Genomic DNA, 57,671 nt, shown 5'->3' on the forward strand with positions numbered 1-57,671 from the left:
GGGGTCTCCCCATGTGAGAGTAGGGAACTGCCAGGCATCAAACAAGTGAAGAGGCCATCCGCAAGGATGGCCTTTTTGCGTTTCTGCACCTGCTTCCTTTCCATAAACTAATCACCCATCCCTTCGTATATACGGTAAACTATCCCGGTTTTTGCATCAGGATAGCGTCTATGAATCACTCCCTTAAGCCCTGGAATACCTTTGGTATTCAACGGAATGCTAATCAAATTGTACGTGCCGACAGTGCTCAGCAGTTGCTGAATGCCTGGCAAAACGCAACAGAAAACGGTGAACCCGTACTTATTCTGGGCGAAGGAAGTAATGTCCTGTTTCTCGATGATTTTGCGGGGACGGTAATCGTTAATCGCATCATGGGGATTGAGCGTAAAGAGAGCGCTGACAGCTGGCATTTACACGTGGGTGCTGGCGAAAACTGGCACCATCTGGTGCAATATACCCTTGAAAAAGGGATGCCCGGACTGGAAAACCTGGCCCTGATCCCGGGCTGTGCAGGATCATCTCCTATTCAAAACATCGGTGCCTACGGCATCGAACTGAAACACGTCTGCGAATATGTCGACTGCATCGAACTCGCGACCGGAACGGCGAAGCGTTTAACCGCAGAGCAGTGCCGTTTTGGCTATCGCGACAGCATTTTCAAGCACGACTATCAGGATCGTTTTGTCATTGTGGCCGTTGGCCTGCGTCTGCCGAAAGCATGGAAACCCGTTCTGACTTACGGCGATCTGGCCCGTCTCGATCCGGCTACCGTCACACCGCGTGAGGTTTTTGATTCCGTTTGCCACATGCGAATGACCAAGCTACCGGACCCGAAAGTTAACGGAAATGCGGGCAGTTTCTTCAAAAATCCGGTGATCGGCAGCGAAAATGCGAAAGCGTTTCTCGCTGGTTGGCCAACGGCCCCGCATTATCCTCAGGCGGATGGCAGCGTGAAGCTGGCCGCAGGCTGGCTTATCGATCAATGTGAATTAAAAGGTACTACGCTTGGTGGCGCTGCTGTTCATCGTCAGCAGGCACTGGTGCTGATCAATCAGTCCAACGCGACAAGTGAGGATGTCGTCAACCTGGCGCATCATGTTCGCCAGCGTGTGGGCGAAAAATTTAACGTCTGGCTGGAGCCTGAAGTTCGCTTTATTGGCCGAACGGGCGAAGTGAATGCCGTGGAGACCATTGCGTGAAGGACAATACTATTCCGTTAACTCTCATCGGTATTCTTGCTGATGGCGAGTTTCATTCTGGCGAGCAGCTGGGCGAACAGCTGGGCATGAGCCGCGCTGCCATCAATAAACATATTCAAACGCTCCGCGACTGGGGCGTGGATGTGTTTACGGTACCGGGAAAAGGCTACAGCCTGCCGGAACCAATCCAGTTACTGAATGAAGAGATCATCCGCAGCCAGATTGGACACGGTAACGTCGCGGTATTGCCGGTCATTGATTCGACGAACCAGTATCTGCTGGATCGCATGAGCGAGCTGAAATCCGGTGATGCCTGCGTTGCCGAGTACCAACAGGCAGGACGTGGCCGCCGGGGGCGTAAGTGGTTTTCGCCATTTGGCGCCAACCTCTACCTTTCCATGTACTGGCGGCTTGAACAGGGGCCAGCTGCGGCCATCGGGCTGAGCCTGGTCATCGGCATTGTGATGGCAGAGGTGCTGCATGATTTGGGTGCCGATCAGGTGCGGGTAAAATGGCCCAACGATCTGTATCTCAACGATCGAAAGCTGGCGGGGATCCTGGTCGAACTGACGGGAAAAACAGGCGATGCCGCACAGATCGTCATTGGGGCGGGGCTGAACATGGTGATGCGAAACGTGCAGAACGATGTCGTGAACCAGGCCTGGACCAACCTACAGGAAGCGGGGATCACCATCGATCGCAATACGCTTGCCGTCCGCATGATCAATGAGTTGCGTAGTTCGCTGACGCTCTTTGAACAAGAGGGGTTAGCGCCATTCCTGTCCCGCTGGGAAAAGCTGGATAACTTTATTAACCGACCGGTGAAGCTGCTGATTGGGGATAAAGAGATTTACGGCACATCACGCGGCATTGACGCGCAGGGCGCGTTGCTGCTTGAACAGGATGGCGTGATTAAGCCCTGGGTGGGCGGTGAAATTTCGTTACGAAGTGCAGAGTAACCCTCTCCCCACAGGGGGAGAGGGTGTAGCAGGTCACTGCGGATACGGCACCCAATCCCCGGCATTCAGCCGGACATAAGGCTTATTCTGATACTGGATCACCACCGCATTGGCGTTTTCCGATACCTCCGCCGTCTGCGGCAGCCCGCTGGTGAGCTGATCCCAGTTCACGCTATCTTCCACAAACAGCTTACCGTCTACAGCGCGAGCAACCAGTTCCGAGATGGCCAGATAGCTGCTTGGCTGGGTGATCTCAACTGGCGCGCCCTGATGCGGTGCCTTCATGCCAAAGAACTTAATCCCGGCCGGAACGTTTGTGATGGACGGGCTTGGGATATCGCGCAGACCAGACACCTGCATCCTGTCGCCTTTCAGCGCTCCACCATGTTCCGGAACCACCACCACCATCACTTTACGGCCTGATTTTTCCAGCTCGTTGAAGAACGCGTTCAGCTCGTCGAAGAACTTCTGCGCACGGGCCTTATAATCGGCCGTTTTACTTACGCCGGGATAATGGTTCCCGTCGTGAAGCGGCAGCGTATTATAGAACGTCGCGCTACGCGTCCCTTCCTCTTTACCGACGGTGTCGAACCAGCGCTGAAGTACGGCGGTATCGTCATAGACCGGCGAGCCATCGAAGCCCAGTAACGTCACTGGCAGCCCTTTCTGGTCCATCAGTGGGGCCTGCATGCCACCCTGTTCACGCACTTCTTTCAGGAAGTTACCGAACTGACCGTTATGGCCCATCATCAGGTGTTGGGTAAAGCCCAGTTTTGCCAGGTTATCAAACAGGTAACACTGGTTAGCTGCCGGCTGGTAGAGGTTCTTATGCGAGGGCTGCCCACAGCTGGCGCGCAGCAGGCGGATAGCCGCCGGGCCGCTGTACGACGTGGCCGAGTTGAAGTCTTTGAACTGAATATCGAAATGCGACCACAGCGGGTGCGACATCAAACCAGCCGCGTCAACGTCAGCCCAGGACAGAGAACAGATGTTAATGACCAGCAACTCAAACGGCTGAGCATCGGCAGGCAGCGCGTCCGGGAATTTCGTCTGACGCTTATCTTCCGCAGCGTAAAAACTGGAGAGCCACGCGTTCAGGTTCGTGGATGTCGGCGGCGCCGTCTGCGCTGGAATATCCCCAACCACAGGCGTATCCCCTGCTGTTGCGACGGTAGCGGCGGCGGAACCGCCCGTGGTGGTTACGGTTGTCGTCGGCTGACCGGCTGGCCACAGCGAGAAGCTCGGGCCCGTCAGCGTCAGTACGTTTAGCCAGATCATAATCGCGACGACAAACACCGTCACCCGGATCCACTGAGACAGGAACAGCCAGGCAACCAGCAGGACAAATACCGCGCCAATCATCTGCCAGTTAATAAAGCGCTCAACCAGATCGAGCATATAGTCCGCACTGAAACCTGCGACCTGGGAGCCCTGGCTCATGATGCTTTCGGGGCCGGGTAGCCAGGTATCATGCCAGAACAGGGCGAAACCGATAGGGATAGCAATCCAGTGACGTATACGGTGCAGCCTGAGGTTCGGGATTGGCATCAGCAGGAATGCCATAAACACCAGATTAAGCAGCGGGTGGAAATTAAGATAGCCTGCCCACAGCAGACCAAACTTCACCAGAAAGTAGAAATTCCAGCCGGACAGACCGCGCCAGTATTGCCAGAGTGGCGATGGCGCTGAAGAGGTATAGGTAGAATTAGTCATGTTTTCGGTTTGCCTTGACGTTTGAAGCGCGAGTCAGTGTTCCGGCGGGTTTAATATAGCGAGGTTTGACGAACAGTAATCTGATCGTATCGCGAATACGGCGCAGGGAATGGCGTGCATAGTAGCCAAGCGGCAAAAAAATCAGCGCGCACAGAACAACCAGTTGGATGATATCGCTGATATTCATAATGGAACGCTCTCCTTGTTCTCATCCATTAAGCGTAGCGGCTCAGGAACCCGACGCCATACGTGCCCATCATGTTTCGCGTTCAGAACCGGTTTGGCACCACTTGTTACAGGCAACGGTTTGGCCCATTTTTCAGGTGCCAGGGCTCGCATCTGGACAAGCTCAGCGCTGATCAAATTATCTTCAAACCAGACCATGCGGTTCGAGAAAATATCCCCGGTAGGCAGCGGGAAGATATGGTTCAGGGCGGTATCCAGATCGTTCACCCGACAGAAGGAGAGGAACAGCACCAGGCGATTATCGCCAATGGTCATGATATCCCCGATACGATTAGGGCGGCACAAGGTGAGCGCCTGCTCAACGCGAATGCCCGGCACAGGACGCAGGGCAACCATCACCCCTTTTCCGTCTGCCGGTAAAAGCGTATTGCTCATCATGTTGCCCACCGCATCGCAGAAGGTGTCCCATTTCTGGTAGCCGCGCAGTTTCATCGGCTGCGTCATTGAAAGCAGGGTGCTGATATCTTCCGGAACATATCGATTAAACTGCTGGCCCTGAATGCTTTCGATCAGCGTCAGACAGCGCGACAGGGGAGCATTCCAGGGAATGACCATATTCGCGCCGCAGCCCAGTAATAAGCGCTCATCGGTGGCGCGCAGGCTGGTATTATTTTCACGTACCACGATTTTTAACGCGCTGCCGCGCTGGCGACGTAATGTGTGAATGTGCCGTGCCAGCGTTTCGATTTGGTTATTCTGCATCAATGAGAAGATAATGGTCGCCGCCTGCGTGGTGCGCGCCTCATCAAATAAGGCCTCGTTGGTTTCGAACAGTGACCAGTGCTCAGACAGTGCAGGCGCACCTTCCAGTACCGCAATATGACTCAGAACGCGCTTTTCATCACTGCGTGGCTGAACCACCGTCTCTTCCTGTTGAGCAAGATGCCACTCGTCCCCGACATTTTTGAGGGTAAGCTGCTGTCGGGAGCTCACCCCTTTTTCATTGCACCAGAAAGCCACGTCGTAAAGATGGCTGTCAGTCTGGACACGAATACTGGCCAGGCCATAGAGGGAACGGTATTCACTCATTAAAAGTGAAAAAAGTTTGTCGTTATTACTGCCCGGGTTAACAACCAATAAGGTGCAATTTTGATTTTTTGCCCATCTGCTGATTCTTCCCAGCCATTTCAGCAGTTTTTCAGACGGGATATTTTGTAGACCGTTTTGAGAACATTTAAGAATCAGTAAATAGTGTTCAGGAACAATAGAGCACTGAATATCGCGGGGCAAAAAGTATAAACTGTCGGCCTCCGCTGGCATGGAAAATAATCGTACTGTCTGGGGTCCACGGTCAGTTTCGAGCCTGATGATTGACTTTGGCTCATCGCCCATCGTAATGACGGCCACGCGGTAATCCTTACCCTGCGCCGCTATCGTCTGGTTTACCAGACTGATGGCATCATCATTACGATCCGTATTAACCCACCAGACTCCTCCGACTGGCATGTGGCGCAATTCGTCCCATAATGACTGGATGCCAATAGAAAATATGGAGTCCACGGTGTCCCTCTTTTCGTCGAATTTCTATGTCTCTCAGTTTACTAGCGAAAGCGTAGAAATAAACCTAACATTGAAATTAAAGAACATCAGATTTAGCATGTAAATGAAATTTCGTGGGCAGGACGCCTCGCTGCATCTGAATCTTATGATTTTACTCAAAGGGATGAAATAAGAATGCAAAATAACGAACCCGCAACTCCAGTCGACCCAAGCCTGGGTTACACATTCCAAAACGATTTTCTGGCGCTCACGCAGGCTTTTTCATTGCCTGAAATAGATTACACCGATATTTCCCAGCGGGAACAGTTGGCTGCGGCTATTAAACGTTGGCCGTTATTAGCTGAGTTTGCCCAACAACAATAAGGAAGCCATTGATGGCCGTACTAGGATTACAGGGCGTCCGTGGTGGAGTGGGTACAACTTCCGTAACCGCGGCGCTGGCGTGGTCATTACAGGTTTTAGGTGAATCAGTACTGGTTATTGATGCCTGCTCCGATAATTTGCTGCGCATGTCATTCAATGTCGACTTTACGCATGAAAACGGCTGGGGGCGCGCGCTTCTGGACGATAAAGACTGGCGGGATGCGGGTTTGCGCTATACCTCCCAGCTCGATTTGCTTCCCTTTGGTCAGATGACGGAAACCGAACGCGGGAATGAAGCTGCGTTTCAGCGCCTGTTCTCTCGCTTCACCACCGCTTTGCAGAGTCTGAAAGAGAGCGGACACTATCAGTGGATTCTGCTGGACCTGCCGCACGGCGCCGCGTCGCTGACCCGCCAGCTTCTGTCGCAGTGCGACCATGTGCTCTCCATTGCGAACGTAGATGCGAATTGTCATATCCGTCTGCATCAACAGGCAATGCCTGCCAATGCCCATATTCTGATTAACGATCTGCGCATTGGCAGCCAGATCCAGGACGATCTGTACCAGGTCTGGCTCCAGAGTCAGCGCCGCCTGCTGCCAATGGTTATTCATCGTGACGAAGCGATGGCGGAGTGCCTCGCTTCCAAACAACCGCTTGGGGAGTACCGTAGTGATTCACTGGCGGCAGAAGAGATCCTGACGCTGGCCAACTGGTGTCTGCTGCACTTTGCTAAACGGCCGGAGCCTGCCGGGAGTTCAGTATGAGCCGCCTGACCAACTGGTTGCTCATCCCGCCGGTCAGTTCGCGCTTAAGTGAACGCTACCGCCATTACCGTCATCACGGCGCCTCATCGCTGAGCGCTGCGCTGGGCTGCTTATGGATGATTCTGGCGTGGATGTTCATCCCCCTCGAACATCCACGCTGGCAACGTATTCGTGCGCGCCACGGTGAACTCTATCCGCATATCAACCCTGACAAGCCGCGTCCGCTCGATCCCGCGCGCTACGCTATACAGTCCATCTGGCTTCTGGCGACCTCAACGGGTGCGGAGAAAAAAACGTCACGCTGGCGCAGCTTCGATCGCGTGCAGAACTTACGTGAACACTATCACCAGTGGCTTAACCGGCTACCCGACCGGGTTGGCGATAGAACAGGTCATTTAGATAATCACAAAGAGCTCGGGCACCTTCACCCGGGCTTACGGCGTTTTATTCTCGGCGTGGTGGTGGTGTTCTCGCTCATACTGGCGCTGGTCTGTATTACCCAGCCCTTCAACCCGCTGGCACAGTTTACCTTCCTGATCCTGCTGTGGGGCGTGGCGCTGCTGGTGCGGCGCATTCCGGGGCGTTTTTCTGCCCTGATGCTGATCGTGCTGTCGCTGACCGTTTCCTGCCGCTACATCTGGTGGCGATATACCTCAACGCTGAACTGGGATGATCCGGTCAGCCTGGTGTGTGGGTTAGTGCTGCTGTTTGCTGAGACCTACGCCTGGATCGTGCTGGTGCTGGGTTACTTCCAGGTTATCTGGCCGCTGAATCGACAGCCGGTGCCGCTGCCAAAAGACACGACCCAGTGGCCAACGGTGGACCTCTTCGTGCCGACCTACAACGAAGACCTGTCGGTGGTGAAAAACACCATTTACGCCGCGCTGGGTATCGACTGGCCGAAGGATAAAATCAAAATCTGGATCCTCGATGACGGTGGCCGCGCCGAGTTCCGCCAGTTCGCGGACGAAGTAGGGGTCGAGTACATCGCCCGTACCACGCATGAACACGCTAAGGCCGGTAACATCAACAATGCGCTGAAATATGCCAAAGGGGAGTTCGTCTCTATTTTCGACTGCGACCACGTGCCAACGCGCTCGTTCCTGCAAATGACCATGGGCTGGTTCCTGAAGGAGAAAGAGCTGGCGATGATGCAGACGCCGCACCACTTCTTCTCACCGGACCCGTTTGAACGTAACCTCGGTCGTTTTCGTAAAACCCCGAACGAGGGCACACTGTTCTATGGTCTGGTGCAGGACGGGAACGACATGTGGGACGCAACATTCTTCTGCGGCTCCTGTGCGGTGATCCGCCGTAAACCGCTGGATGAAATTGGCGGGATCGCCGTCGAGACGGTCACGGAAGATGCGCACACTTCGCTGCGTCTGCACCGTCTTGGCTATACCTCCGCCTACATGCGCATTCCTCAGGCGGCGGGGCTGGCCACGGAATCCCTGTCGGCGCACATCGGCCAGCGTATTCGCTGAGCGCGCGGCATGGTGCAAATTTTCCGCCTCGATAACCCGCTGATGGGTAAAGGACTGAAACTGGCGCAACGGCTGTGCTACGTCAACGCCATGTTCCACTTCCTGTCGGGTATTCCACGGCTTATCTTCCTCACTGCGCCGCTGGCGTTCCTGCTTCTTCACGCTTACATCATCTATGCGCCTGCGCTGATGATTGCCCTGTTCGTTCTGCCGCACATGATCCACGCCAGCCTGACGAACTCGAAGATTCAGGGGAAATATCGCCATTCGTTCTGGAGTGAAATCTACGAAACGGTGCTGGCCTGGTATATCGCGCCGCCAACCATGGTGGCGCTGATTAACCCGCATAAAGGGAAATTCAACGTCACCGCGAAGGGCGGGCTGGTGGAAGAGGAGTATGTCGACTGGGTGATCTCCCGGCCCTATATCTTCCTGGTGCTGCTGAATATTGTGGGCGTGATTGTTGGGGTCTGGCGCTACTTCTACGGCCCGGAAAACGAAATTCTGACGGTCTTCGTGAGTATGGCGTGGGTGTTTTATAACCTGATTATCCTCGGTGGCGCGGTGGCGGTATCAGTGGAGAGCAAACAGGTTCGCCGCGCGCATCGCGTCGAAATCAGCATGCCAGCGGCCATTGCCCGCGACGATGGACATCTCTTCTCCTGTACCGTACATGACTTTTCGGATGGCGGTCTGGGTATCAAGATCAACGGTCAGGCGAAGGTGCTTGAGGGGCAGAAGGTCAACCTATTGCTTAAGCGCGGCCAGCAGGAGTATGTCTTCCCGACGCAGGTGGTGCGTGTGAGAGGAAATGAAGTGGGTCTGCAACTGATGCCGCTGACTAAAAAGCAACACATTGATTTTGTGCAGTGTACGTTTGCCCGCGCGGATACGTGGGCTCTCTGGCAGGACAGCTTCCCTGAGGATAAGCCTCTGGAAAGCCTGCTGGATATTCTTAAGCTGGGGTTCCGTGGCTATCGTCACCTTGCAGAATTTGCCCCGTCGTCGGTGAAATTAATTTTCCGGTCACTTACTTCACTGGTTTCCTGGGTCGTGTCGTTCATTCCGCGTCGACCTGAGCGAGATGAAGCGAAGCAGGCGGACCCGGTTATGGCTCAACAATGATGATAACGCGATGAAAACAAAACTTTCCTGGTTATGTGCAGTGGCAATGGGGATGAGTGCGCTCCCTGCAACAGTGGCTAACGCGGCGCCTGATAACGCAGCGACCACACCCGCGCCAACGGTGCCTGTCGTCGCGCAAGCGACCGATCCGGTAGTGACGGCGGCGCCGGGGCAGACGGAAAACGTCGTCCCGAATCAGCCGACGACGGGGAATACGCTGCCCGCCGACAACCCGGTGGTTGGGCAGGTTATGCCTGGCGTGCCGGGAGCCAGTGCACCGGTGGTTGCGGAAAATACGCCGTCGCGTGACGTTAAGCTGACGTTCGCCCAGATCGCGCCTCCTCCGGGCAGCATGGTTCTGCGCGGCATCAACCCAAATGGCGGTGTCGAATTCGGTATGCGTAGCGATGAAGTCGTGTCGAAAGCGATGCTCAACCTGGAATACACGCCATCGCCGTCGCTGCTGCCGGTGCAATCCCAGCTTAAGGTCTATCTGAATGATGAGCTGATGGACGTCCTGCCCGTCACCAAAGAGCAACTGGGTAAGAAAACCCTGGCTCAGGTGCCGATTAACCCGCTGTTTATCACCGACTTTAACCGCGTGCGTCTGGAATTTGTCGGCCATTACCGCGATGTCTGTGAAAACCCGGCCAGCAGCACCCTGTGGCTGGATGTTGGTCGTAACTCTTCGCTTCAGATGACCTATCAGCCGCTGGCGTTGAAAAACGATCTCTCCGCCTTCCCGGTGCCGTTCTTCGACCCGCGTGATAACCGTCCACTGAACCTGCCAATGGTGTTTGCGGGCTCTCCTGATGTGACCGAACAGCTGGCGGCCTCTATCGTGGCATCCTGGTTTGGTTCCCGCTCCGGCTGGCGTGGCCAGAGTTTCCCGGTTATGTACGACAAAATGCCGGACAAAAACGCGATTGTGTTTGCCACCAACGCCAAACGCCCGGCATTCCTGCGGGACCATCCAGAGGTGAAAGCGCCCACCATCGAGATGATCAGCCATCCCGACAATCCGTACGTGAAGCTGCTGGTGATCTTCGGGCGTGATGATAAAGATCTGGTGCAGGCGGCAAAAGGCATTGCGCAGGGCAATATCCTGTTCCGCGGTAATAGCGTCGTGGTGGATGAGGTGAAACCGCTGCTGGCACGTAAGCCTTATGATGCGCCGAACTGGGTCCGCACCGACCGCGCGATTACCTTCGGCGAGCTGAAAACCTATGAAGAGCAATTGCAGTCAACCGGGCTTGAACCTTCTCCTGTCAGCCTGTCGCTGAACCTGCCGCCGGATCTCTATCTGCTGCGCACCAACGGTATTGATATCAACCTGAACTACCGTTACACCGCGCCGGTAACCAAAGACAGCTCGCGCATGGATATCAGCCTCAACAACCAGTTCCTGCAATCCTTCAGCCTGACCAGCAGCCAGGAGACAAACCGGTTGATGCTTCGTCTGCCTGTATTGCAGGGGCTGCTGGATGGTAAAACCGATGTGTCGATCCCGGCGCTGAAGCTCGGTGCGGTGAACCAGCTGCGGTTTAACTTCCAGTACATGAACCCGATGCCGGGTGGATCGGTGGAAAACTGTATTACCTTCCAGCCGGTGCAAAACCACGTGGTGATTGGTGATGATTCCACAATCGACTTCTCGAAGTATTACCACTTTATCGCGATGCCGGATCTGCGTGCGTTTGCTAACGCCAGTTTCCCGTTCAGCCGCATGGCTGATCTCTCTGAATCGATTGTCGTGATGCCAAAAGCGGCCAACGAAGGCCAGGTTGCCACGCTGCTGGACACCATGGGCACCGTCGGGGCGCAAACCGGCTTACCGGCTATCAACGTGACGGTGACGGATGACGGTAGCCAGATCCAGAACAAAGATGCCGATATCATGGTCATCGGCAACATTCCGGACAAGCTGAAAGACGAGAAGCGCGTCGATCTGCTGGTGCAGGCGGCTCAGTCATGGGTCAACACGCCGCTGCGTCAGACCGAGTTCCCGAGCATCATGCCGGACAGCGGCGATCGTCAGGCCAATATCAGGACGACCGTAAGCTCAACGGGTCCGATGGCTGCGATTGTTGGCTTCCAGTCTCCGTATAACGACCAGCGCAGCGTGATCGCCCTGCTGGCGGACAGCCCGCGCGGCTATGAGCTGCTCAACACGGCCATGAACGACAGCGGTAAACGGGCGGCAATGTTCGGTTCCGTCTCGGTGATCCGTGAGTCGGGGGTAAACAGCCTGCGCGTGGGGGATGTCTACTACGTCGGTCATCTGCCGTGGTTCGAACGCCTGTGGTACGCCCTCTCTAACCACCCGGTGCTGCTGGCCGTGCTGGCTGCGCTCAGCGTTGTATTGCTGGCATGGGTATTGTGGCGTCTGCTGCGAATCATCAGCCGTCGTCGTCTTAACCCGGACCATGAGTAAGCCGTGATGAAAATCTTTCGCGGATGTGTAGTCGCAGCGTTGATGCTGGCGGCGGCGAATCTGCATGCCGCCTGTCGCTGGCCTGCCTGGGAGACGTTCAAGCAGGATTATATGAGCGAAAGTGGGCGCGTCATTGATCCCAGTGACGCGCGCAAAATCACCACCTCCGAAGGGCAAAGCTATGGATTGTTCTTTTCCCTGGCAGCAAACGATCGCAAGACGTTTGATCTGCTGCTGACATGGACGCGCGATAACCTTGCCGAGGGGGATTTAGCCCAACATCTCCCGGCGTGGCTATGGGGAAAAAAGGACGACAACACCTGGGCGGTTATCGACCCTAACTCCGCGTCCGATGCCGATATCTGGATAGCCTGGTCGCTGCTGGAAGCCGGGCGGCTGTGGAAAAATCCCGATTACACGCGCACGGGTAAGGCGCTGTTGACGCGCATTGCCAGTGAGGAAGTGGTGAAGGTACCGGGGCTGGGTTCTATGCTGCTGCCGGGTAAAGTCGGTTTTGCCGAAGAGAGTGCCTGGCGCTTCAACCCCAGCTACCTGCCGCCGCAGCTTGCGAGCTATTTCACCCGTTTCGGCGCACCGTGGACAACGCTCCGTGAAACCAACCTGCGTCTGCTGCTGGAGACCGCGCCAAAAGGATTTTCCCCGAACTGGGTGAAATACCAGAAAAAGGGCGGCTGGCAGTTGAAGCAGGATACGACCCTGATCGGCAGTTACGATGCGATTCGCGTCTATCTGTGGGTAGGGATGATGAACGATAACGATCCGCAAAAAGCCCGGCTACTGGCGCGTTTCAAGCCCATGGCGACCACCACAATCAAACAAGGCTTACCGCCGGAAAAAGTGGACGTAGCGACCGGGAAACGTACCGGAGATGGGCCGGTAGGGTTTTCTGCCTCCCTGCTTCCATTTTTACAAGAACGGGACGCGCAGGCGGTGCAACGCCAGCGTGTCGCCGATCGTTTTCCCGATAACAATGCTTATTACAGCTACGTTCTGACCCTCTTTGGACAAGGGTGGGATCAGCATCGTTTTCGTTTCACCGCGCAAGGTGAATTACTACCGGATTGGGGCCAGGAATGCGCACGTTCACACTAAATCTACTCGCCTTATCGCTTGGCCTGGCGTTCATGCCCCTGGCCCAGGCCGCCAACTCCCCGCAGCAGAGACAGCTGCTGGAACAGGTTCGTCTGGGGGAATCCACCCAGCGTGAGGATTTGGTGCGCCAGTCGCTCTATCGCCTTGAGCTGATCGACCCCAACAACCCGGACGTGATTGCCGCTCGCTTCCGCTACCTGTTACGACAGGGGGATACGGCGGGCGCGCAAAAAGAGCTGGATCGCCTGAAAGGAATGGCACCCGATTCCAGTGCGTACCAGTCTTCCCGTACGACCATGCTGCTCTCCACGCCGGATGGTCGCCAGGCCCTCCAGCAGGCTCGCCTGCTCGCCACCACCGGGCACACGCAGGAAGCTATTGCCGCGTATGACAAACTGTTTGACGGTAATCCGCCCAGCGGCGACATCGCGACGGAGTACTGGAACGTGGTGGCGAAAGAGCCTGCCCGCCGCAATCTGGCTATTAATCAGCTGAAGAAAATCAACGCCAGCAGTCCGGGCAACGCCCCGCTACAGGCTTCGCTGGCGCAGCTTCTGTTCCAGAGCGGACGTCGTGATGAAGGGTTTGCGGTGTTACAGGAGATGGCCAAATCGAACAATGGCCGCAGTCAGGCGTCGGACATGTGGTACCAGCAGATCAAAGATCAGCCGGCCAGCAGCGCCAGCGTTACCGCGCTGCAACAATACCTGAGCGTGTTCAGCGATGGCGATAACGTGACGGCGGCGCGCGCCCAGCTTGAAGCGCAGCAAAAACAGCTCGCCGATCCGGCGTTTCGCGCCAAAGCCGAAGGGTTAGCCGCAGTGGATGCCGGGCAGGGCAGTAAAGCGGTAACGGAGCTGCAGAAAGCAGTCAGCGCCAACCACGCCGACAGTGAAGCCGTAGGCGCGCTGGGGCAGGCCTATTCGCAGAAAGGCGATCGCGCCCGCGCGGTTGCGCAGTTTGAAAAGGCGATCGCCCTCGATCCGCAGAGCGACAACCGGGGCAAATGGGACAGCCTGCTGAAGGTTAACCGATACTGGCTGCTGATCCAGCAGGGTGATAACGCCCTGAAAGCCAACAAGACAGCCCAGGCGGAACGCTATTATCAGCAGGCGCGCAACATTGACAATACGGACAGCTACGCGGTACTGGGGCTGGGTGACGCGGCGGCGGCGCGGAAAGATAACGACGCGGCTGAACGCTATTATCGCCAGGCATTGCGAATGGACAGCGGCAACAGCAACGCGGTACGCGGTCTTGCCAATATTTATCGCGAGCAGTCTCCGGAGAAGGCGACGCAGTTTATTCAGTCGCTCTCTGCCAGCCAGCGCCGCAGCATTGATGATATTGAACGTAGCCTGACGAACGAGCAGCTCTCGGCTCAGGCTGAACAGCTGAAAAGCCAGGGAAACTATGCGCAGGCCGCAGAAATTCAGCGCCGACGCCTTGCGCTTTCCCCGGGCGACGTGTGGATCACCTACCGGCTATCACGCGATCTGTATAGCGCGGGTCAGCGCAGCCAGGCGGATAACCTGATGCGTCAGCTGGCAAGCCAGAAACCGGGCGATCCGGATCAGGTTTACGCCAGCGGGCTGTACCTGTCCGGTAACGATCGGGACCGGGCCGCGCTGGCGCATCTGAACACGCTGCCGCGCGACAAGTGGAACGGCAACATCCAGGCGCTGGCGGACCGCCTGCAAAGTAACCAGGTGCTGGAAAACGCCAACCGCCTGCGCGACGGTGGAAAAGAGCAGGAGGCGGAAGCGCTGCTTCGCCAGCAGCCCCCGTCCACTCGTATCGACTTAACGCTGGCGGACTGGGCTGAACAGCGTGGCGATCACGAGGCCGCGAAAACCGCCTACAACACCGTCCTGCAACGGGAACCGCAGAACGAAGACGCAATTCTCGGCCTGACCGAAGTCAATCTTGCTCAGGGCAACAGGGACGCCGCTCGCGCTGAGCTGGCGAAACTGCCCGCGGCACAAAACGGCGAACCGCTCTCCCTCAATATGCAGCGCCGGATCGCCATGGCGCAGGCCGGTCTGGGCGATTCAGCCGTGGCAGAAAAGACCTTCAACACCATTCTTCCGCAGGCAAAATCGCAGCCGCCTTCTATGGAAAGTGCGCTGGTGATGCGTGATGCCGCCCGTTTCCAGGCACAAAATGGTCAGCCTCAGCAGGCGCTGGACACCTGGAAGGATGCGATGGTCTCATCTGGCATCACAACGACTCGTCCAACCGATAACGACAGCTTTACGCGGCTCACGCGTAACGATGAGAAAGATGACTGGCTGAAGCGCGGCGTGCGCAGCGATGCAGGCGATCTTTATCGTCAGCAGGATCTGAACGTCACGCTGCAACACGACTACTGGGGATCCAGCGGCACGGGGGGCTATTCCGACCTGAAAGCGCATACCACTATGCTCCAGGTGGATGCGCCGCTATCGGATGGCCGCATGTTCTTCCGTAGCGATCTGGTCAATATGAACGCCGGTTCCTTTGACACCAATAACGGAACCTACGATCCGACATGGGGTACCTGCGCCGAAACGCCATGTCACGGCAGCACGAACCAGTCGGCCAACGGCGCCAGCGTGGCAGTCGGCTGGCAGAACAACACCTGGGCGTGGGACATCGGTACTACGCCGATGGGCTTCGACGTGGTCGATGTGGTGGGCAGCCTGAGCTACAGCAACGACTTGGGGCCGATTGGCTACACCCTGAACGCCCATCGTCGTCCGATTTCCAGCTCGGTGCTGGCCTTCGCCGGGCAAAAAGATCCCAATACCGACACCACCTGGGGCGGCGTGCGTGCTACCGGTGGCGGCGTGAGCATGAGCTACGACAAAGGCGAAGCTAACGGGATCTGGTCAAGCCTGAGTGCCGACAGCCTCACCGGGAAGAATGTCGAAGATAACTGGCGGGTCCGCTGGATGACCGGCTATTACTACAAGCTTATCAATCAGAACAACGAGCGTCTGACGGTCGGTGTGTCCAACATGCTCTGGCATTACGATAAGGATTTAAGTGGCTATTCGCTGGGCCAGGGCGGTTACTACAGTCCCCAGGAGTATGTGTCGTTCGCCTTACCGGTGAACTGGCGTAAACGCACAGAGAACTGGTCATGGGAGCTGGGCGGTTCCGTCTCATGGTCCCATTCAAAAACAAAGGATGTGATGCGTTATCCGTTGCAGGGGCTGATCCCGGACAATGAGCCAGGCCGTTATACCGATAAAGGTGTGATGGGAACCGGAAGTAGCTCGTCAGGGACGGGTTATACCGCAAGGGCGATTGTTGAACGCCGTGTGACGTCCAACTGGTTTGTCGGTCTGGGCGTCGATATTCAGGAAGCGAAAGACTATACCCCGAGCCATGCGCTGCTCTATGTTCGGTATTCTGCCGCAGGCTGGCAGGGTGATATGGACTTACCGCCGGAACCGCTGGTGCCTTATGCAGACTGGTGATCGGATTTTTGCTTAATCTAATTGTAAGTCTCTCTTAAAAGTGCAGCTATCGGGTATACTCGGGCGCACCAGGTTTACGCCCTGGTGCGCCCTGCGCTTCGAGTTTTGTGGAGAGTCATTTTGCGTGTCAGCCGTTCCTTAACGATCAAACAGATGGCGATGGTGTCTGCCGTCACAATGCTGTTTGTCTTCATCTTCTGCGTCATTTTGCTGTTTCATTCCGTACAGCAGAATCGCTATAACACGGCTTCGCAACTGGAAAGTATTGCCCGCTCGGTGCGGGAACCCCTGTCGGCCTCGATCCTGAAAGGGGATATCCCCGAGGCGGAATCCATCCTGAAGCGCATTCAGCCCGCCGGTATCGTGAGCCGCGCCGACGTCGTGCTGCCGAACCAGTTCCAGGCGCTGCGGATGAGCTTTATCCCGGAGCGTCCCGTCCCGATGATGGTGATGCGCCTGTTTGAACTGCCGGTGCAGATTTCCCTGCCTCTCTATTCCCTGGAAAGACCGGCTAACCCGCAGCCGCTGGCCTATCTGGTACTACAGGCGGACTCGTACCGCATGTATAAATTCGTCATGAGTTGGGTTGCTACGTTAGTGACTACTTACTTACTTTTGACCTTAATGTTGAGCGTGGCGCTGACGTGGTGCATCAACCGGTTAATTGTGCATCCGTTGCGCCGCATAGCCCGGGAGCTGAATGACCTCTCTCCGCAGGAGCATATGGGGCATCAGCTTCCCTTGCCGCGTCTGCATCACGACGATGAAATCGGCATGCTGGTCCGCAGTTACAATATCAACCAGCAGCGTGTCCTGCGTCAGCAGGAAGAGGTCAGTAATAACGCCACCCGTTTCCCGGTTTCCGACCTGCCAAACAAAGCGTTTTTAATGGCCCTGCTGGAGCAGACCGTCGCTCGCCAGCAGACCACCGCGCTGATGGTGATTGCCTGCGAGACCTTGCAGGACACGACGGGCGTGCTGAAAGAGAGCCAGCGCGAGATGCTATTACTGACGCTGGTGGAAAAAATCAAATCTGTGCTGGCGCCGCGCATGGTACTTACCCAGGTCAGCGGCTATGACCTGGTGGTGATTGCGCACGGTGTAAAAGAGCCGTGGCACGCTATTACGTTAGGTCAGCAAGTACTCACTGTCATAAATGAGCGGCTACCCATTCAGGGTATCCAGCTACGCCCAAGTGCCAGCATTGGTATCGCAATGTACTACGGTGGTCTGACCGCCGAGCAGTTATACCGTCGGGCTTTCTCAGCAGCGTTTACCGCGCGCCGAAAAGGCAAAAACCAGATCCAGTTCTTTGATCCGGAGCAAATGGAAAAAGCCCAGCAGCGCCTGACGGAAGAGAGCGACATTCTGACGGCGATGGACAATCGCCAGTTTGCGCTCTGGCTACAGCCGCAGGTGGATTTGCGCACGGGTGAAGTGACCAGCGCCGAAGCGTTGCTGCGCATGCAGCAGCCGGACGGCACGTGGGAGCTGCCTGAGGGGATGATCGAACGTATCGAGTCCTGCGGCCTGATGGTCACCGTCGGATACTGGGTGCTGGAAGAGTCGTGCCGCCAGCTTGCGGCCTGGCAACAACGGGGCATCACGCTGCCGCTGTCGGTGAATCTTTCTGCGCTACAGCTGATGCACCCGACTATGGTGCCGGATATGCTCGAGTTGATCCATCGCTACCGCATCCAGCCCCACACGTTGATCCTGGAAGTCACCGAGAGCCGTTGTATTGACAATCCTGACGACGCTGTCGCCATTCTGAAACCGCTGCGTAATGCCGGGATCCGCATTGCGCTGGACGATTTTGGTATGGGGTATTCCGGCTTGCGTCAGCTCCAGCACATGAAAACCCTGCCGGTGGACGTCCTGAAAATCGACAAAACCTTTGTGAAAGGGCTGCCGGAGGATTGCAGCCTGGTGCAGGCCATTATCCAGATGGCGCACAGCCTGAACCTGCACGTGACTGCCGAAGGTATTGAGGCCGAAGCCCAGCGCGAGTGGCTGGCTGCGGCGGGTGTGGAGAGCGGTCAGGGCTTCCTGTTTGGCCGCGCCGTGCCGACGGATACCTTTGAGCGACGCTATCTCGCCGACGCTGGCAATAACGCAAAAGTGTAATTTTGTTGCTGGCTTGTGCGAGCCAGCTCAAAGTTCTTAACATTTGTGTTTCAAATTTGAACCCCGTTTATTTCTGTCCTGTTATGTGGGTGTTATTTTAAAGCCGCAGGTTAACCATAACCTTACAAAGCCTGTAGTTATTCTTCCAGGGACACCCTATGAAAACCTCACTCTTCAAAAGTCTTTACTTCCAGGTCCTGACAGCCATCGCCATCGGTATTTTGCTCGGTCACTACTACCCGGAGCTGGGCGCGCAAATGAAACCGCTTGGCGACGCGTTCGTTAAGCTCATCAAAATGATCATCGCGCCGGTCATCTTCTGTACCGTGGTGACCGGTATCGCCGGCATGGAAAGCATGAAGGCGGTCGGGCGTACGGGGGCGGTTGCCCTGCTGTACTTCGAGATTGTCAGTACCATCGCGCTGATTATCGGCCTGATTATTGTCAACGTGGTACAGCCTGGCGCGGGCATGAACGTTGACCCGGCCACGCTGGATGCGAAAGCGGTGGCGGTTTACGCTGAACAGGCGAAAGATCAGGGGATTGTTGCCTTCCTGCTGGACGTGATCCCGAGCAGCGTGATTGGCGCGTTCGCCAGCGGAAATATTCTCCAGGTGCTGCTGTTTGCCGTGCTGTTTGGCTTTGCCCTGCACCGTCTTGGCAGCAAAGGCCAGCTGATTTTTAACGTCATTGAAAGCTTCTCGCAGGTTATCTTCGGCATCATCAACATGATTATGCGTCTGGCCCCGATTGGTGCCTTTGGCGCGATGGCCTTCACCATCGGGAAATACGGCGTCGGCACGCTGGTACAGCTTGGCCAGCTGATTATCTGCTTCTACATCACCTGTATTCTGTTTGTGGTGGTGGTGCTCGGCTCCATCGCTCGTGCGACCGGCTTCAGCATCTTCAAATTTATCCGTTACATTCGTGAAGAGCTGCTGATTGTCCTCGGCACATCCTCTTCTGAGTCCGCGCTGCCGCGTATGCTCGATAAAATGGAAAAGCTGGGCTGCCGTAAGTCAGTGGTGGGGCTGGTTATTCCTACGGGCTACTCCTTTAACCTGGACGGCACCTCGATTTACCTGACGATGGCGGCGGTCTTTATTGCTCAGGCCACCAACAGCCACATGGATATCTTCCATCAGATTACGCTGCTGGTCGTCCTCCTGCTCTCCTCGAAAGGGGCGGCGGGCGTAACGGGTAGCGGATTTATCGTGCTGGCGGCCACTATCTCAGCGGTTGGCCATCTGCCGGTGGCGGGTTTGGCCCTGATCCTCGGTATCGACCGCTTTATGTCTGAAGCCCGCGCGTTAACCAACCTGATTGGTAATGGTGTGGCGACGGTTGTGGTGGCGAAGTGGGTAAAAGAGCTGGATCACAAGAAACTTAACGATACGCTGAATAATCGCACATCTGAGGACAAAACCCCCGGTTTATCCTCTTAATCCCTCATAAATGCCCGTATTCCCTTGTGGGGATGCGGGCACCTGCGCATAATAACCGCTCATACCTGTCATATTTCGACAAAATTTTTTTGGGTATATTTCGCTTCCGCCCGTGACGTTTAGCCGAACACGCTGTCTAATCGGAAGGTTTTCATCGTCATCTTTGAGTGCTCACGTCGCGAGACACTCTCTTTAACCAGGAATGTTGATCAGGGGTTCACATGCAGGGCACAAAAATTCGACTCTTAACCGGCGGTTTGCTGATGATGGCAGCAGCCAGTTATGTGCAGGCAGATGCGCTCCAGCCAGACCCGGCCTGGCAACAGGGAACACTGGCGAACGGATTCCAGTGGCAGGTGTTATCCACTCCGCAACGTCCGAGCGATCGCATTGAAATTCGTCTGGCTGTGAATACCGGCTCCCTCACAGAAAGCACCCAGCAGACCGGCTTAAGCCATTTTATTCCTCGACTGGCGCTCACCCAGAGCGGCAGTTTGCAGGCGGTTCAGGTGCGTTCTTTATGGCAACAGGCCATCGATCCAAAACGCCCGCTTCCCCCGGCTGTGGTCTCCTATGACTACACCATGTTTAACCTGAGCCTGCCCAACAACCGTAACGATCTGCTTAAAGAAGCGCTTACCTATCTTTCTGATGCGACCGGCAAACTGGCGATTACGCCTGAGACCGTAAACTATGCGTTGAGCAACAGCGACATGGTGGCGACCTGGCCGACGGATACCAAAGAAGGCTGGTGGCGCTACCGCCTGAAAGGGTCCACGCTGCTTGGCCACGACCCGGCAGAACCGCTGAAACAGCCGGTTGATGCCGCGCAGGTGAAATCTTTCTACCAGCAGTGGTACACCCCGGATGCCATGACCCTCATTGTGGTGGGCAACGTGGACAGCCGTGCGGTGATAGAGCAGATCAACAAAGCCTTTGGCGATCTAAAAGGGAAGCGTGAAACGCCCGCCCCTGTTCCTACTTTGTCCCCGCTGCGTCCTGAGACGGTCAGTATCATGACGGATACCGTGCGTCAGGATCGTCTTTCGATGATGTGGGATACCGCCTGGCAGCCGATCCGCGAGTCCTCGGCGCTGTTGCGTTACTGGCGTGCGGACCTGGCGCGTGAAGCGCTGTTCTGGCATGTTCAGCAGACGCTCAGCAAGAACAACGTGAAAGACATTGGTCTGGGCTTTGACTGCCGCGTGCTGTTCCAGCGCGCCCAGTGCGCCATTAACGTCGAATCGCCGGGTGATAAGCTGAATGCCAATCTCGGCGTGGTGGCGAAAGAGCTGGCTAAAGTGCGTAAAGAGGGCCTGTCTGAAGAGGAATTTAACGCGCTGGTGGCGCAGAAATCCCTCGAATTGCAGAAACTGTTTGCCACCTATGCCCGCGCCGATACCGATATCTTAATCAGCCAGCGCATTCGCTCCTTACAGAATCAGGTCGTGGATATCGCGCCGGAGCAGTATCAGAAATTGCGTCAGGATTTCCTGAACGGTCTGACCGTGGAGATGCTGAATCAGGATCTGCGGCAGCAGCTGTCTCAGGATATGGCGTTGATTCTGTTGCAGCCGAAAGGTGAGCCGGAATATGACATGAAAGAGTTAAAGGCCACCTGGAACGCCATCATGGCGACGCCGTCGCAGCCAGTACAGGCGGCGGCCGATGATTTGCACCAGGATGCGAGCGATATTCCGCAGGGCCAGTAAGGCCCTGCGTTCCCTCTCCCTGTGGGCTGAGGGATTTTATGCAGAAGCAATAAAGTTGCTTTCTAAATGACTGAGGGCTGTCAGCGATGCCCTGGTCCGGCTGTAAATCGCTGAGGCGTTTGCCTTCCGGCCGGGGCGAGGCGCAGGGATGCGCCGAGAGGGCGGCTTTACAGGGACGTTGCCTCCGCCCGTACCCGATAAGCCGGAAGGAATAAGCCGAGGTCACCGCGAAGCGGCGATTTACCGCCGGGAGCCCAGGTCGCCAGGGTGGTGGCGACTGAGCCACCCTGGCACGTTCACCGGTCATGTCGTTACAGAGTAGCAAGGAACATAAAGTGAACGGAATGACCACCACCGCCGTATGTTCCCCTCACCCTACCCTCTCCCCGGAGGGGCGAGGGGATTGCTCAGTGCTCGCATTAATTTGTGGGGAACCCTCAGCCCTGTGGGAGAGGGTTAGGGTGAGGGCATCAGCCCGCCCATTCCTTAAGCAGGCATCGCCTCGCGCGGAATAATCGCTCCGCGATACTGAATCACCGTGCTGGCCGTCAAGTGTCCGCGCTGCGCTGCCGCTTCTGGCGTACCTCCCGTCAAACGTACCGCCAGATACCCCGCGCTGAAAGAATCGCCCGCCGCAGTGGTATCGATCACTTTCTCTTTCGCCAGCTTCACCGCCGGCACCTCTGTCACGGCTTCACCCGCCACCGCCACCAGGCAAGACTCCGCCCCGCGCTTAATCACCACTTCGCTGACCCCAGCGGCCTGCGTCCGGGCGATGACCTCATCAACCGGCTTTTCACCCCACAGGGCATCTTCATCGTCCAGCGTCAGGAAGGCGATATCGGTGCATTCCAGCATCTGCTGATACACCTGCTGCGTCTCTTCACGGCTGGCCCAGAGGCGCGGACGGTAGTTGTTATCGAAAATCACCTTACCGCCGTTGGCACGGCATTCGCGCAGCAGTGACAGCAGCTTTTCACGGCTCTGCTGGCTCAGGATCGCCAGGCTGATCCCGCTCAGGTAGAGGTAATCGAAGGTGGCCAGCTCTTCGCAAATCGCAGCGGCGGCATCGCTTTCCAGCCAGAATTTGGCAGCCGCTTCATTACGCCAGTAATAGAAGGTGCGCTCGCCGGTACTGTCGGTTTCGATGTAGTACAAACCCGGCAGACGGTTTTCCATTCGCTGGATCAGCGAAGTTTCAACGTTTTCACCCTGCCAGGCCTCCAGCATCTGCTGGCTGAAGCTGTCCGTTCCCAGCGCGGTAACGTAGCTCACGCTCAGCGCGTCGGGGGCGACCTGACGGGCAATGTAAACGGAGGTGTTCAATGTATCGCCGCCAAAACCGCGGCTGACTTCCGCGCCTTTCTGGGACAGCTCAATCATGCATTCGCCAATCACGGCAATTTTCTTAGACATAGTCGTGAACCTGAACAGAGTAATTAAGAGTAGTGTGCGCTGTGTGTTTTTTACGGTCAACTATATTAAAACGACGTTCCATTATTTTTTTTGAGCCAGCGCGTGTTCCGGCATATTTCTGTCATCTTAATTTCATTTTCCCGCTGAATTGAACATAAAGTTCTCACCTGGCGGGCCGATAACTCAGTGACGAGTCCAGAAAGGCTATCCCATACAACAGGACATCCGAAATGAAGTCAGAGCAGGTTATCCAGCGGCTGAGCACTACGCCTGAGGCAAGTATTGAGAACTTGCAGGAGCATCGCTACTGGCTGCAATGTGAGCGAGCGTACACCTATCAGCCTATCTACCGTACTGACGGTCGGTTAATGGCAATTGAGGTGTTAACGGTCGTCACTCATCCATCGAACCCTTCGCAGCGTATCGCGCCGGACCGCTATTTTGCGGAGGTTGCCGTGCGTCAGCGCATCGACGTGCTGGAAGAGCAGTTGAGAATGCTGGCGACGAAGCAGGCGTTCTTCGAGCAGCACGGTATTCTGGCTTCGGTGAACGTGGATGGTCCAACCCTGATGGCGTTACGTCAGAATGCGACGCTGCAGGCGCTGATTGCCACCTTGCCGTGGATGCGCTTCGAGCTGGTGGAACATGTTCAGCTGCCGCAGGACTCCTCATTTGCCTCGATGTGTGAGTTTGGCCCGCTGTGGCTGGATGATTTCGGTACCGGTATGGCCAACTTCTCCGCCCTGAGCGAAGTGCGTTATGACTACATCAAAGTGGCCCGCGATCTGTTTATCATGCTGCGCCAGACACCGGAAGGACGGAACCTGTTTACGATGCTCCTGCAACTGATGAACCGCTATTGCCAGGGCGTCATTGTGGAAGGCGTAGAGACGCTGGAAGAGTGGCGCGACGTGCAAAATTCTCCGGCAGCGGCGGCACAGGGTTATTTCCTCTCTCGTCCCGTCCCCATGGATACCCTGGAAAAGGTGATAACCACCCTCTGATCTGCCCGCTTCCCTTTGTCTGAACTATAGTTTTAAAGGCAAGTTCATCAGGAAAGGGGACAACAATGACAAAAACAACCAGGGTGATTTCCTGGACAGCAGGGATTTTCTTGTTGCTGATCGTGGTCTTAATCATCATTATCGCCACGTTTGACTGGAACCGCCTCAAACCGACCATCAACCAGAAAGTCTCGACCGAGCTAAACCGCCCCTTCGCAATACGTGGCGATTTGGGGGTCGTGTGGGAGCGTCAGAAAGAGGAAACCGGCTGGCGAAGCTGGGTGCCCTGGCCGCACGTTCACGCTGACGACATCATTCTTGGCAACCCGCCGGACATCCCCGAAGTGACCATGATCCACCTGCCGCGCGTGGAAGCCACGCTGGCGCCGTTAGCCCTGTTAACCAAAACGGTGTATCTGCCGTGGATCAAACTTCAGCAGCCCGACGCGCGGCTGATTCGCCTGTCGGAGAAAACCAATAACTGGACGTTCGATCTCGCCAGCAGCGGCGATAAAGATCCGAATGCGCAGCCCTCTTCATGGTCCTTCCGCCTCGACAATATTCTGTTCGATCGGGGGCGGATCGCCATTGACGATAAAGTAAGTAAGGCTGACGTGGAGATCCTCGTCGATCCGCTGGGCAAGCCGCTGCCGTTTAGCGAAGTGACGGGCAGCAAAGCCAAAGGCGATGACAGCAAAGCTGGCGATTACGTCTTCGGCCTGACAGCGAAAGGGCGCTACAACGGCCAGCCACTGACCGGTAAAGGCAAAATCGGCGGTATGCTGGCGCTCAGGAGCGAGGGTACGCCGTTCCCGGTGCAGGCGGACTTCCGCTCGGGCAATACCCGCGTGGCGTTCGTGGGCACGGTTAACGACCCGATGAACATGGGCGGCGTCGACCTCCAGCTTAAGTTTGCCGGGGATTCGCTGGGTGAATTGTACGATCTCACCGGCGTGCTGCTGCCGGATACCCCGCCGTTTGAAACGGACGGGCGGCTGGTCGCAAAAATCGACGCTGAAAAATCGTCCGTCTTTGACTACCGGGGGTTCAACGGCCGCATCGGCGATAGCGATATACACGGCACGCTGACCTACACCACCGGAAAACCGCGCCCGAAACTGGAGGGGGACGTTGAATCCCGCCAGCTGCGTCTGGCCGATCTTGGTCCGCTGATTGGCGTAGATTCGGGTAAAGGCACGAAGTCAAAAGAGGTCAAAAAGGACGCTCAGCCTGCGGGTAAAGTGCTGCCCTATGACCGCTTCGAAACCGACAAGTGGGACGTAATGGATGCGGACGTGCGCTTCAAAGGACGTAAAATTGAGCATGGCAGCACGCTGCCGTTGAGCAACCTCTCGACCCATATCATCCTGAAAAACGCCGATCTGCGCCTGCAACCGCTGAAGTTTGGCATGGCCGGGGGAACCATTTCCTCGAATATCCACCTGGAGGGGGATAAAAAGCCGATGCAGGGAAGGGCGGAGATCCAGGCGCGTCGTCTGAAGCTGAAAGAGCTGATGCCGGACGTGGAGTTGATGCAGAAAACCCTCGGTGAGATGAACGGCGATGCGGACATTCGCGGCACGGGTAACTCTGTGGCCGCGCTGTTAGGCAGCGGAAACGGCAACCTGAAGCTGCTAATGAACGACGGGCTGGTGAGCCGTAACCTGATGGAGATCCTGGGGCTGAACGTCGGTAACTTCATCGTCGGACAAATCTTCGGAGACGATGAAGTGCGCGTAAACTGCGCGGCGGCAAACGTGGACCTGGTCAACGGTGTGGCGCGTCCGCAGATTTTCGCATTCGACACGGAAAACGCGGTTATCAACATCACCGGTACCGCCAGCATGGCGTCCGAGCAGCTGGATTTAACCATCGATCCGGAAAGTAAAGGCATTCGCATCATCACCCTGCGCTCGCCGCTCTACGTTCGCGGGACCTTCAAAGATCCGCAGGCGGGCGTGAAGGCCGGGCCGCTGATTGCGCGCGGTGCGGTTGCCGCCGCCCTCGCCACGCTGGTCACCCCTGCGGCGGCGCTGCTGGCGTTGATTTCGCCGTCAGAAGGCGAAGCGAATCAGTGTCGGACGATTTTGTCGCAGATGAAGAAGTAAGGTGTGGCCTGTTCTTGCCGGGTGACGCTGCGCTTACCCGGCCTACATGTGAATCGTAGGCCGGGTAAGGCGTAGCCGCCACCCGGCATTCGCTTACAGAGTCTGATGCTTAGTTTCGTGCGTCAGCAGCAGCGCAATCAGCGTCAACGCTGCCATTGCCGCCAGATAGACACCCACATAGAACAGACCATAGTTCGCCTGAAGCCACGTGGCGATATACGGGGCCACCGAGGCGCCCAGAATAGACGAAACGTTATAGGAGAACGACGCGCCGGTATAACGCACTTCAGTCGGGAACAGCTCCGGCAGCAGCGCGCCCATTGGGCCAAAGGTCAGCCCCATCAGGCTCAGACCAATCAGCAGATACGCCATCACCAGCGCAGGGCTACCTGAACCCAGCAGCGGCGGGAAGACAAACAGTGCGAACAGGATGATCAGCGAGGTGATGACGATCATGCTTGAACGACGGCCAAATTTATCCGCCAGCAGGCCCGCGATGGGCACCATCACGCCAAATCCAATAACCGCCATCATCAGCATCCACAGCACTTCGTTACGCGGCAGGCCCAGTCCGACCGGTACGGCGGCGGTACTGTAGGTCATGGAGTACACGGTCATGATATAGAACAGCGTGTAGGTCGCCAGCATGATGAACGTACCCAGCACGGTCACGCGGAGGTGTTTGGTCAGCAGCGTCCCCAGCGGAACTTTAACCTGCTTTTTCGCCGCGGCGACTTTAGCGAAGACCGGCGTCTCGTGCAGCGACACGCGCACGTACAGGCCAATCAGCACCAGCACGGCAGAGAAGACGAACGGAATACGCCAGCCCCAGCTCATGAACTGTTCATCGGTCAGCAGCCAGGAGAGGAGCAGGAAGGTGCCGTTCGCGAAGAAGAAGCCAATCGGCGCGCCCAGCTGTGGGAAAGAGCCATACAGGGCACGCTTACGCGCCGGGGCGTTCTCGGTCGCCAGTAGCGCCGCGCCGCCCCATTCCCCGCCCAGCCCCAGGCCCTGACCAAAGCGCGCCAGCGCCAGCAGCACAGGCGCCAGAATGCCGATAGTTTCATAGGTCGGCAGCAGGCCGATGGCGACGGTGGAGATCCCCATCGTCAGCAGCGAGGCAACCAGCGTCACTTTACGACCGACGCGATCGCCAAAGTGGCCAAAGACCGCTGAACCTATAGGACGCGCAACGAAGGCGATAGCAAAGGTAGCTAAAGACTGTAGCGTGGCTGCCGTCGGGTCGCCCTGTGGGAAGAAAATATGCGGAAAGACAATGACCGCAGCGGTGGCGTAAATATAAAAGTCGAAGAACTCAATGGCGGTGCCAATCAGCGATGCGACGACGACTTTATTGCGGGAGTTGACCGGAACGTGTTCCGCCCCTTCGTTAAGTGTGGTGGCTGTTGCTTGCATAATATTTTCTTATTTTTGGACGAACGAAGGGCCATATTAGGCACAGCAAAAGCGACATTTCAATCTGTAACAAAGGCGTGACATGGTCATAAAAGCAACAAAAAGCGGATAATTTTCAGGCCAGCGAAAACACTTCCATGAAATGCTTCACACATTTTAAATATCAGTCATTAAAACTGGTTTTGAGTTAAATAAAAGTTACGGTCTGGATTTATATGCTGAAATGATGAATCGGGCTGAAATATCAGCCCGACAGGACATCAGTGGTGGGTTTTTCCCGGCATGCGCGGGTCGTCTTTATACTCTGCGGTGGCGATCCACGCGGCACAGAACAGCGTCAGGCGTGCGAAGAAATAGAAGAAGGCCATCAGCCCCAGCACCGAACCAAAGGCCGCGCCGGAGGGGGACTTCACCAGCGATGGCAGCGTATAGGTCATCACAATTTTGATCACCTCAAAGCCAATGGCGGCAATCAACGTCCCACGGATCAGCGCCTTCTTGCGCGGCCGATGGCGGGGCAAACGCCAGAAGATCCAGAAGAACAGCAGGTAGTTAGCAAAGATGGAGATAGCAAGCCCTATACCGCGCCAGGCCGGTTTCAGCCATTCAATGTAGTCCAGATACAGCGCGGAGATAATCATCTGCTGCGCAGAACCGGCGACCGAGGTGATAGAGAGCGTGATGACCAGCGCCACCAGCAGACCAATTAGCGAGATAAAGTCGCGCAAATACTTCACCCATATCTTCTCCTGATCCTGCGGCGTACGCTCCCAGACGTCACGCGACTGGGCGCGAATGGCCTCACGCAGGTTGCCCATCCAGTTAACCCCGGAATAGAGCGCAATCAGCAACCCGACGATACCCACGGTGGTACGCTGCTGCACGGCGGTGTTGATGGTGCTTTTGAGCGTCGTGGCGAGCGTCTGGTCGCTGACGTTGGTCAGGATCTTATTGAAGATGTCCTGCAACAGCGTCGGGTGAGACGCCAGCACAAAACCGGCGGCAGCAAACGACACCATCAGGATGGGGATCATCGACAGGAAAGAGAAGTAGGTGATCGCCGCGCCAAACTGATTTCCCATGCGGTCGTTAAAGCGCTCAGCGGCGCGGATCAGGTGAGCAATCGCGGGTATCTGCTGAATTTTTTCGGCTATGCCGGTCACGGTGCCCAGCGCTTTGCTGGTCGTTCCAGGCTCCTTCGGCGCTTCAGGCTCGTTATCCATCTTTTTGATGGGTTCATAATCTAAATGTTGAGTCGGTCGTTGCGGGTTATTTTCCGGCGTCACGCGCATTTTCCTTTTCGTTGAGCTGGATGTTACTGAATTATAGCTTGCGACTAGTCCACGTAACTTTTTGTGAGTTCGGTAAGCCACTCCATAAACACATGCACCCGACGGGAGAGGTTACGGCGGTGGGGATAAATGAGGGAGACGGGCATTGGTTCAGCCCGATATTGCGGCAGGATCTCAACGAGTTTTTTCGTGCGCAGGGCATCACGCACCCCGACGCGCGGAGCCTGAATAATGCCAAGCCCGGCGATACAGGCGGCCTGGTAGGTTTCCGTGCTGTTAACCGTCAAAACGCCTCCCGTTTTTATCCACTGGGTCGCGCTGCCGTTGAAATACTCAAAACCCAGAGGACGGGTGCCCAGCGTGGCGGAGTAATGAATGAGGGCGTGTGAGCCCAAATCATCCAGCGTCTCAGGGTAGCCGAATCGCGTGAGATAATCCGGGCTGGCGCAGTTAATCACTGAAAGCTTCCCAAGCGGGCGGGCGATAAGCCCGGAGTCCTTCAAGTTTCCCACGCGAACCACGCAGTCAAATCCTTCGCGGATGACATCGACCAGACGATCGCTGCTGCTTAGCTCAAGCTCAATGCCGGGAAACTGTTGTAAAAATGCAGGCAGTTTCGGAATGACGACATTTCGTGCAATGGCAACGGGCATATCCACACGTAGCCGACCGCTGATGGTGGAAGGGTCGTGCAGAAACATGCCGTCCAGTTCGTCCAGATTCATCAGCAGATCTTTTGCGCGTTCGTAATAAACCATGCCGTCCTGCGTCAGGCTGACGCGGCGGGTAGTGCGGTGCAGCAGTTGAGTGCCAAGCGCGTTCTCCAGCGCCTGGATCTGCCGCGAGACACTCCCCTTCGGCAGGCTTAACGTCTCCGCCGCGCGGGTAAAACTCTCCAGTTCCGCGACGCGAAGGAAAAGCTGCATTGCGTATATTTTATCCATAGATATGGGTCATTGTTGTTTTAAATGAAACAGTGAAGCGTTGGCGGCACTATTTATTGATTTTCTACCATCTAATAAGCTCATTCTCAATCTTCATCGCAGTCGAAACGAGGTGAATTATGCGTGAACGTATTGCATTAGTGACGGGCGGTAGCCGCGGCCTGGGTAAAAATGCGGTTTTGAAGCTTGCTGCGGAAGGGACAGATATCATCCTGACCTGGAACAGCAGTCAGCAGGAGGCGCAGGAAGTTGTACGCGAAATTGAGGGAAAAGGTAGAAAAGCGGCAGCATTGCAGCTTAACGTCGGCGATACGGCAAGTTTTGCGCGCTTCGCTCAACAGGTGAAGGAAACCCTTACACACGTCTGGCAACGTGACACCTTTGACTATTTAGTGAACAACGCAGGTACAGGGTTATACGCACCCTATACCGAGACGACAGAAGCGCAGTTTGATGATGCGGTGAATATTCACTTCAAAGGTCCGTTTTTCCTCACACAACAGCTGCTGCCGCTCATAAAAGACGGAGGACGGATCCTGAACGTCTCAAGCGGACTGGCCCGTTTTACTCAGCCAGGTTCAGGGACTTACGCGGCAATGAAAGGAGCGATGGAAGTGCTGACCCGCTATCAGGCAAAAGAGCTTGGCGTGCGCGGAATTTCCGTCAATATCATCGCGCCTGGCGCGATTGAAACCGACTTTGGAGGCGGACGCGTAAGGGATAATGCGGAGCTTAACCAGCTGCTGGCCTCGCAGACGGCGCTGGGACGGGTGGGCCTGCCCGATGATATCGGTGACGCCATTGCGGCGTTGCTCAGTGACAAACTGGGCTGGATGAATGCGCAACGTATTGAAGTTTCAGGCGGTATGTTCCTGTAATGTTCAGACTTAAGGGGGAGGGAACCCTCTTAAGGAAATCCTTAAAGCAGGTGTGTCTAAATGATGAAAGATATAAAGAGAGCTGGGTGAATTGTAACCTCTCCATTCATTGAGTTTTTTCTTAAAAAATGCCTCTGTAGAATCCCCCTTCGCTATTCTCAGAGGAGTAATACGATGCGAGTAATCATGTTTGACAGGCAGTCATTATTTATTCATGGAGCGAAGTGCAGTTTGCAGAAATTAATTCCGGAAATAGATTTGACAGGAACTCGTCAGACTGATGAATTATGGGCACACTTATCCGCGTCACCTTCCGCTATCGTCATGATAGATGGGTATTTAATTCATGATAACGGTGTGGCTTTACCGGAAGAGATTATGAATCGTTTTCCAACAGCGCGCGTGGTGCTGGTGTTAACGAAAAAAGAGCCTCGCTGGGTTGAGCAAATGCTACAGCGCAACGTGGTGGCAATAATCCCTCGTAATGCGAATCCCGAACGCTTTTCCGCCGTGCTGGATTCTGTATCGCGAGGGATGGTCTGTTTTCCCGGCGAGTGGATGAACCAGCACTCCTCTCATGATGAGCTGTCATTGTTAAGTGAGCGCCAGCGTGAGGTATTGAAATTACTGGCGGCCGGAGAGTCAAATAAAGAGATAGGTCGTAATCTCAATATCAGTGCGGCAACGGTAAAAGCCCATCTTGAGACGCTTTTCCGTCGTCTTGATGTCAAAAACCGGACGCAGGCCGCGATGTACTATACCCGGGCGACGGCCTGAAGGATCTTCTCTGGCAGAGGGGAATCTTCCCCAAAACTGAAGAGCGTTAATACCAGTGCATCATGCTGCTGTTGGGTTAATGGGCGTTTGTTCATTTCCCGCAGCAGCGACTCACATAAATGAATATCATTGAAAAGCAAATTCTCCGCCTCAGTCGGCGTGATGAGGCCGTTAAATTTTTCCCACTGGCGAATCACGTGACCGTAACCTATAACCCATATTCCCTTTTCGTCACGGTATTTCTCCAGGGAAAGACCCTGCTGTTTTTTAATTAATGCGATTGCAGCAGAAGATATCTGCATTGCATAACCCGTCATAAGCGTTTCCTCTTTATGGCGGAACTATAAAGGGAAAACAGCCCGGGGAATATCCGCCAAATGGCCGTTGATCAGGTTTTACTGAACGGATATTCCTTTTTCAGTAAACCGAATAGCCAGTCGTTATGCCATTGCCCTGAAAGGAAATAACTCTCGCGCAACTCACCTTCCAGCTGAAAACCTGTTTTTTCCAGCAGTCGCCTTGAGGCGATATTTCCCGCCGTCACGGTCGCGGTGAGCCGACGGATATTGCCCTGGGTCAGCGCGAAATCACACACCGCCCGCAGAGATTCAAAGCCGTAACCTTTCCCCTGCGCAGAGGGCGCAAAGAGAAAACCGACTTCGGCACAATCTGCTTCCCGGTGCACATAGCCGGTTACGCCCAGCGGCGTCTGGCTGGCCGTCTCACGCACCACAAGGCAGAGCCAGTGCGAGCTGCCCGGTGCCCACGGCAACAGACGAGACACAAAGGCCTCCCGAATGTCAGCCTCGCTACGCTCATGGGCGACAAAACGCATCACGTCAGGATTTTGCTGTAGCGACAGAAAAAAGGGCCAGTCTTGCTCTTGCAGCGGCAAGCAGGTGAGACGCGCGGTGGTTAAGGCGGGCATGACGATCCTCCGGAGACATTGCAAATGATTATAGGGTTGTCACTTTATTTCAACAGAAAGTCAGGTATGTTTAACCTCCTATAAATAAAAAGAAAAACGACTTTTAATGCCGCTTTGGCGGTACTCATTGTCTCTCAAGGAAAACAATGATGATTAGCTCATCGCATCATACCCGCGAACAGTTTGAACACTGTCTGGCGGCGATCCGCCAGGCGTCTGTTGAAATCTTACTTCTGTTGAATGTACATGTTTCTGAAGGAAAAGATCCACGCTGGTTTCTGGAACAACTGGATAGCGCCCGCCTGGGGCTGGGCGGGTGGGGTGCCGTAGCCAGAAAGCTGAACCTGAATGATGCGGAAATGACGGCCTTTACGCTGCAATTACGCTTGCTTCAGCAGCGCGTTCCCCAGTATGAAAGCGGGCAGGATGTCAGCGAAAACCAGCTGATTGCGGCGATGCGCTTCGTCACATCCCTTGAATATCTGCGTCTGCAACAGCCCCTTCTGACCTACGATACCGGGAGGGTGCCAGACAAGGCGAGCCAGCTCCAGGCGCAGATACAGGTGCGTGCCATTGAGCTGATGATAAAAGGATTGATACAGCAGGCATGGCCCGATCCGGTGCGGCTGAATAATCATCTTAAGACCTTGTTTAATGCTGAACGTGTGCGTCGCTGGCTGAAAAACGGTGAAATTAATGATGTTCTGAGCGGCATGTTATTTAGTGAGCTGGCCCAGCTGCTGGTGGATAAGAAAGAATTTAGCCGCTACTACGCGTCGCTGTTTAACGCCCCGGACATGCTGACGCTGCTGGTAGAACCCCGCAAAACCCTGCAAACCTTCCTCGAAGATATCCGTCAAATCCGCAACAGCATCACCGTGCAGCAGCCGTTGAGCGGGGCGCAAATCCAGCTGCTCGACAGCTATTACACGCAGATCACCCGCTCCGTTCAGCGCGCGTTTGAGGAAGGGCGGACACGCGTTAACCCGGCGGCGCTGATGGCGGTGGATGAAAGCGAGCTGCATGCATTCTGGGAAAAGGCGCAAAAAATAGACCGCACCACAGGCGGCGATCTGTTTGAAGTGCGTGACAGCATAGAGAAACCGACTCAGCGCGCCGCGCGTACGCCAGAGCAGCGCGAACAGCTGATTTCCGGCGTGCTGTGGGGAGCGGTTGGCATGATGGTTATCGCGATTGTCGTGGGAGGAGCCTGGCTGGTAACCAGCAGTAAACCGCAGCCGACTGTGGCCAGCACGGCATCTCCCGCGCCGGTGCAGGAGATGCGCGAAACGCCTTCCTCGCGAGAAACGCTGACGCGCATGGGTGTCACCTGGGATGAGAACAACTTCCGTTCAGCGATTAGCCGCAATGATACCCGCGTGGCGCTCCTGTTCTTGCAGGGTGGCATGGACTGGAAAATGTCATGGACGGAGGAGGCGTTGTCGGCAGGCTACGATGACGTGCTGGAAGTGATGTTGCGCTACCGCCTGCAAATGACAGAGCAAAAGCCCTGCCGACGCTTTATTAATACGCTTAGCCATGCGATGGCGAACGGCGAATCGCTGACGTCTATGCGTAAGCAGTACCTGAAAGCATTCTGTACCGTCCCGGCGGTAGTGAAACGTCAGCAGCACGACGCCGATATGGCAACGCGCCGCGCGAAGACGCAGCCCGATGCCAGCACAAAAAAATGGCAGTCCATCCAGACTGCCATTTATGAGGTGATTCGTTAACTTTTCCCTCTCCCCTCAGGGGAGAGGGTTAGGGTGAGGGGCAAGGCTCAAGGTTCACCATATAACCCAATCAACCGCCGCACCACCCCATTCGTCCAGCCGAAGCCATCCTGCAACGGATACTCACCCCCGCCACCTTCGCGTGGCGTGCTGCTGGCGATATGGTACTTCTCAATCAGCTTATGATGGGTTTTGTAGTAATGGTTTACCGTGTGCAGCCAGCTCCAGGCGATCTCATCCCCCAGCGAGTCGTTGCCGTACTGCTTGAACCCCTGGATCGCCATCCATTGTAGCGGTGCCCAGCCGTTCGGCTTATCCCACTGCTCACCTGTTTCATATTCGGTGGCGAGAATACCGCCCGGCGTGAGCAGACGGGCTTTAACGGCATCGGACAGCCGTTCAGCCTGCTCATGGGTCGCCATGCCCACATACAGCGGCACAATGCTGGCCGCAGAGAACAGCGCCAGGGCTTCGCGTCGCCAGTCGTAATCACGATAACAGCCGTTCTCTTCGTCCCACAGATAGCGGTTCACCGCCGCGCGCCGGTCGCTGGCTTTCTGGCGGAATAGTTCAGCCGTCTCTTTATCCCCTTTCGACGCGGAGATATTGGCGATAGCGCTCTCCAGTTTGAACAGGAATGCGTTCAAATCGATGGGGATAAATTGCGTCGTGCGGATACTGGCCAGCCGCGCAGGATCGCGCAGCCAGCGGGACGAGTAATCCCATCCTGAGGCTGCCCCGGCGCGCAGGTCGCGATACACCTCGTTCGGCGGGCGACCGGAATGACGGGCGGTTTCAACGTCCTCAATCCAGGATTCATCCCGTGGCGTATCGCGATCGTCCCAGTAGCGGTTGAGCAATGAGCCATCCGGCATGCGCACCGCACTGCGATAGGCCTGGTTGAGCAGCAGCGATTCCGCCCCGTCCATCCAGAAGGCGTACTCCATCTTGAGATGCTCAAGATAGCGCTTCGCCCCGCGCACGCCGTCCTCTTCAAACAGCTCCACCATCAGGGCAAAAACCGGCGGCTGGGAGCGGCTGAGGTAGTAGGTGCGGTTGCCGTTCGGGATATGTCCGTAGCGCTCAATCAGCCAGGCGAAGTTATCGGCCATGCATTTCAGCAGATCGTTACGACCGCTTTCTGCCAGCCCCAGCATGGAGAAATAAGAATCCCAGTAGTAGGTCTCGCTGAATCGCCCGCCGGGCACAATATAGGCCTGCGGCAGCGCCAGCAGCGACGACCACGGGATATGATCCTGCGGCTCGCGCGTCAGCACCGGCCACAGGTTATCAATGTGTTCTTTCAGGGAGAAGCCGGGATCAGAGACATACTCTTTACTGTAGTCCTCCGGCAGCCAGAAGTGATTCTCCACAAAGCGCGCCAGGTCAAAATCCCGATGACGACGCACTTTACGGTAGCGGATCAGGATATCCAGCGGGTCCATTTTCGGCGCGCAGTCTGGGAAAGTTTTGCTGTCCGCAAACAGCCGTGTCGACTGCACATGTTCGAACAGTTCAAGATAACGATCGGCAGGCGTCAGGGCATCGGAGGCAGGTAGCCCCTCGATCATTTCGGGTTCCGGCTCCGCCTCAATCATTTCATCCAGTTTCAACTCGCAGGGATCGGTCTCGTAGCGCAGCTCTTCTGCAATCTCGAACTCGATGTTCTCGGTAGCCTGTAGTTTCTGGTTGAACATGGTGATAAGGACCTCCGGTTGTGTGTTCTAAAAGACAGGTTTTTCCGGGCGTCTTATAAGCGTAGACATTCGCTTCGGTGGATGTGGAGGGATATGTGCGGTAGATCACGATTTTCGGAGCATTCGTTTTGCAACGATTTATGAATGTTAAAAAAATGCCCCTTTGAAGAGGGGCATCAATATCAACGCATTGTTACAAACTCTTCTGCCGCAGTGGGGTGGATCGCCACGGTGTTATCGAAGTCTTTTTTCGTTGCGCCCATCTTCAGCGCCACTGCGAAGCCCTGCAGGATCTCGTCCATGCCAAAGCCTATGCCGTGGATGCCGACGATCTTCTCGTCCGGGCCCACACAGACCAGCTTCATGCGGCACGGCTGACGGTGCGAGGTGACCGCGGTATACATCGCGGTAAACGCCGATTTATACACTTTCACCTGATCGTCGCCGTACTGCTCGCGCGCCTGCGGCTCGGTTAAGCCGACGGTGCCGATTGGCGGGTGGCTGAAGACCACGGTCGGGATGTTGCTGTAATCCAGATATTCGTCCGGCTTGTTGTTAAACAGACGCTCGGAAAGACGACGCCCCGCGGCCACGGCAACCGGCGTCAGTTCTACGGCACCTGTGTTATCACCAACGGCATAAATACCCGGTACGCTGGTGTTCTGGAACTTATCAACGACGATGTAGCCTTTTTCATTGGTTTTCACCCCGGTTGCGGCCAGGTTGAAGTTGTCGGTGGCCGGTTCACGACCAATCGCCCAGATCAGGCAATCAACGGTCTGGCTGCGGCCATCTTCCAGCTCCAGGGTCAGGCTACCGTCCGCATTTTTAACCACCGCTTTTGGCACGGCGTTGGTGTGCAGGGTTGGGCCTTCGGCGTTCATCACCTCGACCAGCGTGTCGACGATTAGCGGATCAAAGCTACGCAGCGGCGCGTGTTTACGCACAAACAGGTGCGCTTCCGCCCCAAGGCCGTTAATCACGCCGGCCAGCTCAACCGCGATGTAACCCGCGCCTACAATGGCAACGCGCTCTGGCAGAGCAGGCAGCTCGAAGAACCCGTCGGAGTCGATACCGTATTCCGCGCCCGGAATGTTCGGATGGCTCGGTCGGCCACCGGTGGCGATCAGGATGTGATCGGCGGTGATCGTCTCGCCGTTCACTTCGATCGTCTTCGCATCCACGAAACGGGCGAAGCCGCGGATCACGTCGACGTTATTCTTGCCCAGCACGTTATCGTACGAGGTGTGAATACGGTCGATATAGGCGGTACGGCTGGCGATCAGCTTATCCCAGTCGAAGTGGTTAATGGTGGTGTCAAAGCCGTAGTCCGGGCCATACATATGGATAGCTTCACGGATTTGCGCGGCATGCCACATCACTTTCTTCGGTACACAACCCACGTTTACGCAGGTGCCGCCGAGTTCTTTGGCTTCAATCAGCGCACACTTCTGGCCGTACATGGCCGCACGGTTGATGGAGGCGATGCCGCCGCTGCCGCCGCCGATTGCGATGTAGTCATAATGCTTAGTCATAGCTTTTGTCCTTAATCGTGAATTGCCGCGATTGTATACCTGAAATCAATAGGTTCCACCGATGGCTGCGATTACTCCGGCACGATCCAGCTTACGGTGGCGTGGCCCGTACCGGCTGGCACCAGCGTTTTGTGCAGCCACGGCAGCACGTTGTTCATCTGCGCTTCGAGCTTCCACGGCGGGTTAATCACAATCATGCCGGACGCGGTCATGCCGCGCTGGTCGCTGTCGGGCCGCACCGCCAGCTCAATCTGCAGGATTTTGCGGATGCCGGTCGCCTCCAGATCCTTGATCATGCGTTTAATTTGCGCGCGTAGCACTACCGGATACCACAGGGCATAGGTTCCGGTCGCAAAGCGTTTGTAACCTTCGTTGATACCGGCCACCACCGCCTGATAGTCGGTTTTGATTTCGTACGGCGGGTCGATCAGCACCAGGCCGCGACGCGAAACCGGCGGTAGTTTGGCTTTTAGCTGCTGGTAGCCATCGGCTTTGTCCACGCGGGCGCGGTTATCTTTCTGAAACTCAGCGCGCAGCAGCGGGAAGTCGCTTGGGTGCAGCTCGGTCAACTGGAGGCTGTCCTGCTCGCGCAGCAGCTGGCGGGCAATCAGCGGAGAGCCAGGGTAATAGCGCAGCTGGCCGTTGCGGTTGAAATGATTCACCACGCCGATGTACGGCTCCAGTTCGGCAGGCAGATCGTCCTGCTGCCAGATACGGGCGATGCCTTCCAGATATTCACCGGTACGCTCGGCATGTTCGCCGCTCAGCTGATAACGGCCCGCCCCCGCGTGGGTGTCCAGGTAGAGAAACGGCTTGTCTTTCTCTTTAAGCGCTTCAATGATCAGGCTCTGAACGGTGTGTTTAAGGACGTCGGCGTGGTTGCCAGCGTGGAAGCTGTGGCGATAACTGAGCATGGGTAATGATTTTCCGCTGAATTGACGATTTGCCACAGTTTACAGCAGAACGGCACAGATTACCCGTAGGCCCGGTAAGCGCAGCGCCACAGGGCGTTTTTCGACAACCTCCGGCATTGAAATCCTCTACACTTAACCCCATTACAGAAAACAATATGCACAGCGCCGGATGCGCGCTTCATTCATCTATTTCAACAGGACAGCGTTTATGACCAATCCATTACTGACGCCTTTTTCGTTGCCACCGTTTTCTAAAATCCTCCCTGAGCATGTGGTTCCAGCCGTTACCCAGTCGCTGGAAAACTGCCGCGCGGCGGTAGAGAACGTGGTCGCGCAGGGCGCGCCGTACACCTGGGAAAATCTGTGTCAGCCGCTGGCCGAAGTGGACGACGTGCTGGGGCGCATTTTCTCCCCGGTGAGCCACCTGAACTCGGTGAAAAACAGCCCGGAGCTGCGTGAAGCCTACGAACAGACCCTGCCGCTGCTCTCCGAGTACAGCACCTGGGTCGGCCAGCACGAGGGGCTCTACAAAGCCTACCGCGACCTGCGCGACGGCGACCATTATGCCGAACTGAACACGGCGCAGAAAAAATCGGTCGATAACGCGCTGCGTGATTTCGAACTGTCCGGGATTGGCCTGCCAAAAGAAAAACAGGTTCGCTACGGCGAAATCGCTGCGCGCCTGTCCGAGCTGGGCAACCAGTACAGCAACAACGTCCTCGACGCCACCATGGGCTGGACGAAGCTGATTACCGATGAATCCGAACTGGCCGGTATGCCGGAAAGTGCGCTGGCGGCGGCAAAAGCCCAGGCCGAAGCGAAAGAGCAGGAAGGCTTCTTGTTAACGCTGGATATCCCAAGCTATCTGCCAGTGATGACCTACTGCGACAACCAGGCCCTGCGCGAAGAGATGTACCGCGCCTACAGCACCCGCGCCTCCGATCAGGGGCCGAATGCCGGTAAGTGGGATAACAGCCCGGTGATGGCGGAGATCCTCGCCCTGCGCCACGAGCTGGCACAGCTGCTGGGCTTCGACAGCTACGCGGATAAATCCCTCGCCACCAAAATGGCCGAGAACCCACAGCAGGTGCTCGACTTCCTGACCGATCTGGCGAAACGCGCCCGTCCTCAGGGTGAAAAAGAGTTAGCTCAGCTGCGCGCCTTTGCGAAAGCGGAGTTCGGCGTGGACGAGCTTCAGCCGTGGGATATCGCATACTACAGCGAAAAACAGAAACAGCACCTCTACAGCATCAGCGACGAACAACTACGTCCGTACTTCCCGGAAAACAAAGCCGTCAACGGTCTGTTCGAGGTAGTGAAGCGCATCTATGGCATTACCGCGAAAGAGCGTACCGATATCGACGTCTGGCATCCGGACGTGCGCTTCTTCGAGCTGTATGACGAGAAAAACGAACTGCGCGGCAGCTTCTACCTCGATCTCTACGCGCGTGAGAACAAGCGCGGCGGGGCGTGGATGGACGACTGCGTGGGCCAGATGCGTAAAGCGGATGGTTCCCTGCAAAAACCTGTCGCCTACCTGACCTGTAACTTCAACCGTCCCGTGAGCGGCAAACCTGCGCTGTTTACCCACGATGAAGTGATCACCCTGTTCCACGAGTTCGGTCACGGCCTGCACCACATGCTGACCCGCATCGAAACCGCTGGTGTCGCCGGTATCAGCGGTGTGCCATGGGATGCGGTCGAGCTGCCAAGCCAGTTTATGGAGAACTGGTGCTGGGAGCCGGACGCGCTGGCGTTTATCTCCGGTCATTACGAAACGGGCGAACCGCTGCCGAAAGAACTGCTGGATAAAATGCTGGCGGCGAAAAACTACCAGGCGGCGATGTTTATCCTGCGTCAGCTGGAGTTCGGCCTGTTCGACTTCCGCCTGCACGCCGAGTTCAGCCCGGAGCAGGGGGCGAAAATCCTCGAAACCCTGGCTGAGATTAAAAAGCAGGTTGCCGTCATTCCAGGCCCGACCTGGGGACGCTTCCCGCACGCGTTCAGCCATATCTTCGCAGGCGGGTACGCCGCAGGCTACTACAGCTACCTGTGGGCCGACGTGCTGGCGGCGGATGCCTTCTCGCGCTTCGAAGAAGAGGGGATTTTCAACCGCGAAACCGGTCAGTCCTTCCTCGACAACATCCTGACGCGCGGCGGTTCAGAAGAGCCTATGGAGCTGTTCAAACGCTTCCGTGGCCGCGAGCCGCAGCTGGATGCGATGCTGGAGCATTACGGAATCAAAGGCTGATTGCTACGTGAAGATCTGCTTAGTAGATGAAACAGGCGCCGGTGACGGCGCCTTATCTGTTCTGGCGGCCCGCTGGGAGCTGGAACATGATGAAGAGAACCTGATGGCGCTGGTGATGACGCCGGAACATCTGGAGCTGCGCAAGCGCGATGAGCCAAAGCTTGGCGGGATTTTTGTCGATTTTGTCGGCGGCGCGATGGCGCACCGGCGTAAGTTCGGCGGCGGTCGCGGCGAAGCGGTGGCCAAGGCGGTTGGCATTAAAGGGAGCTATCTTCCGGACGTGGTGGACGCCACGGCGGGGCTGGGGCGCGATGCGTTTGTGCTGGCCTCGGTGGGCTGCCGTGTGCGGATGCTGGAGCGTAATCCGGTTGTCGCCGCGCTGCTCGACGACGGGCTGACGCGAGGCTATGCGGACCCGGAAATCGGCTCGTGGTTACAGGAACGTTTGCAACTTATTCATGCCTCCAGCCTGACGGCGCTGACCGATATCACCCCGCGCCCGCAGGTGGTCTATCTCGACCCCATGTTCCCGCATAAGCAGAAAAGCGCGCTGGTGAAGAAAGAGATGCGGGTGTTTCAGTCGCTGGTGGGGCCAGATTTAGATGCCGATGGCCTGCTGGAGCCGGCTCGTCAACTGGCGACGAAGCGGGTGGTGGTGAAACGTCCTGACTATGCGCCGCCGCTGGCGGACGTTGCGACCACTAACGCGGTGACCACCAAAGGGCATCGCTTTGATATCTACTCAGGTACGCCGGAATAAAAAAAGCCGGGTGGCGGCTTCGCCTTACCCGGCCTACATTCAGTACCGCTTGTAGGCCCGGTATGCGTTAGCGCCACCGGGCTTTTTTGCACTTACTCGTCTTCTTCGTCACGCAGTGGAACAATCAGCATATCCACGTGTACGGTGTTAATCAGCTGACGTGCGGAAGACATCAGTTTGCTCCAGAAGTCCTGATGGTGACCACATACCACCAGGTCCATATCGTATTTCTTAATCGCATCAACCAGCACCTGGCCCAGATCGCCGCTACCGCTTAAGGTTTCAGTAATTGGATAGCCCGCGTTGGTAGAAAGCTCGCTCAGCGCGTGGTGAGTCTCTTCGGAGATGCGTTTCTGCATATCGCCGAGATTCACGTCGATCAGACCGGTGTAGAGGTCGGAGTAATTCACATCAACGTGAATCAGCGAAACTTTCGCGTTGTAGGGACGTGCCATGGATACTGCTTTATCAACCAGCACTTTACTCTCCGGGGAGAGGTCTACCGCGATAAGAATGTGTTTGTAAGCCATAGTGTTACTCCTTCCTTAAGTTATCGATGACTAAATGGGAAAGCCGTCGTCTGATGCTTTCATTACGGCCCAGTTAAACATATTTTTCAAGCTTTGGTGTTGATAACGATTAACCTTGTGGCAAAAAAATTAACGGATCTCCTACACTATTTAATGAGCCGTTCGGATATTAAAACGCGAACCGGATCGACTTTTAGTCATTCTTTCACTGAACTGTCTGTCAGGGCATTGGGGTGCGGTAGCTCAGGAGCCTTGCTTCGTGGGTGGACGCCGGGGAGGATGTATGATTAGCACCGTCGCATTGTTTTGGGCGTTATGCGTGGTTTGCATAGTGAATATGGCGCGCTACTTCTCATCGTTACGTGCGCTGTTAGTGGTACTTCGTGGTTGCGATCCGTTGCTTTATCAATATGTGGACGGTGGAGGGTTCTTCACCTCGCACGGACAGCCCAGCAAGCAGATGCGTCTGGTGGGGTATATCTACTACCAGCGCTACCGCGATCACCACGATGAAGAGTTTATCCGTCGCTGCGAGCGCCTGCGTCGTCAGTTCATTTTGACCAGCGCCCTGTGTGGTCTGGTTGTGGTGAGTATGATTGCGCTGATGATATGGCACTGAGCATAAAAAAAGCGGGCCAGTTTCCTGACCCGCTTTTTTGTCGCCTTCAGCCGATTAAATTAGCTTCAGCGAAATCCAGTACAGACCGCCAGACAGCAGGATGGACGCCGGGAGGGTGAACACCCAGGCCATCAGAATGTTGGTCACGGTTTTACGCTGCAAACCGCCGCCGTCAACAATCATGGTACCTGCCACGGACGAAGAGAGTACGTGGGTGGTGGAGACTGGCATACCGGTGTAGCTCGCCAGACCGATAGACACTGCCGCCGTCATCTGCGCGGACATGCCCTGAGCATAGGTCATGCCTTTCTTACCGATCTTCTCACCGATGGTGGTCGCCACACGACGCCAGCCAATCATCGTACCGATACCCAGTGCCAACGCGACCGCCATGATGATCCAGATTGGCGCGTACTCAATGGTGTTGAGCATATCGCCTTTCAGTTTCTTCAGCAGACGCTTATCGTCAGCATTGACCTCTGGCAGCTTCGCGACTTTATCGGTCACGTCGGAGATACAGAGCATGATACGACGCAGCTGACCACGCTGTTCTACAGCCAGTTTGTCGTAGCTTTCGATATCGGCCAGCATGCCTTTCGCACGTTCCAGCGCGTTAATCGCGTTTGCCGGGTGGCAATGGAACTCGCCCGGTGCAGTCAGTGCGCCAGAGTCAGGAGAAGGGATCAACTGGTCTACGCCGGTCGCTTTCTTCAGCAAATCAGGATGCTGCTGGAAGTAAGTCTCAACGTTGTTTACCGCATCACGGGTACGGGTGATCTCATAGCCAGAGGCGTTCATGTTAACCACGAAGCCTGCCGGTGCAACGCCAATCAGAACCAGCATCACCAGACCGATACCTTTCTGACCATCGTTCGCGCCATGAGAGAAGGCGACACCGATAGCGGAAATGATCAGCGCGATACGCGTCCAGAACGGCGGCTTTTTCTTGCCGTCTTTCTTCTCACGCTCTGCTGGCGTCAGGTGGATACGTGCACGTTTCTTCGTGTTGCTCCAGTAGCGACGCAGGATGAAAATCAATCCACCTGCTACCACCAGACCGACGATAGGGGAGATGATCAGAGAGCCGAAAATACCCAGTACTTTAGGAAGGTTCAGCGCATCAACAACCGATGTACCGGTCATCAGGGCGTTAGTTAAACCGATACCGATAATCGCGCCGATAAGGGTGTGAGAGCTGGATGCCGGCAGGCCGAAATACCAGGTACCGAGGTTCCAGATAATCGCAGCAAGCAGCATTGAGAACACCATGGCCAGGCCATGACCGGAACTTACGTTAAGCAGCAGATCCGTTGGCAGCATATGCACAATGGCATAGGCAACGCTCAGTCCGCCCAGGAGGACACCAAAAAAGTTAAATACCGCCGCCATAACGACCGCAAGCTGCGATCGCATTGCGCGAGTGTAGATAACCGTTGCAACTGCGTTTGCAGTGTCGTGGAAGCCATTGATCGCTTCGTAAAACAGCACAAAAACCAGAGCAAGCAATAATAAAAGCCCGGTATGTAAATCCAGGCCGGCAAACAAATGTAGCATAGGACGTTACGCCATTTTGAGGACATGAACGCGGCGCATTATCCAGGACAAATGCGCAACGGGCAAAGTGAAATATAGACTTTTTTTGACATACCACCTGATTTGAGAAATGTGCCTGAATAGATAATCTTTAAATATCAATGAAATGGCTTTGTAATATCTTTTTACGCTGGTGCGACCACTGAGGAAACTTTACAATCCGCGGCAGTTAACGAAGAGGATTTTGACGTGGAAAGGTTTGATGCCGTAGTAATTGGCGCCGGTGCGGCGGGTATGTTTTGTGCGGCAATGGCCGGACAAGCGGGTCGTCGTGTGCTGCTGCTGGATAACGGAAAAAAGCCTGGCCGCAAGATCCTGATGTCCGGCGGCGGGCGCTGCAATTTCACTAATCTTTATGTCGAGCCTGCGGCCTATTTGAGCCAGAACCGTCATTTTTGTAAATCTGCGCTGGCGCGCTACACGCAGTGGGATTTCATCGAACTGGTGGGTAAACACGGCATCGCGTGGCATGAGAAGACGCTGGGACAACTGTTCTGCGACGACTCTGCCCAGCAAATCGTGGATATGCTGGTGGCCGAGTGCGAGAAAGGCGGCGTAGTCATGCGCCTGCGCACCGAAGTGCTGGACGTCGCCCGTAACGAGCAAGGGTACACGCTGCAACTCAACGGCGAAACCGTCAGCGCCGATAACCTGGTGATCGCCAGCGGCGGCCTCTCGATGCCGGGGCTGGGTGCCTCACCGTTCGGCTACAAAATCGCCGAGCAGTTTGGCCTGAAAGTATTACCCACGCGCGCCGGGCTGGTGCCGTTCACGCTGCATAAGCCGCTGCTGGAACAGCTTCAGACGCTCTCCGGCGTGTCTGTGCCGTCGGTCATTACGGCCGAAGACGGCACGGTGTTCCGCGAAAACCTGCTCTTTACCCATCGCGGTCTCTCGGGGCCAGCGGTATTGCAGATCTCCAGCTACTGGCAGCCGGGGGAGTTTGTCTCCGTAAACCTGGTGCCGGACTGCGATCTGGACGCCTTCCTCAATGAGCAACGCGCCGCGCACCCGAATCAAAGCCTGAAAAATACCCTGGCGATGCAGCTGCCGAAGCGTCTCGTGGAGTGCTTGCAGGTGTTAGGGCAAATTCCGGATGTTGCGCTTAAGCAGCTCAACAGCCGCGAGCAGGACACGCTGGTGGAGACGCTGACGAACTGGCGCGTGCAGCCAAACGGCACCGAAGGCTACCGCACGGCGGAAGTGACGCTGGGCGGCGTGGATACAAACGAACTCTCATCCCGCACGATGGAAGCCCGCAACGTGCCGGGTCTTTATTTCATTGGTGAAGTGATGGACGTGACCGGCTGGCTCGGCGGGTATAACTTCCAGTGGGCGTGGGCCAGTGCCTGGGCATGCGCGCAGGCACTCGCTGATGTCCGAAGACAATAAAGTTGTACACAAAGCACTAAAGTTGTAACCATTCTCAAAAAACGACGCTAATGTTGTATACTTACTGAATGTGTGGTTATAGGGTTGGAGACTATAAAATGCACATATAGGTACGTATCAATGTCGTTTTTTGGGTACGATCATGGGTAGGGGTAGGCGTCTCAAATCCTATTTGGATTATGAAAATGCGCTAGGTGACGGCATAGGAGTGGGCTATGGCCAAAGTTATCAGCCCTGGCTTAGAGCTCAGGACGTTAAATCCCGTGGAAACCGTTCGATAGTCTTTGGCCTTAAGACGTTTCGAAACCATCATCTCCTTTCTTCTGTCGAAAGTAACTTTTTCTATCTGGCTGAGTTTAATGACTCGGTGATTGATATCCGGGAACAATTCCCACTCTTTCCTCTCCGGCTTACCCAACAAATAGCAAATCATCTACATTTTCAACATCCTATGGTGAGGGGAGTAAGAGGAGTACCTGTCGAAGTTCTGAATGTTATGACAACCGATTTTTTACTGACCTTGAGAACTCCTGAAGGCGGACTTCGATACAAAGCTGTAGCAGTAAAACAAAACGAGAGCATACCTGAACGCGAAGCCCAAAAACTTGAAATAGAGAGGATGTTTTGGCAGTTGATTGATGTTGAGTTTCAAATTTATGTTGGCTCGGAACTCAATAACGTCGTCGGTAAAAATATTTGTTGGGTTACTTCTGTATTAAGAGATGGTTCTGTATTTTATGATAAATATCCTCTTGATAAAATCCTATGGAAGCTTAAACCAGATGTTTATCCCATAGTGGGACTACGTGCAATGATTTCATCAATCATTGGGGTAGATGCACAAGAAGCGATGATGTTATTGCAGGCAATGATTGGATTAAAAATGATAAAAATTGATTTATCATATCCAATACTCGAAACCGGTCTGATAAAGATAATATCCAATGGCCACTATATAGGACTGAACGCAAATGGATATTATTAGAAATTCAGTCTGGCTCTCTCAAGGCACTGATTTGCTTGCAGAGGGGCTTTATCGTGTTTTGGATTTTGACAAAAAGGTTGATTTGTTAATTTTGTTTAAAATAAAATCAGAAAGAACGGGTAAGCCAATTCCTTTCTCATTTTCATTGTTTAAATATTATATTGAATCAAATAGCATAACTTGTAAAGATTATATATACCCTTCATATATGTTAGTAGATGAGAAAGAAATAACAGATGAAGACAGGGGAAGGCGAGATGAAAATTACAATATCATTAAAGATCTTGTAGATGACAGAATGTTTCTGTTCGACTATGCATTACATAAAAAGTCTCACCTTTTAATGGACTACTCCAGAAATAAAAAAATATCACAATATACTATCAGAACGCTTCTGGCGTTGTACTGGCGACATGGGCAGGATGTTTATGCATTACTACCCGCATTCTCGAACTGTGGTGCCGCTGGGAAAAGTAGAATCAAACATGAAATTAAACTTGGGAATTCCAAGAAAAACAGAGCATTACCTAATGAACGTTCACGTGTTTTCATTCTTAATGAAAGAGATATAAATAATATTAGAAAATCTCTCATTATGTATCATTATAAAGTTAACGGAGATACGATAAAGAAAACATTAGAGAGACATATTGATTTGTATTTTAGGGATGAAATTAAAACAGCGAACTTAGAAAATAGAGCTCCATATGTTCCTTCTTTAAAACAATTTTCATACTGGAATAAAAAACTCTTCACTAAAGATTTCTCGATAAAGAAGAAGAACACGAAAAAAGAAATAGACCTCAAAATGCGGGCGCTTTTAGGTAGTGCGGCTAATACAACTGTTTTACCGGGTGATGTTTTCGAAATAGACTCAACTGTCGCTGATGTACATCTTATTTCGAGTTTAAACAGACGAAAAGTCATTGGGCGCCCAACTATTTATACAGTGGTGGATCGCGCAACAAGAATGATTGTTGGCCTTCATGTTTCTTTATACCATGCTTCATGGCGAGCTGCCCGACAAGCGTTAGCAAATTGCTTTATGCCAAAAAAAGAATATTGTAGATTATTTGGAATCTCTATTACTAATGATGATTGGCCTTGTTCTCATATTCCATTAACATTGATGTGTGACAACGGGGAGATGATTGGTCTTAAACCTCAGGAAAAGATGACCCCCCTGACAAAACTTGAGTTTGCGCCAGTCGGTAGAGGCGACAGAAAAAGCATTGTTGAACGCTGTTTCGGTATTCTAAATGATGAAGTTATTCATAGGCTTATTGGAACAACACGAAGGGGTAAGATTGTTAAAGGAGAGCCAACACCGCAATCCAGGGCTTGTTTAACGATTCAGGAGGTCACGTCTTTACTGATTCGGGAGATACTTGCACATAATCAGAGAACATATGAAGAACTGGCTTATATCAATCCCTTACTGATTGAAAATGATCTCGTAATATCACCAAAAAATAGTTGGATGATAAGCTTAAAGCACGGGAGATTCAGCGCAAGAGCCGTTGGGGCCGACGAAGTGATCGCACGATTGTTGATCCCTGTGAACGCTAACATTACCGCCGGTGGGATTCAGTACAATAATCTTTTTTATGAATGTGATCCAGACATTGCATCAGGTGCCAGAGTATTTGGAAGAACCACTTGTGAAGCAAGAATAGATGACAATTGCGTAGATTATATGTATGTAAGATTTGACAAAAATAGCATTTTCAAAAAGCATTACCTGCTTAAGAAAAGAGATATATTTAAAGGTAAAGCTCATCTTGATACAGATGTAATGGCTGATTGGGTAGATACTCAAAAAGAAATTAATTTATTTACTCTGGATTCACTCAGCAATATCAATAATAAAGATGATTTTAACAAGAAAGGTAACGAAAGATTAAATGAAATATACGAATCTCGACGGGTACATGGTAAAGATATTAAAAAGAACAGGAAAAATGAACTTGATTCATTAGGGCGAACTGATGTTGCTAATGGAAGACCTGAACCCCTACTTCCGTCATCCAGTAAGGTTCTGCTTTTGCCTGGCCGGGAGGAGAAACAAAGATGGTTAAAAGGTAAGAAGAAGACTGAGGACGCAGAATAATGAACCTTATACGGAGCGTTTCAGCGATATATAAAGAACAGGAGTTACCTGAGTATCGTGGCAACCCCTTAATTGAAGCACTTCCTGAAGCGCTTACGGAAGATGAAGTACTTCTGGAAATGAGTTATTTTCCCGAAATTGACGAAAAAATCCGCTGGACTGCCCCGGCGAATGTTAGAGAGCAGTATGTCGAACGTATAAAGAAATTCCGTTGCCCTCAAACCAATCTTATCCAGGCTTATAAAATGATTTTACGGGCACTTAGGGAAAGCTATGCAGCCCGTAATCCTTTAAAAAGCGGAACTATTCAATATCTTCATTACTATGGGACTGAGCGTCCTGATATTGAACCCGAAAGTGGATATTTTAAATCCCAGGCTGAAACCATTACGATAGTTGGAATGAGTGGTTCTGGAAAAACTACCATGATCGAGCAAGTCATGGATCATTTCCCTCAGATTATAGAACACAGCAGCTATAAAGGAGTTTTTCCCGGCTTCAGTAAGCAAATCGTATGGGTAAAGATTAATTGTCCATACAACTCAAGTGTGAGAGACCTTTGTGAAGAGATTTTACAAAAATTAGATGATGCAATTGGTATTGAACGAACTACACCAGAGATTAGAAATGGTGCTCTGGCTCGCCAGATTGCGCAAAGAATAAAATCATCATTTTTAGGTATCCTTGTTATTGATGAAATGCAGAGGCTAAAATTTTCAAGAACTGGAGGTGAGAGTAAGTTGATTGATTTTTTACATGAAATTGTAGATTCGATGGGGGTATCTATGGTTTTTTGTGGAAATCATCCTTTTGACGAGACTCTGACAAAGAAAATGAGAATTGCCAGGCGGGCAGAGTCTGGTGGTTATATGAAAATTTCAAATGTCAGATACGACTCACAAGACTGGCAATCGTTTATTCATTATTTATGGCCATTACAATGGACAAATGTTGAAACACCATTAAATGATGAGTTAAACGAAAAATTATTCATTTTATCTAAAGGCAACATTGGATTGGCTCAGATGATTTATCGGGGGGCACAATTAAAGGTTATCGGTAGCGGTAATGAAATCATAACTGGTGCAGTCTTGTCGGCCTCTGTACCGGTACTCGTAAGCCATACGGAGGAATATAAGGATACTTTACTCCCGGGGGCAGCGACTGAAGACGAGGAAGCCAAATGGCTCTCTGCATCTAATGAAAGTGATGCTTCGGCTAAGTTCATGTCAGAGAAGCCCTTAAAAGCTTTGATCCCTGGAGATATAGACAGGCCACAGCACAAGGAATTCGTAAGAAAAATAGACGAGGTTATGCGCAATTTCGACGAGAAAATACTGTCTCTTGACCATGATCTTGTTATCACCAGAACAGCTGAAAAGAAAAATACCTACGATGCTCTTCAGCGTTGCGGGCTTATAAATACAGATCCACTTAATAAATTGTAATGAGGTCATCAGTTCGTAACGGTCAAAGAGAGGTGGGGTAAATGAGAATGTTGTCTGTTTTACCTGATGAATCCTTGTTCAGTCGGTTTTGTCGGACAGCTACCGTGTACGGTATGTCCCCATCTTCTCTGTTAACGATCATTTTCCACAAACCTGATATGAGCGTCCATCCAATTCTCAATTCAGGATTAAAGGCTATTTCTCTTCATACATCCGAAAGTGCAGACCAGCTCTGGCATGAACAGACTTTACTCCCTCTGTTTGCCTGGGCACTACCAATCAGTCGTAATGAAATTATGGATTTCAACACGACCCCTGCCAGGCTTAATCGATTGTGCCGCCTTAGTAATTTTTCACTAGGACAGCGGACACTATTGAAGTTTTGCCCGGTTTGCGCTCGTGAAGATACTTTTCATTATGGTGTTACTTATTGGCATCTGGCGCATCAACTTCATGGGGTTACAACCTGCCATCGGCACCAGGTAGTGCTTGAAAGCATCAATGTCCCTTCTGCACCGCACATACGTATTGGACTGATGCCTCCTGTTTCGTATACAGAACAACTCAGCAATGAGACAGACTTCGATTTTGCTAAATTTTGTTATGAGTCCATAAATATAATCAGAAGAAAAGAAATTTGTCACCCAAATTACATGGATATACTTAAAAAGTTAAATTTATTATCATTGGACGGGAATCTGAAGAAAAATGTATTTTACGCACATGTTTATGCTAAGTGCCAGTTATTTGGGGAGGGTTCATCGGAGCTTCTACCGACATCCCTTACTGATTATCACTACTGGGAGCCTATACTCAAAGATAAATGTTGTCAGCATCCCACAAAGCACCTTTTGCTTTGTTATTGTTTGTTAAATACTTGCTGGCCAACGTATGCAGGAAGTCGTCCTAATAAAAAGAAAGAAATCTTTAAAAGTCATAAGGAATACAGCTTTCATATGGCTGAAAATAATACTAGTGTTAGCAGCCTTGGGAGAGAATTTAATCGCAGCAGATGTTACATTAAAACACTTATTTATAAAAAATACCTGAGGGCGTTTAAGCGAAACACAAAAATTAATATATTCACTGAATTGCTTATCAAGTCTATGGCTGTAAGGGGGTTTAGTCTGGCATCCATAGCTGAGAAAAACTCATTATCGGAAGGAACTGTATCCTCTGTAATTTCATCTTGTTACGGTTTATGCTCATGGCGTAAAAAATGTAAAAAAGATTCTTTAAGACGGCGTCATAAGCAGAAAATATTAAGATTTATACATAATCAATCCATTTCTGTAACGCGAAAGTTAGTCAAGGAAAGTTGTTATGCTAGTTTCTTTTGGCTAAATAAACATGAAAATGGCTGGCTTAATTCCTGTCTTCCTAAAGCAGTACGATGTTATAGAAATAAAAGAGTAGACTGGAGCGAGAGAGATATAATCTCATCATCATTAATAAATGTTGTCTTATCTCAGGGGCAATACCCGATGTCACTTACAAGCCTGGATGCTTTACTGGGGGGGCATAACTGGCTTTTGAAATACAGAGATAAACTACCAATGACAATGACACTTCTCAGGAAAAAGAATCTAATTAAATAAGAGGGAGTGATATGGTTTACGAAAATGAATTGTGGCACAGTTTTCTTCTGCGTTCACAGATAATGTATAACTTATCCAATTGCAGGAACATAATATCTAAGCATGGTGAACTAAGGTACGATGCCTTTCCTCGGCTCGAACTGATTGATATGTACAAATTGCATAGTTTTCAGGATATATATGACATTCTTGCCACAAGAAATGGTTATATACTAACTTCCAATATAGTGTCGTTATCTTCTGGTGTTTACGGGTATTTCAACGCTGTTGAAGATGCCTGTCGAAATAATTTACACATAACTAATTCATATCCATTGGTAAACATCTCAAAGATTCGTTACTGCCATAAATGTATTATTGAAGATATACACTCTAAAGGCATTGGTTATCTTCGTCATAGATGGTTGTTTGAATCTAAATGTGCAGCTCATAGTACCTGTTTATATGAGGTTTGTTTTGACAACTATTTGGATGCAGTGAAAGGACTTAGTGACTTAATTATAAGTGGAATAAATCCTCATGGTTATTGTTCCCTTGTGGTTGACATTTCAAATCCTTTCAAAACTCCAGTGTATTTATTGCCATGTGCCAGGGATAAAATTTTAAAATGGATTTCTGACAATAAAAATGAGCTGGTTTACTTTCTCTTTGACCTCTTTAAAAGTAAATCGCATTCTAGTTTATTAAAGGTTATTGAAGTCAGGATAATGCATAGTAGTTATATTTCTGCGGTGTTCAGGATATTGAGTGAGGTTAATTTTTGTAATTTCAACTCATTTATTACCGATTTATTCGAGGACGTAAGTTATGCCTCTGTTGGACTTGATGATTATTCTGTTAATGTGGATTTTCTCAGGCTAAAAGCCGCAGATTGCAAATTTTGCCGGTTCAATGGTAAAAATTTTTGCTCACTTTTTAATGTAAAGCTTCTTCGCTAATTTTTACTTCATTTATAAACTACTAAGAAAGCTAATAAGATAGGGTTATATATTTTGATTAGGGCGGGAATAAATTATCACTTCCCGAGTATCCCTGGGGGTTACCACCTGAGTATGATGCCGGTTAGCAACAACGTCTAAAAGACCTACGATCACGATAAATGTCACTGGGTCACTCTCAAGCAAAGTGGTCAGGGGTGCTAGATACCAGTACTGCTTACTCAACACGGCCTTGTTTTTGAAAGATGCCGAATCTTGGCAAGAGGCGTATTACAGCCTATAGTCTGTTAATGAGTATTACAGCTTATCTGCTGTAAATCCATTCGTTGTGCTTGTTAACCCGTCGATACGGAAGATCACTTATGAACACTCAATACGCTTTGAAGACCTTGAATCAGTTGCGTCCTGTTTTAATCGGCTTTCGCAAAGCCAATGGACTGACGCAAAGAGATGTTTCTGAACGTTTGGGTGTAACACAGCAAACTTATGCCCGACTGGAGGCCAACCCTGCAAGTGTGGGTTTTGAGCGTTTGTTTAGAGTGTTCAGCGTCCTTGGAGTGGAGATCGTACTTTCATCCAGGGAACCATTGTCAGATGCAAAGCCCGAATACGGAGCTTTGCACAATGATTCTTCACTTCCAGCCAGGCGGGAGAAATGGTGACGCCATGCGCTTCCCGGTCTAATTGTCTGCAGCAATATTAACCCCTTAGCGGCCTGAAGTATCAGGTTGCTATGAAGCCTTTCGTTTCTTCTGTTATGTTAAATACACCAGTTTGAGCTGTTTCGGACAACCATAAATTATCTCTTCACTCTTAAATGAAAATTTTATGTCGATCACATTATCGATGAATTTAGGAAATAATCCGTAAATGAAAATCTATCTACCTTTAAATTTATCAATGTCCGTACGACATAATTAATATCAAAGAATGTGTATTATTATCATTTAAGTCATAAAAGCCATGAGTCAGTTCCAAAAAATATAATGAGCATTGAAATTATTACCCATCATTCTGGAGTTTTAACTTAGCCATGTATCGAACCACAAGTTGGCTTCCGGTGTTTTGAGGAGCAGTAAAGTTCAGAAAGCGCGACCAGATCATAATCCAGAAATGTCGTTAAGATATTCTCAATAACGGTTATCCCTGCATGCTGGCAGGCATTTGAAAATATATTTTGTATTCAGGTTGCAGCAAAACGCTTTCTTACACACAGGACTTCATATGCGGCTCAAAAAATTAAAACTGAAAAACTTCAGAGGCTACAGAAACTCTACTGAAATCATTATTGATGAAGGCATGACGGGCATTGTTGGTCGTAATGACTTTGGGAAATCAACGCTTCTGGAAGCGCTGGCTATTTTTTTTGAAACAGAAGGAATGAAGGCTGACAAGAATGACATGAACTGTTTCAGCCTGAGAGAAGGGGAGGGCCGTTTTGAAATAGCCTGTGAATTCGATGATCTGCCCGATTTTATCATGATCGACGACAGGGTGCAGACCACGCTCGCCTCAGAACATCTGCTGAATGAAGACGGCAATTTTGAAATCGTCAAAACGTTTAAAGCAACGACCTCAGGAAAACCGGAGCAGACCTGCATCCGCTGCATCCACCCGGATGAGGAGCCCCTGAGAAATTTACTGGGCATGAAAATTTCCGAGCTCAGGGCGGTGGGAAAAGAAGTTGAAAAAAATGTGGCGGATAAACGCACCGCATCGTTATGGCGTCAGGCCATCAGGGAAGCCGCCGCTCCCTATACCTGTTCGGAAATGTTGCTGGATGTCGATAAAGAGTTTGGAACCGACACAAAATCATTATGGGGTAAGATCCTCGATTTGCTGCCCACGTATGCGATTTTCAAAGCCGACAGGGAAAGCAGCGACGGGGATTCAGAAGCTAAAAACCCCTTACAGCAGGCCGTAAAAGACGCTCAGGCGGCGCTGCAGGACAAAATTACAGCGCTGGAAAATGAGATCCAGGACAGCGTACTGGATGTCGCACAGAGAACGCTGGATAAATTACGTGAAATGGCCCCCGAACTCGCCAGTGAACTGACTCCACGATTTAAGGAAAAACCCAAGTGGACCTTCAATTTCACCCTGGACGGGGAAAATGGCATCCCCATCAATAAGCGCGGCAGCGGGATAAGGAGGCTTATCCTGTTGAATTTTTTCCGGGCTGAGGCTGAAAAGAATGTCGCGGGGACGCCCAGAAACATGATTTATGCCATCGAAGAGCCTGAAACGTCACAGCATCCAAACTATCAGATGATGCTGATGAAAGCGTTGCTGGCACTGGCAGGCCAGCCGCACCGTCAGATTATCGTCACCACCCATGTCCCGGCGCTGGCCGGATTGATCCCTGTCGAAGGTGTACGTTATGTCACCCGAAATGAGGCGGGTGAACCCGTAGTAAAAATGCCGGATGACGCTGTGCTGAAGGAAGCCACTGAAAGCCTGGGGGTGCTGCCAGAGACCGGTATGGAAAGGGCGCAGGGGATTGTTCTGGTAGAGGGAAAGTCGGATGTCACTTTCCTGAGGCATGCGGCCAGTTCATTAAAACAGTCAGGTGTGCTGCCAGCCTCTCTGGAGGACGTGAAAATAGTGCCAGTCCTCATAGGAGGGTGTGGCAGCGTCAAACACTGGGTTACATTGAATCTGGCCAACGATCTGGGGCTTCCCTGGTGCGTTTTTCTGGACTCCGATATTGGGGGAGACCCTGCACAGGTTATGTCCATTCAGAAACGTAAAAGAGAAGTGGAGGATGCCGGTAAGGTATTCTTCGCCACGCGTAAACGTGAAATAGAGAACTATCTCTGCCCGGATCTGATCGAAGAAATGACCGGTGTAGCCGTCACGTTTACGGACACCTGTGATGCTAAAAAAATAATTGGCCGGGCGGTGGGAATGAAGCCCGATAATGTGCTTGATAAATTCTGGCCCCGGATGACAGCGGAAAGAATCATCTCAAGATCAACCTATCATGACGGAATGCAGGAAAGGATTGAGCTGGTTGAGATCCTGAGCGATATTGTTGCCATGACGAGATAATGTGTAAAAATTATCGCTGCTGCATATATTCCGGTCCACAGCAAAGGACCGGAGTATAGTATATAAAAAACCCGAAATTAATCGGGTTTTAATTATTTAACGTTTAACAGGCTCCCGTGCCCGGGAGTGAATTAAAATTACGCTTATTATGGCGTTTTTGCAATCTTTATTTTTGACTGCCAAGCCATTTATTCATCTGCTCGATTTCACCTTTCTGAGCTTTAATGATGTCCTGCGCAAGCTTTCTCATTTCGGGATCTTTTCCGTATTTAAGTTCGGTCTCAGCCATTGCTATTGCTCCTTCATGGTGTGCGATCATACCTTTTGCAAAGGCCTTATCGGGATCGGGCTCATTAACGGCGGCCATCATTTTGTCATGCATGTCTTTCATGCCAGCCATATATTCCTGTGACGATGCCGATGAGTGCATATCTGACATTTTCATTTCCGAATGTTCAGCAGAAATGGCTGGCAGGGATAACATTAATATTACAAAAAGGGTGTTTTTGATTTTCATTTAATAAATCCTTTTCAGGTAGGTACCGGTTAATTGTAGCTGAGTCAGATAAAAAAGCCCCCTGACGGGGGCAAAAATCTCACAACATATCCGGTTAAGGAATAATCTATCAAGGAAAGGGTAAAAGCACGGATACTACAGTCGCATTCAGCCTGCATTGATCATGCGGCGGTGCGCTTCGGCCATGGCCTGATGTGGGCCGGATTGCCCGTTATTCATGAATTCATGGGCAACCGCTGCTCTTTCATGCTCATTCATCGCCGTGTAAGATGTTGACGGGACGGTCGTGGATACTGTGTTATTTCCCATCATCTTCTGATGACTTTCCACCATTTTCTGGTGCGCATCCGCCGAGCCGTTCGTCATGGTTTCATGAGCAATAATGGCCTGTTCATGCTGGTCCATACCGGTCATACGAGGAGCAGTCCCCTGGATCCCGACAGGAGCCGCAGCAGACTGCATCTGGTGAGCAGGAGCCTGTGCATTGTTGACGCGATCATGGATATTCACGGTTTCAGTGGCCCAGGACGATGTAATTAAACCAAAGCCCAGCAAAGATGCTAATACGATATTTTTCATGATAACTCTCCATTTCTGAATTAGTGATGTCCGGGGAAGTACAACCGGTGTTTTCAGTTCCATAACTGAAACAGGTTCGGCAGCGTTTATTTCTCCGGGAGAAGGCTGGATATTCATTTCCTGGCGTACTCTGACGCCGGGTATTGATGAAGCAATCCAGCCTTCCTGATAAGTTGCACTAATTATATCGAATGGCTTCTGTTTGCTGCATGACAGGCTAATGACATCTTTGTCATTTAAATCTTTATTCTCAGCATTGGATTTCCGGGATCATTTTCTCCAGTCTGGGCACGGATAAGATAAAACGCGTGGAGCGTACGTCCGATTCCACCCGCACTCTTCCGTGATGTGCTTCCACGATTGACTTTACAATCGCAAGGCCGATGCCGCTGCCTTCTCCTTTTCGTTGTCTGGACGGATCCACCCGATAAAAACGGTCAAAAAGCCTTAATAAATGTTCTTCAGGGATTGGTTTCCCCGGATTTTCAATCACAAGGTCAAAAAAACTCTCCTGCTCTCTTATTGAGACGGTGATGGCCTGTCCCTCCGGGGTATAACGCAGGGCATTGGATAACAGATTATTGATCGCTCTTCTGAACATTTGTGGATCTCCCTCAACCAGGCAGGGCATTCCGTTAAATTTGAGCGTGATATTGCGTTCTTCGGCCCAGGCTTCGAAAAACTCGAAGACTTTCATGACTTCTGCTCTGAGGTCAAACCGGACCCTGTCAGGTATCAGCTGATTATTGTCCGCCTGCGCCAGAAACAGCATGTCGCTGACCATTTTGGTCATCCGGTTATACTCTTCAAGACTGGAGTAGAGGACATCCTCAAGTTCCTTCTGGGTTCGATCCTGACTCAGTGCGATTTCAGTCTGCGTCACCAGATTGGTGATGGGCGTTCTGATCTCGTGCGCGATATCGGCAGAGAAATTGGCCTGGCGGGTAAAGACATCCTCAATCTTTCCAATCATATGATTGAACGAGATAACCAGCTGCTCCAGCTCA

Annotated in this window: 43 protein-coding genes and 1 pseudogene (1 of these 44 running past the window's edge); 27 read left to right on the top strand and 17 right to left on the bottom strand. The window is 52.9% G+C overall.

Going from position 1 to position 57,671, the window contains the following annotated elements:
* The first annotated feature begins 170 nt into the window (after nucleotides 1-170).
* Nucleotides 171-1,199 (top strand): UDP-N-acetylmuramate dehydrogenase, encoded by a 1,029-nt coding sequence (gene murB, locus ACOT1A_RS19750; protein WP_063138096.1) that lies wholly within the window; start codon nucleotides 171-173, stop codon nucleotides 1,197-1,199.
* Nucleotides 1,196-2,158, top strand: a complete 963-nt coding sequence (gene birA / locus ACOT1A_RS19755; RefSeq protein WP_276170445.1) for a bifunctional biotin--[acetyl-CoA-carboxylase] ligase/biotin operon repressor BirA — start codon at nucleotides 1,196-1,198, stop codon at nucleotides 2,156-2,158. The genes murB and birA overlap by 4 nt, the downstream gene beginning before the upstream one ends.
* A 33-nt stretch (nucleotides 2,159-2,191) precedes the next feature.
* On the opposite strand, the gene bcsG is transcribed toward birA, so the two are convergent.
* From bcsG to bcsE, 3 genes are read right to left on the bottom strand one after another with little or no spacing between them, the layout of a single operon-like run.
* The gene (gene bcsG, locus ACOT1A_RS19760) at nucleotides 2,192-3,871 is read right to left on the bottom strand and encodes a cellulose biosynthesis protein BcsG (protein ID WP_023298844.1); all 1,680 of its coding nucleotides are present in this window, start codon (nucleotides 3,869-3,871) and stop codon (nucleotides 2,192-2,194) included.
* A complete protein-coding gene (gene bcsF / locus ACOT1A_RS19765; protein ID WP_022649733.1) occupies nucleotides 3,864-4,058 on the bottom strand; it encodes a cellulose biosynthesis protein BcsF in 195 nt (64 codons plus the stop codon). Before bcsF ends, bcsG begins: the two co-directional genes overlap by 8 nt.
* A complete protein-coding gene (gene bcsE, locus ACOT1A_RS19770) occupies nucleotides 4,055-5,617 on the bottom strand; it encodes a cellulose biosynthesis c-di-GMP-binding protein BcsE (RefSeq protein ID WP_199009193.1) in 1,563 nt (520 codons plus the stop codon). The genes bcsF and bcsE overlap by 4 nt, the downstream gene beginning before the upstream one ends.
* A gap of 174 nt (nucleotides 5,618-5,791) precedes the next feature.
* Here bcsE and bcsR point away from each other — a divergent pair, with 174 nt between their 5' ends.
* The 9 genes and pseudogenes from bcsR (at nucleotide 5,792) to ACOT1A_RS19815 (ending at nucleotide 21,651) form a co-directional block, all read left to right on the top strand.
* A complete protein-coding gene (gene bcsR / locus ACOT1A_RS19775) occupies nucleotides 5,792-5,980 on the top strand; it encodes a cellulose biosynthesis protein BcsR (RefSeq protein ID WP_022649731.1) in 189 nt (62 codons plus the stop codon).
* Nucleotides 5,981-5,991: 11 nt separating this feature from the next.
* Nucleotides 5,992-6,744 (top strand): cellulose biosynthesis protein BcsQ, encoded by a 753-nt coding sequence (bcsQ, locus tag ACOT1A_RS19780; RefSeq protein ID WP_023298843.1) that lies wholly within the window; start codon nucleotides 5,992-5,994, stop codon nucleotides 6,742-6,744.
* A pseudogene (gene bcsA / locus ACOT1A_RS19785) lies at nucleotides 6,741-9,356 on the top strand (UDP-forming cellulose synthase catalytic subunit). The gene bcsQ and the pseudogene bcsA overlap by 4 nt, the downstream one beginning before the upstream one ends.
* 10 nt (nucleotides 9,357-9,366) lie before the next feature.
* Nucleotides 9,367-11,790: a cellulose biosynthesis cyclic di-GMP-binding regulatory protein BcsB gene (gene bcsB, locus ACOT1A_RS19790; protein ID WP_071785220.1), complete on the top strand. Its 2,424-nt coding sequence runs from the start codon at nucleotides 9,367-9,369 to the stop codon at nucleotides 11,788-11,790.
* 6 nt (nucleotides 11,791-11,796) lie between these two features.
* Nucleotides 11,797-12,903 (top strand): cellulose synthase complex periplasmic endoglucanase BcsZ, encoded by a 1,107-nt coding sequence (gene bcsZ / locus ACOT1A_RS19795; protein ID WP_155024871.1) that lies wholly within the window; start codon nucleotides 11,797-11,799, stop codon nucleotides 12,901-12,903.
* Nucleotides 12,885-16,367: a cellulose synthase complex outer membrane protein BcsC gene (bcsC, locus tag ACOT1A_RS19800; protein WP_276170448.1), complete on the top strand. Its 3,483-nt coding sequence runs from the start codon at nucleotides 12,885-12,887 to the stop codon at nucleotides 16,365-16,367. Before bcsZ ends, bcsC begins: the two co-directional genes overlap by 19 nt.
* A gap of 120 nt (nucleotides 16,368-16,487) precedes the next feature.
* Nucleotides 16,488-18,494, top strand: coding sequence for a biofilm formation regulator HmsP (gene hmsP, locus ACOT1A_RS19805; RefSeq protein WP_023307153.1), 2,007 nt, complete (start codon nucleotides 16,488-16,490; stop codon nucleotides 18,492-18,494).
* Between the two features lie 158 nt (nucleotides 18,495-18,652).
* A complete protein-coding gene (dctA, locus tag ACOT1A_RS19810; protein WP_022649724.1) occupies nucleotides 18,653-19,939 on the top strand; it encodes a C4-dicarboxylate transporter DctC in 1,287 nt (428 codons plus the stop codon).
* 221 nt (nucleotides 19,940-20,160) lie between these two features.
* Nucleotides 20,161-21,651: a M16 family metallopeptidase gene (locus tag ACOT1A_RS19815; protein WP_038416892.1), complete on the top strand. Its 1,491-nt coding sequence runs from the start codon at nucleotides 20,161-20,163 to the stop codon at nucleotides 21,649-21,651.
* Between the two features lie 486 nt (nucleotides 21,652-22,137).
* On the opposite strand, the gene ACOT1A_RS19820 is transcribed toward ACOT1A_RS19815, so the two are convergent.
* Entirely contained in the window at nucleotides 22,138-23,067 is a 930-nt protein-coding gene (locus tag ACOT1A_RS19820) for a sugar kinase (RefSeq protein WP_022649722.1), read from the bottom strand.
* Between the two features lie 230 nt (nucleotides 23,068-23,297).
* Between ACOT1A_RS19820 and pdeH the strand changes: the two genes are divergently transcribed.
* On the top strand, nucleotides 23,298-24,071 hold the full coding sequence (gene pdeH, locus ACOT1A_RS19825) for a cyclic-guanylate-specific phosphodiesterase (protein ID WP_015571521.1): 774 nt from the start codon (nucleotides 23,298-23,300) through the stop codon (nucleotides 24,069-24,071).
* Between the two features lie 65 nt (nucleotides 24,072-24,136).
* Nucleotides 24,137-26,179: an AsmA family protein gene (locus ACOT1A_RS19830; protein WP_023298835.1), complete on the top strand. Its 2,043-nt coding sequence runs from the start codon at nucleotides 24,137-24,139 to the stop codon at nucleotides 26,177-26,179.
* Between the two features lie 93 nt (nucleotides 26,180-26,272).
* Here the strand turns inward: ACOT1A_RS19830 and ACOT1A_RS19835 are convergent, their stop codons facing one another.
* The 3 genes from ACOT1A_RS19835 to ACOT1A_RS19845 all read right to left on the bottom strand — a co-directional run bounded on the left by ACOT1A_RS19835 (nucleotide 26,273) and on the right by ACOT1A_RS19845 (nucleotide 29,831).
* Nucleotides 26,273-27,595, bottom strand: a complete 1,323-nt coding sequence (locus tag ACOT1A_RS19835) for an MFS transporter (RefSeq protein ID WP_022649720.1) — start codon at nucleotides 27,593-27,595, stop codon at nucleotides 26,273-26,275.
* Nucleotides 27,596-27,855: 260 nt separating this feature from the next.
* Nucleotides 27,856-28,881 carry an inner membrane protein YhjD gene (yhjD, locus tag ACOT1A_RS19840; protein WP_022649719.1) on the bottom strand — a complete coding sequence of 342 codons (1,026 nt, stop codon included), beginning with the start codon at nucleotides 28,879-28,881 and terminating at the stop codon, nucleotides 27,856-27,858.
* A gap of 50 nt (nucleotides 28,882-28,931) precedes the next feature.
* Complete coding sequence (locus tag ACOT1A_RS19845; RefSeq protein WP_045308794.1) at nucleotides 28,932-29,831, bottom strand: LysR family transcriptional regulator; 900 nt, start codon at nucleotides 29,829-29,831, stop codon at nucleotides 28,932-28,934.
* 119 nt (nucleotides 29,832-29,950) lie between these two features.
* Between ACOT1A_RS19845 and ACOT1A_RS19850 the strand changes: the two genes are divergently transcribed.
* Together ACOT1A_RS19850 and ACOT1A_RS19855 are read left to right on the top strand one after the other, a co-directional pair.
* Entirely contained in the window at nucleotides 29,951-30,709 is a 759-nt protein-coding gene (locus ACOT1A_RS19850) for an SDR family NAD(P)-dependent oxidoreductase (protein ID WP_023298834.1), read from the top strand.
* 174 nt (nucleotides 30,710-30,883) lie between these two features.
* Entirely contained in the window at nucleotides 30,884-31,486 is a 603-nt protein-coding gene (locus tag ACOT1A_RS19855) for a response regulator transcription factor (RefSeq protein WP_022649715.1), read from the top strand.
* Here the strand turns inward: ACOT1A_RS19855 and ACOT1A_RS19860 are convergent.
* Nucleotides 31,465-31,803 (bottom strand): lysozyme, encoded by a 339-nt coding sequence (locus tag ACOT1A_RS19860; RefSeq protein ID WP_022649714.1) that lies wholly within the window; start codon nucleotides 31,801-31,803, stop codon nucleotides 31,465-31,467. The genes ACOT1A_RS19855 and ACOT1A_RS19860 overlap by 22 nt on opposite strands.
* A gap of 71 nt (nucleotides 31,804-31,874) precedes the next feature.
* Complete coding sequence (locus ACOT1A_RS19865; RefSeq protein ID WP_022649713.1) at nucleotides 31,875-32,414, bottom strand: GNAT family N-acetyltransferase; 540 nt, start codon at nucleotides 32,412-32,414, stop codon at nucleotides 31,875-31,877.
* A 146-nt stretch (nucleotides 32,415-32,560) separates the two neighbouring features.
* On the opposite strand from ACOT1A_RS19865, the gene ACOT1A_RS19870 reads away from it, so the two are divergent.
* Nucleotides 32,561-34,147 (top strand): STY4199 family HEPN domain-containing protein, encoded by a 1,587-nt coding sequence (locus ACOT1A_RS19870; protein WP_276169996.1) that lies wholly within the window; start codon nucleotides 32,561-32,563, stop codon nucleotides 34,145-34,147.
* Between the two features lie 47 nt (nucleotides 34,148-34,194).
* Here the strand turns inward: ACOT1A_RS19870 and ACOT1A_RS19875 are convergent, their stop codons facing one another.
* The 3 genes from ACOT1A_RS19875 to ACOT1A_RS19885 all read right to left on the bottom strand — a co-directional run bounded on the left by ACOT1A_RS19875 (nucleotide 34,195) and on the right by ACOT1A_RS19885 (nucleotide 38,293).
* Nucleotides 34,195-35,844, bottom strand: coding sequence for an alpha,alpha-trehalase (locus ACOT1A_RS19875; protein ID WP_022649711.1), 1,650 nt, complete (start codon nucleotides 35,842-35,844; stop codon nucleotides 34,195-34,197).
* A 182-nt stretch (nucleotides 35,845-36,026) separates the two neighbouring features.
* A complete protein-coding gene (gene gorA, locus ACOT1A_RS19880) occupies nucleotides 36,027-37,379 on the bottom strand; it encodes a glutathione-disulfide reductase (protein WP_126292001.1) in 1,353 nt (450 codons plus the stop codon).
* Nucleotides 37,380-37,450: 71 nt separating this feature from the next.
* The gene (locus ACOT1A_RS19885) at nucleotides 37,451-38,293 is read right to left on the bottom strand and encodes a 23S rRNA (adenine(2030)-N(6))-methyltransferase RlmJ (RefSeq protein WP_022649709.1); all 843 of its coding nucleotides are present in this window, start codon (nucleotides 38,291-38,293) and stop codon (nucleotides 37,451-37,453) included.
* A 208-nt stretch (nucleotides 38,294-38,501) separates the two neighbouring features.
* Here ACOT1A_RS19885 and prlC point away from each other — a divergent pair, with 208 nt between their 5' ends.
* Complete coding sequence (gene prlC / locus ACOT1A_RS19890; RefSeq protein WP_163347790.1) at nucleotides 38,502-40,544, top strand: oligopeptidase A; 2,043 nt, start codon at nucleotides 38,502-38,504, stop codon at nucleotides 40,542-40,544.
* Between the two features lie 7 nt (nucleotides 40,545-40,551).
* Nucleotides 40,552-41,304, top strand: coding sequence for a 16S rRNA (guanine(1516)-N(2))-methyltransferase RsmJ (rsmJ, locus tag ACOT1A_RS19895; RefSeq protein ID WP_032671543.1), 753 nt, complete (start codon nucleotides 40,552-40,554; stop codon nucleotides 41,302-41,304).
* A gap of 92 nt (nucleotides 41,305-41,396) precedes the next feature.
* Here the strand turns inward: rsmJ and uspA are convergent, their stop codons facing one another.
* Nucleotides 41,397-41,834 carry a universal stress protein UspA gene (gene uspA, locus ACOT1A_RS19900; RefSeq protein ID WP_003861223.1) on the bottom strand — a complete coding sequence of 146 codons (438 nt, stop codon included), beginning with the start codon at nucleotides 41,832-41,834 and terminating at the stop codon, nucleotides 41,397-41,399.
* Between the two features lie 283 nt (nucleotides 41,835-42,117).
* Between uspA and uspB the strand changes: the two genes are divergently transcribed.
* Entirely contained in the window at nucleotides 42,118-42,453 is a 336-nt protein-coding gene (gene uspB / locus ACOT1A_RS19905; protein WP_003861224.1) for a universal stress protein UspB, read from the top strand.
* Nucleotides 42,454-42,507: 54 nt separating this feature from the next.
* Here uspB and pitA read toward each other — a convergent pair whose 3' ends face one another.
* Nucleotides 42,508-44,007 carry an inorganic phosphate transporter PitA gene (gene pitA / locus ACOT1A_RS19910; RefSeq protein ID WP_022649706.1) on the bottom strand — a complete coding sequence of 500 codons (1,500 nt, stop codon included), beginning with the start codon at nucleotides 44,005-44,007 and terminating at the stop codon, nucleotides 42,508-42,510.
* Nucleotides 44,008-44,235: 228 nt separating this feature from the next.
* Between pitA and ACOT1A_RS19915 the strand changes: the two genes are divergently transcribed.
* The 8 genes from ACOT1A_RS19915 to ACOT1A_RS19950 all read left to right on the top strand — a co-directional run bounded on the left by ACOT1A_RS19915 (nucleotide 44,236) and on the right by ACOT1A_RS19950 (nucleotide 55,568).
* Nucleotides 44,236-45,438 carry an NAD(P)/FAD-dependent oxidoreductase gene (locus ACOT1A_RS19915; protein ID WP_150312897.1) on the top strand — a complete coding sequence of 401 codons (1,203 nt, stop codon included), beginning with the start codon at nucleotides 44,236-44,238 and terminating at the stop codon, nucleotides 45,436-45,438.
* Nucleotides 45,439-45,580: 142 nt separating this feature from the next.
* The gene (locus ACOT1A_RS19920; protein ID WP_020833813.1) at nucleotides 45,581-46,423 is read left to right on the top strand and encodes a TnsA endonuclease N-terminal domain-containing protein; all 843 of its coding nucleotides are present in this window, start codon (nucleotides 45,581-45,583) and stop codon (nucleotides 46,421-46,423) included.
* Nucleotides 46,410-48,533: a transposase gene (locus ACOT1A_RS19925; protein ID WP_368958421.1), complete on the top strand. Its 2,124-nt coding sequence runs from the start codon at nucleotides 46,410-46,412 to the stop codon at nucleotides 48,531-48,533. Before ACOT1A_RS19920 ends, ACOT1A_RS19925 begins: the two co-directional genes overlap by 14 nt.
* The gene (locus ACOT1A_RS19930; RefSeq protein WP_001049182.1) at nucleotides 48,533-49,981 is read left to right on the top strand and encodes an ATP-binding protein; all 1,449 of its coding nucleotides are present in this window, start codon (nucleotides 48,533-48,535) and stop codon (nucleotides 49,979-49,981) included. The genes ACOT1A_RS19925 and ACOT1A_RS19930 overlap by 1 nt, the downstream gene beginning before the upstream one ends.
* A 41-nt stretch (nucleotides 49,982-50,022) precedes the next feature.
* Nucleotides 50,023-51,579, top strand: coding sequence for a TnsD family Tn7-like transposition protein (locus tag ACOT1A_RS19935; protein WP_276169998.1), 1,557 nt, complete (start codon nucleotides 50,023-50,025; stop codon nucleotides 51,577-51,579).
* A gap of 11 nt (nucleotides 51,580-51,590) precedes the next feature.
* The gene (locus ACOT1A_RS19940; protein ID WP_276169999.1) at nucleotides 51,591-52,517 is read left to right on the top strand and encodes a hypothetical protein; all 927 of its coding nucleotides are present in this window, start codon (nucleotides 51,591-51,593) and stop codon (nucleotides 52,515-52,517) included.
* Nucleotides 52,518-52,879: 362 nt separating this feature from the next.
* Nucleotides 52,880-53,179, top strand: coding sequence for a helix-turn-helix domain-containing protein (locus ACOT1A_RS19945; RefSeq protein WP_001097217.1), 300 nt, complete (start codon nucleotides 52,880-52,882; stop codon nucleotides 53,177-53,179).
* A gap of 562 nt (nucleotides 53,180-53,741) precedes the next feature.
* Nucleotides 53,742-55,568, top strand: a complete 1,827-nt coding sequence (locus ACOT1A_RS19950; RefSeq protein WP_276170000.1) for an AAA family ATPase — start codon at nucleotides 53,742-53,744, stop codon at nucleotides 55,566-55,568.
* A 166-nt stretch (nucleotides 55,569-55,734) separates the two neighbouring features.
* Here the strand turns inward: ACOT1A_RS19950 and copM are convergent, their stop codons facing one another.
* The 3 genes from copM to silS form a co-directional block, all read right to left on the bottom strand.
* Nucleotides 55,735-56,085, bottom strand: a complete 351-nt coding sequence (gene copM / locus ACOT1A_RS19955; RefSeq protein WP_008786877.1) for a CopM family metallochaperone — start codon at nucleotides 56,083-56,085, stop codon at nucleotides 55,735-55,737.
* 147 nt (nucleotides 56,086-56,232) lie between these two features.
* A complete protein-coding gene (gene silE / locus ACOT1A_RS19960; RefSeq protein ID WP_023165800.1) occupies nucleotides 56,233-56,664 on the bottom strand; it encodes a silver-binding protein SilE in 432 nt (143 codons plus the stop codon).
* A gap of 250 nt (nucleotides 56,665-56,914) precedes the next feature.
* Nucleotides 56,915-57,671: the 3' portion of a copper/silver sensor histidine kinase SilS gene (silS, locus tag ACOT1A_RS19965; RefSeq protein ID WP_023331519.1), read on the bottom strand. The gene runs 719 nt beyond the window's last position; the window shows 757 of its 1,476 coding nt (coding positions 720-1,476); its start codon lies off the right edge, out of view; its stop codon occupies nucleotides 56,915-56,917.

It is taken from the genome of Enterobacter cloacae complex sp. SYL003, from assembly GCF_049236925.1.
GTDB lineage: Bacteria > Pseudomonadota > Gammaproteobacteria > Enterobacterales > Enterobacteriaceae > Enterobacter > Enterobacter intestinihominis.

Coding starts and splice junctions, on each gene's coding strand:
- murB (WP_063138096.1), top strand. CDS start 171: ATGAATCACTCCCTTAAGCCCTGGAATACCTTTGGTATTCAACGGAAT.
- bcsG (WP_023298844.1), bottom strand. CDS start 3,871: ATGACTAATTCTACCTATACCTCTTCAGCGCCATCGCCACTCTGGCAA.
- bcsF (WP_022649733.1), bottom strand. CDS start 4,058: ATGAATATCAGCGATATCATCCAACTGGTTGTTCTGTGCGCGCTGATT.
- bcsR (WP_022649731.1), top strand. CDS start 5,792: ATGCAAAATAACGAACCCGCAACTCCAGTCGACCCAAGCCTGGGTTAC.
- bcsQ (WP_023298843.1), top strand. CDS start 5,992: ATGGCCGTACTAGGATTACAGGGCGTCCGTGGTGGAGTGGGTACAACT.
- bcsB (WP_071785220.1), top strand. CDS start 9,367: ATGAAAACAAAACTTTCCTGGTTATGTGCAGTGGCAATGGGGATGAGT.
- bcsZ (WP_155024871.1), top strand. CDS start 11,797: ATGAAAATCTTTCGCGGATGTGTAGTCGCAGCGTTGATGCTGGCGGCG.
- bcsC (WP_276170448.1), top strand. CDS start 12,885: ATGCGCACGTTCACACTAAATCTACTCGCCTTATCGCTTGGCCTGGCG.
- dctA (WP_022649724.1), top strand. CDS start 18,653: ATGAAAACCTCACTCTTCAAAAGTCTTTACTTCCAGGTCCTGACAGCC.
- ACOT1A_RS19815 (WP_038416892.1), top strand. CDS start 20,161: ATGCAGGGCACAAAAATTCGACTCTTAACCGGCGGTTTGCTGATGATG.
- ACOT1A_RS19820 (WP_022649722.1), bottom strand. CDS start 23,067: ATGTCTAAGAAAATTGCCGTGATTGGCGAATGCATGATTGAGCTGTCC.
- pdeH (WP_015571521.1), top strand. CDS start 23,298: ATGAAGTCAGAGCAGGTTATCCAGCGGCTGAGCACTACGCCTGAGGCA.
- ACOT1A_RS19830 (WP_023298835.1), top strand. CDS start 24,137: ATGACAAAAACAACCAGGGTGATTTCCTGGACAGCAGGGATTTTCTTG.
- ACOT1A_RS19835 (WP_022649720.1), bottom strand. CDS start 27,595: ATGCAAGCAACAGCCACCACACTTAACGAAGGGGCGGAACACGTTCCG.
- ACOT1A_RS19845 (WP_045308794.1), bottom strand. CDS start 29,831: ATGGATAAAATATACGCAATGCAGCTTTTCCTTCGCGTCGCGGAACTG.
- ACOT1A_RS19850 (WP_023298834.1), top strand. CDS start 29,951: ATGCGTGAACGTATTGCATTAGTGACGGGCGGTAGCCGCGGCCTGGGT.
- ACOT1A_RS19855 (WP_022649715.1), top strand. CDS start 30,884: ATGCGAGTAATCATGTTTGACAGGCAGTCATTATTTATTCATGGAGCG.
- ACOT1A_RS19860 (WP_022649714.1), bottom strand. CDS start 31,803: ATGACGGGTTATGCAATGCAGATATCTTCTGCTGCAATCGCATTAATT.
- ACOT1A_RS19865 (WP_022649713.1), bottom strand. CDS start 32,414: ATGCCCGCCTTAACCACCGCGCGTCTCACCTGCTTGCCGCTGCAAGAG.
- ACOT1A_RS19870 (WP_276169996.1), top strand. CDS start 32,561: ATGATGATTAGCTCATCGCATCATACCCGCGAACAGTTTGAACACTGT.
- ACOT1A_RS19875 (WP_022649711.1), bottom strand. CDS start 35,844: ATGTTCAACCAGAAACTACAGGCTACCGAGAACATCGAGTTCGAGATT.
- gorA (WP_126292001.1), bottom strand. CDS start 37,379: ATGACTAAGCATTATGACTACATCGCAATCGGCGGCGGCAGCGGCGGC.
- ACOT1A_RS19885 (WP_022649709.1), bottom strand. CDS start 38,293: ATGCTCAGTTATCGCCACAGCTTCCACGCTGGCAACCACGCCGACGTC.
- prlC (WP_163347790.1), top strand. CDS start 38,502: ATGACCAATCCATTACTGACGCCTTTTTCGTTGCCACCGTTTTCTAAA.
- uspA (WP_003861223.1), bottom strand. CDS start 41,834: ATGGCTTACAAACACATTCTTATCGCGGTAGACCTCTCCCCGGAGAGT.
- uspB (WP_003861224.1), top strand. CDS start 42,118: ATGATTAGCACCGTCGCATTGTTTTGGGCGTTATGCGTGGTTTGCATA.
- pitA (WP_022649706.1), bottom strand. CDS start 44,007: ATGCTACATTTGTTTGCCGGCCTGGATTTACATACCGGGCTTTTATTA.
- ACOT1A_RS19920 (WP_020833813.1), top strand. CDS start 45,581: ATGGGTAGGGGTAGGCGTCTCAAATCCTATTTGGATTATGAAAATGCG.
- ACOT1A_RS19925 (WP_368958421.1), top strand. CDS start 46,410: ATGGATATTATTAGAAATTCAGTCTGGCTCTCTCAAGGCACTGATTTG.
- ACOT1A_RS19930 (WP_001049182.1), top strand. CDS start 48,533: ATGAACCTTATACGGAGCGTTTCAGCGATATATAAAGAACAGGAGTTA.
- ACOT1A_RS19935 (WP_276169998.1), top strand. CDS start 50,023: ATGAGAATGTTGTCTGTTTTACCTGATGAATCCTTGTTCAGTCGGTTT.
- ACOT1A_RS19940 (WP_276169999.1), top strand. CDS start 51,591: ATGGTTTACGAAAATGAATTGTGGCACAGTTTTCTTCTGCGTTCACAG.
- ACOT1A_RS19945 (WP_001097217.1), top strand. CDS start 52,880: ATGAACACTCAATACGCTTTGAAGACCTTGAATCAGTTGCGTCCTGTT.
- ACOT1A_RS19950 (WP_276170000.1), top strand. CDS start 53,742: ATGCGGCTCAAAAAATTAAAACTGAAAAACTTCAGAGGCTACAGAAAC.
- copM (WP_008786877.1), bottom strand. CDS start 56,085: ATGAAAATCAAAAACACCCTTTTTGTAATATTAATGTTATCCCTGCCA.
- silE (WP_023165800.1), bottom strand. CDS start 56,664: ATGAAAAATATCGTATTAGCATCTTTGCTGGGCTTTGGTTTAATTACA.